The sequence below is a fragment of the Pseudomonas sp. B21-031 genome, from assembly GCF_024748985.1.
GTDB lineage: Bacteria > Pseudomonadota > Gammaproteobacteria > Pseudomonadales > Pseudomonadaceae > Aquipseudomonas > Aquipseudomonas kermanshahensis.
On record NZ_CP087181.1, the window covers coordinates 3,549,095 to 3,604,574 of the forward strand.

Annotated in this window: 57 protein-coding genes and 1 riboswitch (1 of these 58 only partly in view); of the genes, 29 read left to right on the plus strand and 28 right to left on the minus strand. The window is 61.5% G+C overall.

Annotated features, from left to right (window positions below):
* Positions 1-135, plus strand: the 3' portion of a protein-coding gene (locus LOY53_RS15570; protein ID WP_258702926.1) for an SDR family oxidoreductase. It extends 936 nt beyond the left edge of the window; only the last 135 of its 1,071 coding nucleotides appear in the window; its start codon lies off the left edge, out of view; the stop codon is at positions 133-135.
* A gap of 87 nt (positions 136-222) precedes the next feature.
* A complete protein-coding gene (locus tag LOY53_RS15575; RefSeq protein WP_252824734.1) occupies positions 223-1,128 on the plus strand; it encodes a DMT family transporter in 906 nt (301 codons plus the stop codon).
* 286 nt (positions 1,129-1,414) lie between these two features.
* Here LOY53_RS15575 and LOY53_RS15580 read toward each other — a convergent pair whose 3' ends face one another.
* The 6 genes from LOY53_RS15580 to LOY53_RS15605 form a co-directional block, all read right to left on the minus strand.
* Positions 1,415-3,058, minus strand: a complete 1,644-nt coding sequence (locus tag LOY53_RS15580) for an acetolactate synthase large subunit (protein WP_252824735.1) — start codon at positions 3,056-3,058, stop codon at positions 1,415-1,417.
* Positions 3,059-3,156: 98 nt separating this feature from the next.
* Positions 3,157-3,549: a Rid family detoxifying hydrolase gene (locus tag LOY53_RS15585; RefSeq protein ID WP_027596296.1), complete on the minus strand. Its 393-nt coding sequence runs from the start codon at positions 3,547-3,549 to the stop codon at positions 3,157-3,159.
* 16 nt (positions 3,550-3,565) lie between these two features.
* Entirely contained in the window at positions 3,566-4,120 is a 555-nt protein-coding gene (locus LOY53_RS15590; protein ID WP_252824737.1) for a pyridoxamine 5'-phosphate oxidase family protein, read from the minus strand.
* 53 nt (positions 4,121-4,173) lie between these two features.
* Positions 4,174-4,878: an SDR family oxidoreductase gene (locus tag LOY53_RS15595; RefSeq protein WP_027596294.1), complete on the minus strand. Its 705-nt coding sequence runs from the start codon at positions 4,876-4,878 to the stop codon at positions 4,174-4,176.
* A gap of 104 nt (positions 4,879-4,982) precedes the next feature.
* The gene (locus LOY53_RS15600; RefSeq protein WP_252827434.1) at positions 4,983-5,870 is read right to left on the minus strand and encodes a LysR substrate-binding domain-containing protein; all 888 of its coding nucleotides are present in this window, start codon (positions 5,868-5,870) and stop codon (positions 4,983-4,985) included.
* 113 nt (positions 5,871-5,983) lie between these two features.
* Entirely contained in the window at positions 5,984-6,955 is a 972-nt protein-coding gene (locus LOY53_RS15605) for a LysR family transcriptional regulator (protein ID WP_258702927.1), read from the minus strand.
* 145 nt (positions 6,956-7,100) lie between these two features.
* Here LOY53_RS15605 and LOY53_RS15610 point away from each other — a divergent pair, with 145 nt between their 5' ends.
* The 10 genes from LOY53_RS15610 (at position 7,101) to LOY53_RS15655 (ending at position 16,486) form a co-directional block, all read left to right on the plus strand.
* Positions 7,101-8,498 (plus strand): amidohydrolase family protein, encoded by a 1,398-nt coding sequence (locus LOY53_RS15610; protein ID WP_258702928.1) that lies wholly within the window; start codon positions 7,101-7,103, stop codon positions 8,496-8,498.
* An 11-nt stretch (positions 8,499-8,509) separates the two neighbouring features.
* Positions 8,510-8,983, plus strand: a complete 474-nt coding sequence (locus LOY53_RS15615) for a DMT family transporter (protein WP_258702929.1) — start codon at positions 8,510-8,512, stop codon at positions 8,981-8,983.
* 234 nt (positions 8,984-9,217) lie between these two features.
* Positions 9,218-10,207: an aldo/keto reductase gene (locus LOY53_RS15620; protein ID WP_258702930.1), complete on the plus strand. Its 990-nt coding sequence runs from the start codon at positions 9,218-9,220 to the stop codon at positions 10,205-10,207.
* Positions 10,204-10,794, plus strand: coding sequence for a flavodoxin (locus LOY53_RS15625; protein WP_258702931.1), 591 nt, complete (start codon positions 10,204-10,206; stop codon positions 10,792-10,794). The genes LOY53_RS15620 and LOY53_RS15625 overlap by 4 nt, the downstream gene beginning before the upstream one ends.
* Positions 10,795-10,818: 24 nt before the next feature.
* Positions 10,819-11,811, plus strand: a complete 993-nt coding sequence (locus LOY53_RS15630; RefSeq protein ID WP_258702932.1) for an aldo/keto reductase — start codon at positions 10,819-10,821, stop codon at positions 11,809-11,811.
* A gap of 58 nt (positions 11,812-11,869) precedes the next feature.
* Positions 11,870-12,337, plus strand: a complete 468-nt coding sequence (locus LOY53_RS15635; protein ID WP_258702933.1) for a cupin domain-containing protein — start codon at positions 11,870-11,872, stop codon at positions 12,335-12,337.
* Positions 12,338-12,566: 229 nt separating this feature from the next.
* Positions 12,567-13,340: a carboxymuconolactone decarboxylase family protein gene (locus LOY53_RS15640; protein ID WP_258702934.1), complete on the plus strand. Its 774-nt coding sequence runs from the start codon at positions 12,567-12,569 to the stop codon at positions 13,338-13,340.
* A 121-nt stretch (positions 13,341-13,461) separates the two neighbouring features.
* On the plus strand, positions 13,462-14,406 hold the full coding sequence (locus LOY53_RS15645; RefSeq protein WP_258704176.1) for an alpha/beta fold hydrolase: 945 nt from the start codon (positions 13,462-13,464) through the stop codon (positions 14,404-14,406).
* 50 nt (positions 14,407-14,456) lie between these two features.
* On the plus strand, positions 14,457-15,509 hold the full coding sequence (locus LOY53_RS15650; protein WP_099429726.1) for an alpha/beta hydrolase: 1,053 nt from the start codon (positions 14,457-14,459) through the stop codon (positions 15,507-15,509).
* Between the two features lie 83 nt (positions 15,510-15,592).
* The gene (locus LOY53_RS15655; protein WP_258704177.1) at positions 15,593-16,486 is read left to right on the plus strand and encodes a LysR family transcriptional regulator; all 894 of its coding nucleotides are present in this window, start codon (positions 15,593-15,595) and stop codon (positions 16,484-16,486) included.
* A gap of 272 nt (positions 16,487-16,758) precedes the next feature.
* Here LOY53_RS15655 and LOY53_RS15660 read toward each other — a convergent pair whose 3' ends face one another.
* From LOY53_RS15660 to LOY53_RS15670, 3 genes are all read right to left on the minus strand, one after another.
* A complete protein-coding gene (locus LOY53_RS15660) occupies positions 16,759-17,208 on the minus strand; it encodes a carboxymuconolactone decarboxylase family protein (RefSeq protein WP_023532827.1) in 450 nt (149 codons plus the stop codon).
* 110 nt (positions 17,209-17,318) lie between these two features.
* Positions 17,319-17,996, minus strand: a complete 678-nt coding sequence (locus LOY53_RS15665; RefSeq protein ID WP_060484137.1) for an FMN-dependent NADH-azoreductase — start codon at positions 17,994-17,996, stop codon at positions 17,319-17,321.
* 30 nt (positions 17,997-18,026) lie between these two features.
* Complete coding sequence (locus tag LOY53_RS15670) at positions 18,027-18,509, minus strand: GNAT family N-acetyltransferase (RefSeq protein WP_023532427.1); 483 nt, start codon at positions 18,507-18,509, stop codon at positions 18,027-18,029.
* Between the two features lie 90 nt (positions 18,510-18,599).
* On the opposite strand from LOY53_RS15670, the gene LOY53_RS15675 reads away from it, so the two are divergent.
* A complete protein-coding gene (locus LOY53_RS15675) occupies positions 18,600-20,036 on the plus strand; it encodes a PLP-dependent aminotransferase family protein (protein WP_033728313.1) in 1,437 nt (478 codons plus the stop codon).
* Here LOY53_RS15675 and LOY53_RS15680 read toward each other — a convergent pair.
* The gene (locus LOY53_RS15680; protein ID WP_023532684.1) at positions 20,029-20,508 is read right to left on the minus strand and encodes a carboxymuconolactone decarboxylase family protein; all 480 of its coding nucleotides are present in this window, start codon (positions 20,506-20,508) and stop codon (positions 20,029-20,031) included. The genes LOY53_RS15675 and LOY53_RS15680 overlap by 8 nt on opposite strands.
* 271 nt (positions 20,509-20,779) lie before the next feature.
* On the minus strand, positions 20,780-21,913 hold the full coding sequence (locus LOY53_RS15685) for an aminotransferase class V-fold PLP-dependent enzyme (protein ID WP_252824743.1): 1,134 nt from the start codon (positions 21,911-21,913) through the stop codon (positions 20,780-20,782).
* A gap of 203 nt (positions 21,914-22,116) precedes the next feature.
* Between LOY53_RS15685 and LOY53_RS15690 the strand changes: the two genes are divergently transcribed.
* Positions 22,117-22,614 carry a hypothetical protein gene (locus LOY53_RS15690; protein ID WP_099429729.1) on the plus strand — a complete coding sequence of 166 codons (498 nt, stop codon included), beginning with the start codon at positions 22,117-22,119 and terminating at the stop codon, positions 22,612-22,614.
* Between the two features lie 40 nt (positions 22,615-22,654).
* On the opposite strand, the gene LOY53_RS15695 is transcribed toward LOY53_RS15690, so the two are convergent.
* Entirely contained in the window at positions 22,655-22,939 is a 285-nt protein-coding gene (locus LOY53_RS15695; RefSeq protein WP_258702935.1) for a hypothetical protein, read from the minus strand.
* 13 nt (positions 22,940-22,952) lie between these two features.
* Complete coding sequence (locus LOY53_RS15700) at positions 22,953-23,546, minus strand: hypothetical protein (protein WP_252824746.1); 594 nt, start codon at positions 23,544-23,546, stop codon at positions 22,953-22,955.
* A gap of 168 nt (positions 23,547-23,714) precedes the next feature.
* On the opposite strand from LOY53_RS15700, the gene LOY53_RS15705 reads away from it, so the two are divergent.
* A complete protein-coding gene (locus LOY53_RS15705; protein ID WP_258702936.1) occupies positions 23,715-24,434 on the plus strand; it encodes a tellurite resistance TerB family protein in 720 nt (239 codons plus the stop codon).
* Between the two features lie 86 nt (positions 24,435-24,520).
* Here the strand turns inward: LOY53_RS15705 and LOY53_RS15710 are convergent, their stop codons facing one another.
* On the minus strand, positions 24,521-24,754 hold the full coding sequence (locus tag LOY53_RS15710; protein ID WP_027596268.1) for a hypothetical protein: 234 nt from the start codon (positions 24,752-24,754) through the stop codon (positions 24,521-24,523).
* A gap of 214 nt (positions 24,755-24,968) precedes the next feature.
* Here LOY53_RS15710 and LOY53_RS15715 point away from each other — a divergent pair, with 214 nt between their 5' ends.
* Complete coding sequence (locus LOY53_RS15715; RefSeq protein ID WP_085273171.1) at positions 24,969-25,874, plus strand: alpha/beta fold hydrolase; 906 nt, start codon at positions 24,969-24,971, stop codon at positions 25,872-25,874.
* Positions 25,875-25,894: 20 nt separating this feature from the next.
* Here the strand turns inward: LOY53_RS15715 and LOY53_RS15720 are convergent, their stop codons facing one another.
* From LOY53_RS15720 to LOY53_RS15735, 4 genes are read right to left on the minus strand one after another with little or no spacing between them, the layout of a single operon-like run.
* Positions 25,895-26,914, minus strand: a complete 1,020-nt coding sequence (locus LOY53_RS15720) for an iron ABC transporter permease (RefSeq protein WP_258702937.1) — start codon at positions 26,912-26,914, stop codon at positions 25,895-25,897.
* The gene (locus LOY53_RS15725; protein WP_408981377.1) at positions 26,911-27,894 is read right to left on the minus strand and encodes an ABC transporter substrate-binding protein; all 984 of its coding nucleotides are present in this window, start codon (positions 27,892-27,894) and stop codon (positions 26,911-26,913) included. The genes LOY53_RS15720 and LOY53_RS15725 overlap by 4 nt, the downstream gene beginning before the upstream one ends.
* Positions 27,876-28,661, minus strand: coding sequence for an ABC transporter ATP-binding protein (locus tag LOY53_RS15730; RefSeq protein WP_258702939.1), 786 nt, complete (start codon positions 28,659-28,661; stop codon positions 27,876-27,878). The genes LOY53_RS15725 and LOY53_RS15730 overlap by 19 nt, the downstream gene beginning before the upstream one ends.
* A 46-nt stretch (positions 28,662-28,707) precedes the next feature.
* On the minus strand, positions 28,708-30,846 hold the full coding sequence (locus LOY53_RS15735) for a TonB-dependent siderophore receptor (RefSeq protein ID WP_258702940.1): 2,139 nt from the start codon (positions 30,844-30,846) through the stop codon (positions 28,708-28,710).
* 108 nt (positions 30,847-30,954) lie between these two features.
* Positions 30,955-31,162: riboswitch (cobalamin riboswitch) on the minus strand.
* Between the two features lie 219 nt (positions 31,163-31,381).
* Here LOY53_RS15735 and nikA point away from each other — a divergent pair.
* From nikA to LOY53_RS15765, 6 genes are all read left to right on the plus strand, one after another.
* Positions 31,382-32,956, plus strand: a complete 1,575-nt coding sequence (nikA, locus tag LOY53_RS15740) for a nickel ABC transporter substrate-binding protein (RefSeq protein WP_408981306.1) — start codon at positions 31,382-31,384, stop codon at positions 32,954-32,956.
* A gap of 1 nt (position 32,957) precedes the next feature.
* Complete coding sequence (gene nikB / locus LOY53_RS15745; RefSeq protein WP_027596261.1) at positions 32,958-33,899, plus strand: nickel ABC transporter permease subunit NikB; 942 nt, start codon at positions 32,958-32,960, stop codon at positions 33,897-33,899.
* Positions 33,896-34,741 (plus strand): nickel ABC transporter permease subunit NikC, encoded by an 846-nt coding sequence (gene nikC, locus LOY53_RS15750; protein WP_258702942.1) that lies wholly within the window; start codon positions 33,896-33,898, stop codon positions 34,739-34,741. The genes nikB and nikC overlap by 4 nt, the downstream gene beginning before the upstream one ends.
* Positions 34,742-35,512, plus strand: coding sequence for a nickel import ATP-binding protein NikD (gene nikD, locus LOY53_RS15755; protein ID WP_258702943.1), 771 nt, complete (start codon positions 34,742-34,744; stop codon positions 35,510-35,512).
* Positions 35,509-36,366, plus strand: a complete 858-nt coding sequence (gene nikE / locus LOY53_RS15760) for a nickel import ATP-binding protein NikE (RefSeq protein ID WP_258702944.1) — start codon at positions 35,509-35,511, stop codon at positions 36,364-36,366. Before nikD ends, nikE begins: the two co-directional genes overlap by 4 nt.
* 72 nt (positions 36,367-36,438) lie before the next feature.
* Complete coding sequence (locus LOY53_RS15765) at positions 36,439-37,785, plus strand: sodium:proton antiporter (protein ID WP_252824757.1); 1,347 nt, start codon at positions 36,439-36,441, stop codon at positions 37,783-37,785.
* A 28-nt stretch (positions 37,786-37,813) separates the two neighbouring features.
* Here the strand turns inward: LOY53_RS15765 and LOY53_RS15770 are convergent, their stop codons facing one another.
* The 6 genes from LOY53_RS15770 to LOY53_RS15795 all read right to left on the minus strand — a co-directional run bounded on the left by LOY53_RS15770 (position 37,814) and on the right by LOY53_RS15795 (position 42,167).
* Entirely contained in the window at positions 37,814-38,200 is a 387-nt protein-coding gene (locus LOY53_RS15770) for an NUDIX domain-containing protein (protein ID WP_099429745.1), read from the minus strand.
* Between the two features lie 202 nt (positions 38,201-38,402).
* On the minus strand, positions 38,403-38,762 hold the full coding sequence (locus LOY53_RS15775) for a RidA family protein (protein ID WP_099454537.1): 360 nt from the start codon (positions 38,760-38,762) through the stop codon (positions 38,403-38,405).
* A 131-nt stretch (positions 38,763-38,893) separates the two neighbouring features.
* On the minus strand, positions 38,894-40,237 hold the full coding sequence (locus LOY53_RS15780) for a HAMP domain-containing sensor histidine kinase (RefSeq protein ID WP_258702945.1): 1,344 nt from the start codon (positions 40,235-40,237) through the stop codon (positions 38,894-38,896).
* Entirely contained in the window at positions 40,213-40,878 is a 666-nt protein-coding gene (locus tag LOY53_RS15785) for a response regulator (protein ID WP_252824759.1), read from the minus strand. Before LOY53_RS15785 ends, LOY53_RS15780 begins: the two co-directional genes overlap by 25 nt.
* Positions 40,879-40,962: 84 nt before the next feature.
* On the minus strand, positions 40,963-41,385 hold the full coding sequence (locus LOY53_RS15790) for a hypothetical protein (RefSeq protein ID WP_252824760.1): 423 nt from the start codon (positions 41,383-41,385) through the stop codon (positions 40,963-40,965).
* Positions 41,386-41,402: 17 nt separating this feature from the next.
* Positions 41,403-42,167: a hypothetical protein gene (locus LOY53_RS15795; RefSeq protein WP_258702946.1), complete on the minus strand. Its 765-nt coding sequence runs from the start codon at positions 42,165-42,167 to the stop codon at positions 41,403-41,405.
* Positions 42,168-42,341: 174 nt separating this feature from the next.
* Between LOY53_RS15795 and LOY53_RS15800 the strand changes: the two genes are divergently transcribed.
* The gene (locus tag LOY53_RS15800) at positions 42,342-43,019 is read left to right on the plus strand and encodes an ATP-binding cassette domain-containing protein (protein ID WP_258704178.1); all 678 of its coding nucleotides are present in this window, start codon (positions 42,342-42,344) and stop codon (positions 43,017-43,019) included.
* On the plus strand, positions 43,016-43,810 hold the full coding sequence (locus LOY53_RS15805) for an ABC transporter permease (RefSeq protein WP_252824762.1): 795 nt from the start codon (positions 43,016-43,018) through the stop codon (positions 43,808-43,810). Before LOY53_RS15800 ends, LOY53_RS15805 begins: the two co-directional genes overlap by 4 nt.
* Positions 43,811-43,845: 35 nt before the next feature.
* Here LOY53_RS15805 and LOY53_RS15810 read toward each other — a convergent pair whose 3' ends face one another.
* Positions 43,846-44,616: an IclR family transcriptional regulator C-terminal domain-containing protein gene (locus LOY53_RS15810; protein WP_258702947.1), complete on the minus strand. Its 771-nt coding sequence runs from the start codon at positions 44,614-44,616 to the stop codon at positions 43,846-43,848.
* Positions 44,617-44,897: 281 nt separating this feature from the next.
* Here LOY53_RS15810 and LOY53_RS15815 point away from each other — a divergent pair, with 281 nt between their 5' ends.
* From LOY53_RS15815 to LOY53_RS15835, 5 genes are all read left to right on the plus strand, one after another.
* A complete protein-coding gene (locus tag LOY53_RS15815; RefSeq protein ID WP_252824765.1) occupies positions 44,898-45,707 on the plus strand; it encodes a shikimate dehydrogenase in 810 nt (269 codons plus the stop codon).
* A 3-nt stretch (positions 45,708-45,710) separates the two neighbouring features.
* Positions 45,711-47,444, plus strand: a complete 1,734-nt coding sequence (locus LOY53_RS15820) for an FAD-dependent oxidoreductase (protein WP_258702948.1) — start codon at positions 45,711-45,713, stop codon at positions 47,442-47,444.
* Entirely contained in the window at positions 47,429-47,749 is a 321-nt protein-coding gene (locus tag LOY53_RS15825) for an NIPSNAP family protein (RefSeq protein ID WP_252824769.1), read from the plus strand. The genes LOY53_RS15820 and LOY53_RS15825 overlap by 16 nt, the downstream gene beginning before the upstream one ends.
* A gap of 34 nt (positions 47,750-47,783) precedes the next feature.
* A complete protein-coding gene (locus LOY53_RS15830) occupies positions 47,784-49,514 on the plus strand; it encodes an FAD-dependent oxidoreductase (protein WP_252824771.1) in 1,731 nt (576 codons plus the stop codon).
* 113 nt (positions 49,515-49,627) lie between these two features.
* The gene (locus LOY53_RS15835) at positions 49,628-50,953 is read left to right on the plus strand and encodes an MFS transporter (protein ID WP_252824773.1); all 1,326 of its coding nucleotides are present in this window, start codon (positions 49,628-49,630) and stop codon (positions 50,951-50,953) included.
* Positions 50,954-52,550: 1,597 nt separating this feature from the next.
* On the opposite strand, the gene LOY53_RS15840 is transcribed toward LOY53_RS15835, so the two are convergent.
* The 3 genes from LOY53_RS15840 to LOY53_RS15850 form a co-directional block, all read right to left on the minus strand.
* Positions 52,551-53,366 (minus strand): sugar phosphate isomerase/epimerase, encoded by an 816-nt coding sequence (locus LOY53_RS15840; protein ID WP_252824775.1) that lies wholly within the window; start codon positions 53,364-53,366, stop codon positions 52,551-52,553.
* Positions 53,367-53,409: 43 nt separating this feature from the next.
* Positions 53,410-54,462, minus strand: coding sequence for a Gfo/Idh/MocA family protein (locus LOY53_RS15845; RefSeq protein WP_258702949.1), 1,053 nt, complete (start codon positions 54,460-54,462; stop codon positions 53,410-53,412).
* Between the two features lie 150 nt (positions 54,463-54,612).
* On the minus strand, positions 54,613-55,389 hold the full coding sequence (locus LOY53_RS15850) for an IclR family transcriptional regulator (RefSeq protein WP_252824778.1): 777 nt from the start codon (positions 55,387-55,389) through the stop codon (positions 54,613-54,615).
* Between the last annotated feature and the right edge of the window lie 91 nt (positions 55,390-55,480).

Sequence of the window (55,480 nt, forward strand, 5' to 3'; positions counted from 1 at the left end):
ATCCAGACCACGCGTTTTGATACAACGGCGGTCGAGCAATTTGCAAAACGGCATAAAATAGCCAAACCGGATATCCGTCAGTCATTGCAGCACACGGCAGCGTTCGTCAATTCCTATTGCATCGCCAAAGGCTAGGCACCTGACTTCCCCTCCTCAACATTTATGCCGTCGATACTGGCGGAATTCTATCGAACGTCAACTCAGCGACAGGGATCGCCAGCCATGCAATCAACGTTCGGCAAAGGCGTCATATTTGCACTTTCCGCTGCAGCACTGAACGCAACAATCGGTGTACTCAGCAAAGTACTCATGAGTAATGGCTTCACCGCCAGCAGTGTCGCTGTGATCAAGACCGTACTGGGGTGCATGCTTCTTTCGATTTTACTGTTTTTCCTCAAGCGCCCTGCGGTGTCGACCCAATGGGCTCAGGCGGCTATCTGTGCATTCCTTGGCATCTTTGTGCTGTTCCATTTCGAAACGTCCGCCTATAGACACTACGCTGCGGCAGGTGTGGTAGTAGTGCTGATGGCCAGTGCCTCAATTTCGTCGATCATCCTAGGGCGCATTTTCCTCAAGGATGCCATCACTGCGAACGCTACCCTAGGCGCCGCATTGGCTATCGCTGGGATTTCGGTGATCTTCGGTGGCGACCTGCAGCAGGGCTTTAGCCTGCAAGGTGCTGCGCTGGCCTCTATTGCCGGCTCTGGCTATGGGGCGTTTTCGGTTGCCATGAAACGTATGGGGGTATCGGGAGGGCTGCACTTCACCCGTCAGTTGTTGTTCTTTGGCAGCCTGTATCTGCTGATGCCGGCTGCCGCCGATGGTTTCGTGATCGGCGAGTTGTCGCCGCTGGCGATCGCGGCGCTACTGGCGCTGGCCGCGCTGCCGACAATCCTCGGCTTCTTCTGCACCACCAAGGCGATCGAGTACCTGAAGCCATCCCAAGTGCAGGCACTGGAGCTGACGGAGCCACTGTTCGCCGCGCTGCTGGCATTTGTAGCGCTTAACGAAGTGCCGCCCCAAAGCCTATACGCGGGAGCGGCACTGATCATCGTCGGCCTGTGCTTCTCCAATGAACTGATTCGCTTGGGCGGCAAAGCATCCGCCCCTTCAGCCTCAGGTCGATAGCGCCCTTTCATGGTGGGTAGCGATGGGCCAGAAACAGTCGCTTTCTAGGCCCTGAACGAACAGTTTTTGTGAGAGCGGGCTTGCCCCGCGATGGAGTGCGAAGCGCTCCTGTACCCGATATCGACAAGCATCAAAATCGCCGCGAATTCAGGCTTTGCTGCCGCGTGCGGCAGATCGCGGGGCAAGCCCGATCCCACAAAGATGGATGACGATACTTTTCTTACAAAACCTAATGCTGCTTGACGCTTTGCCACCCCACTGGCTCATCAGCTAGGACAATACGGTTTTACACCGCTGCGCTGCGCTCGCGCAGATCAGTGTTCAAGATACGGTCGTTATCGCTGTAGTCGACCGGACAATCAATCACATGCACCCCTGGGTTGGAGACACAGTGGTCAAGTAGCGGAATCAACGAGTCGGCACTTTCTACGCGATACCCATTAGCGCCATAGGATTCAGCATACTTGACGAAGTCAGGGTTACCGTAGTCCAGGCCAAAATCAATGAAGCCCATGTTGGCCTGTTTCCAGCGGATCATGCCATAGCCGTCGTCACGCAGGATCACCACGGTGATGTGCATCCCTAAACGGACTGCGGTTTCGAGCTCCTGGCTATTCATCATGAATCCGCCGTCGCCGCACACCGAGATCACCGGGCGATCCGGGTACACAAGGTGCGCCGCCATCGCCGATGGCAGGCCGGCGCCCATGGTTGCCAGGGCGTTGTCGAGCAGCACGGTGTTGGGCTTGTGCGCCTTGTAGTTGCGGGCGAACCAGATTTTGTAGATGCCGTTGTCCAGGGCAACTATGCCTTCGGACGGCAGCACGCGACGGATGTCGGCTACCAGGCGCTGCGGATAGACGGGGAAGCGGGCGTCGTCAGCGCCTTCTGAGATCTGCGCTTCGTTGGCTTCACGGATGGCCATCAGGCGGGTGAAGTCCCAGTGCGAGGTGTCAGCCAGGGCTTCATTGATCTGCCACACAGCGTTCGCGATGTCGCCGATCACTTCGACCTGGGGGAAGTACACGGCGTCGACTTCAGCGGCACGGAAGCTGATGTGAATGACTTCGGTGCCACCGCGAACCATGAAGAATGGCGGCTTTTCGATCACGTCATGGCCAATGTTGATGATCAGGTCGGCGGCTTCGATTGCACGGTGTACAAAATCACCGGACGACAGCGCAGCATTACCAAGGAAGCAGGGATGACGCTCGTCGACCACACCTTTGCCCATTTGGGTGGTGATGAACGGGATTCGAGTCTCGTCGATTAGTTGCTTGAGGACTTTGGCGGTCATCTTGCGGTTCGCACCGGCGCCGATCACCAGGATAGGGTTGCGGGCACTTTGCAGCTTCTCAACCGCCGCTTCGATTGCCTTGTGCTCGGCTAACGGTCGACGGTGAAGGCTCTGAGGGATCGGTAACGCATCGGTCTGCTCCGCAGCGATGTCTTCCGGCAGCTCCAGATGTACAGCCCCGGGCTTCTCTTCTTCAGCCAGGCGGAAGGCTTCGCGCATGCGGGCTGGAATGTTGTCGGCCGAGGCGAACTGGTGCGTGTACTTGGTGATCGGGGCCATCATGCCGCACACATCGATGATCTGGAAGCGGCCCTGTTTGGACTTCTTGATCGGCTTTTGACCGGTGATCATCATCATCGGCATCCCCCCCAGGTAGGCGTAGGCACTGGCGGTAACCAGGTTGGTCGCGCCAGGCCCCAGGGTCGACAGGCTGACGCCAGTCTTGCCGGTCAGGCGCCCATAGGTAGCTGCCATGAAACCTGCAGACTGCTCGTGACGGGTCAGTACCAACTTGACCCTCGATTTACGCAGGGATTCGAGCAGATCGAGATTTTCCTCGCCGGGGATGCCGAACACGTACTCGACACCTTCACTTTCCAAACATTGCACTACGAGATCAGCTGCCTTGGCCATCTATTTGCCCTGCCACTAACGAGAGTGAGCCACGCGAGCAGATGACGAGACCTCTGCCCGGTGCTGAATGAGTTTTTGGTAAAGATAAAACGTGTGGATTATTTTGTTTTTCGAGGAAGCACCATGGTGGCGTCAATTGCAACCAACGCATTCAAGGCGAGCGCCGACACACCGACGGTAGCGCGTGCCGGGTATGGACTTTCAAAGTAACGCCCCATTATTTCGTTCACGACACCGAAGTGCGAGAGTTCCGTGAGGTAAATAGTGAGTTTTCCTACGTCAGCAAAACTACCGCCTGCGGCTTGTGCTACTGCCTGGAGGTTCTCGAGTACCTGAATGGTTTGGGCTTCAATCCCTTGAGCCAACTCCATCTTTTCAGGGTAAAGCGCGATTTGCCCTGTCAGGAATACCGATTCCCCCATGTGGACGGCTTGCGAATACGGGCCGATAGCTTTCGGCGCCTGGTCACTGTGAACAGCGATTCTGCTCATTAAAATTGATCCTGTCTTAGGGCGCGATCCAACCTGCCTGCCAATGCTCGCCTTGCAAAATGAAGCGTGCCCGTTGGTGGATGTCCTGGGTAAGATCGAGCCACTCTATTTGTCGTAGGTGGACAGCCAGTACAGCGAAATTTTTGAAACCCTCCCTGTGCGTTTCATAGGCTACAGAAGGTGAAGAAATCGACTCGCCGGGTATGCGCCCATGGCGAAAGAGCGCTTGAGTTCTTCCCCGTGCCTGCTCCCAGTGCTTGGCCAGGAGCGACGCATCAGACACAGGTTTACCTAGGCCTTCAAGCCGAAGCTGACGCTTGCCAGACGGGTCGACGGCGGTAATACCGACTCTAGGTTCGGCCAGTATCTCTGCGAGCTTCGCCGACCGCTTGTCCACATAAAAGATGATCGACTTCGTAGACTCATCCGCATGGCGCAAGACAACGGTGCTTACCTTAGGTTGCCCTTCAGCGTTGACCGTGGCCAGTTGCATCAAGCGAAAGGGATTTGGACTACCGCCAACCGGTATAGCTAAATTTGACCATACCTCAGCCAATATCAGATCAAGCATGGCAATCGCCCAAAATGAAAAAGGGCCGCGTACTGCGTGCGGCCCGGAGGCACTCAGACGCTGCGTGTAACGCCGCCATCGACCTTGATGTTCTGGCCGGTAATGTAGGCTGCCCCTTCGCTCGCCAGGAAGGCGACAGTGGCGGCAATCTCCTCACTGGTGCCATAGCGTTTAAGCGGCACACCTTCTCGACGCTGTTCGGTAGCAGGGAGACTGTCGATCCAACCCGGCAGCACGTTATTAATGCGAATGTTGTCAGCGGCGTACTTGTCCGCATAGATTTTGCTGAACGACGCCAAACCGGCACGGAACACTGCCGAGGTAGGGAAGAGTTCGCTTGGCTCGAACGCCCATGCAGTAGAAATGTTGATGATTGCACCGCCTTTCTGGCGCTGCATGTACGGGGTCACCAGCCGCGCCGGGCGAATGACGTTGAGCAGGTAGGTCTCCATACCCTGGTGCCAGTCTTCGTCGCTGATTTCAAGAATGGGTGCCCGCGGACCATGGCCGGCGCTGTTAACCAACACATCGATACGGCCCCATTTCTGAATGACTGCGTCGACCAGACGCTGCAGGTCTTCATTTGACTGGTTACTGCCGGTTACACCAATACCGCCTAGCTCTTGCGCCAGGGCCTCGCCTTTGCCAGACGAAGAGAGAATACCAACCTTGAAGCCGTCGGCAGCCAATCTACGTGCTGCCGCCGCTCCCATGCCGCTACCACCGGCAGTGACTATTGCTACTTTTTCTACTGACATACATCCCCCTAAGTGAGGCGTTGACGGGTTGTTGGTGAAATGAGACTAGCACCGCTCAGCACGTCTCAGAGAGACAACAATCCTTCTTCCTGCCAGTAGATAATCTATAGCCTCGCCTGTTCAAGTAGCCACGTTCGAACGGTTTCGAGGGCCGCCGGCTGGTGAGCGTTTCGCGGCCAGACCAGATAATAGGCTTTGTCCAAGCTCATTTGATGCGCCATCGCCAGCGCTAACCTTCCTGCCTCTAGGTCTGCTTTGACGAAGTGGTAGCTGGCCAATGCCAGCCCTTGTCCTGCTGCTGCAGCCTCGATCGCAAGTACTGTCTGGTTGAACCGCACATTTTTAGAGGGTTGGCGGATGGGGCTCTGGAAGGCCTGATCTATGAACTCAGGCCAGAAACTGTGAGCGTCATGCAGCAAGCTGTATTCCTGCAGTTTTTCCACGCTCTCTGGCCGACCCAGTTGTTCAAGCAATACCGGGCTAGCCACCGCAACTATACGTTCAGTCAGAAAAAGCTCGGCATTGAGCATATTCTCGAAAGGTGCACGTCCGTAGCGGACAGCGATGTCAGCTCCACCAGGCCGAAATTGCGAAATGCGGTCAGTGGCAAGTACTTGCAGATCGATCTGAGGGTGCGCAACTGAGAACGAGGACAGCCGAGGGATTAGCCACTTCGCCGCAAAAGTAGGCGTGACGCTGACCGTCAGCTCCAGACCCTCTGGTTTGAGGGCCTGCGTGGCCGTAGTGATCAAGGCGAATGCCTCACGAACTGCCAAGCTGTAGCCCTTCCCGGGTTCCGTTAAGCGCAGCCCTCTCGGCAACCGCTCAAACAACTTCAACTCCAGGCTCGTCTCAAGCCCTCGTATCTGCTGTGCCACAGCGGCCTGAGTGACACCTAGCTCGTCGGCGGCCAACCGAAAATTCAGATGACGGGCAACCACCTCGAATACCCTGAGCGCGTTAAGGGGAGGCAACAAGGTATGTCCGTTCATAGTATTTTTTCTAATGGCAAGCGAGGGATTTAATGCCGCTTTGCAAGGATGATAGGCAAGAGCCTTTTCTACGATTCGCGTGTAATCGCAGTTTTAGAGGCTACGTCGAAGCATCAGGAAAGGGAACCTGTGGCAGTGCAATTTACAGCCGCATTCTCCGCTGCCGGCACATTGGCGGGCATGCTGGCTGAATCGCTGTCGCAAACGAGCCCGGCGATCCAGTCAGCGAATGCGCTCACGGCTGGCGAAAGAAAGCGCTGATGCGGGTATAGCAGGTGCACAGGAACCGAGGCGGGCTGCCAGTCAGCAAGCACTTCGACCAACCGCCCTTCTCGCAGATGCTGCGAAACCACGTTCTCGGCGAGTTGCACCAGACCGAAGCCGTCAAGGCACATTTTGATGTAGAGCCCAGTCTCGTTTACAGCCGCAGTGCCGCTCACCTGGACTGAGATCGTTTCAGTGCCACGGGCGAAGCGCATCTCGCCTGCTTGCCTTGTGCGGCCCGAGAAGTAATGGATGGCCCGGTGTTGAGACAAATCTTGCGGAGATTGCGGAGTACCGTTCTCTTTGAGATAGGCGGCAGATGCACAGGTCACCCAGCGAAACCGGCCGAGTGGGCGCGCAACGAGCGTTGAGTCATCGAGTTCGCCTGTACGAATGACGCAATCGACACCCTCTTGAATCAAATCAACTTGCCGATCGTTGACGCCTATCATCAGGTAAATATCCGGGTAGCGCCGGTAAAAGTCTTGCAAGTGTGGCATGACGATGAAGTGTGCAATGCCGCCCGGCATATCGACACGCAAACGCCCCTGTGGCCGTTTTACGGAGTCCGTCAGGCTGATCTCGGCATGTTCGATCAGCTCCAATATTTCCCGGCATTGCGCGAGATATTGTGCGCCCTCAGGCGTCAGGCTAACCCGCCGCGTGGTTCTGTTCAGCAGGCGCACCTGCAGGTACTTCTCAAGATTCTTAACGCTGCTGGTAACCGTCGAGGCTGGCAAAGAGAGCGTCTGCGCCGCCTGGATGAAGCTTCCTGCCTCTGCCACACGCACGAAAACCTGCATCGCTTGAATACGGTCCATAACGGTTGGCAGCCTCAAAGCAGTGATCGGGGAAGACGTTATTATTCGTCAATATTGAATAATAAAAACAGTTTAACCCTCTTTTTCGCGCCATAACGCCTTGCGTACATTGCTTACAACGAAATTTGAGAAGGGTGTACTGAAAATGGCTGAATACAACCGCGGCATCGTGCAGCCCCCGGCCGCACCGGCCGCCCGCACACTTATCCGCGGCGCCACTGTGCTGAGCATGGACGGCGATATCGGTAATCTGGCGCGCGGCGATATCCTTATCGAAGGCAGCACCATCACGGCCATAGGTGAAAACCTCACGGCCGGCGACGCTGTTGTGATTGATGCATCCGGCATGATTGCCATGCCGGGCATGGTTGATACCCATCGTCACGCCTGGGAAGGACAACTGCGGCGAATCAATCCGAATGCCGAAACCCTGGAAGACTACTGCAACGCCACGCACTTCTCGTTCGCCAAGTATTATCGCCCGGCGGACATGTATATCGGCAACCTGCTGAGCGCATTGGGCTGCATCGATGCGGGCATCACGACCATGGTCGATAACTCGCACAACAGCCGCACTGGCGCGCACTCCGACGCCGCTGTCGAGGCGTTGCTCGATGCCGGTATCCGGTCTGTACACGCCTCCGGTGCGCCAGTTTCTGGTGAGTGGGACAAAGCCCACTGGCCCGGCAACCTGGAGCGACTGCAGAAAAAATACATCAAGCACGGCGACAATCCGCTGCTCTCGCTGGCGGTGATGGCGCAGTTGGAACCTGAGCTGTGGGCTGAAGCCCGGCGTCTGGGGCTGCCGATCATCACCGAATTTTTTGGCGGGGACATGGCCGCTGAGTTGGAAGGCTTGCATCGCGAGGGGCTGCTGCGTCCCGATAACATCTTCAACCACTGCACCGCGCTGCCGGACGCCGGCTGGAAAATCCTTCGTGAGGCTGGCGTGCGGGTCAACGTATGCCCGCGTTCAGATGCGCATTACGGCATTGAGGACGGAATGTTCGCCCTGAAGTCGGCCCAGCGTCACGGCATCAGCCCGGGGCTGAGTGTCGATAACGAAACTTCCTACAGCGGAGACATGTTCATGGAGATGCGGGTGGCGTTCTACCTGCAACGCGTCATGGGCATGCACCAGCAGCGCTGCTGCGACGCAGACCATCATCCGGTGACTCTGCCCGCTCAAGGCCTGCTCAAAGCCGCGACTGTCGATGGCGCCACCTGTGCCGGATTGCAGGACAACGTCGGCAGCCTGGTCCCCGGCAAGCAGGCCGATCTGATCCTTATCAACGCGCAGGACATCAACCTTTACCCGTCAGGCAACGTGTTCGGCACCGTGGTACACGCGGCCGAACGCAGCAATGTCGACACCGTCATGATTGGCGGGCGCATCGTCAAGCGCGGCGGCAAGGTGCTGGGCGTGGACAGCGAGAGGCTGCGTGCGGCGATCGACGAGTCCCGTGAGCATCTGTTTGCTGCTGCAGGCTACCAGCCAGATATTTTTGCCGAGACATTCATGCCGCTTGAGCCAGCCAAGTAAGGAGGCGTGAGATGAACGCAGCCTACTACCTGCTGGCCATCGCTGCAGGGCTTGGCATAACCCTGCAGACCACGCTGAATGGTCAACTGGCTAAAGGTGTGGGTGGAGATTCCGTAGCCGCAGCGCTGTTCTCTTTTACTGCAGGTGCGGCATGCCTGGGCATCTTTTCATTGATGCGCGGCGCGATAGCGGCCTCACTGGTGGCTATCCCTGCCCAGCCTTGGTGGAGCCTGCTGGGCGGTCTGCTGGGTGCCGGCGCGTTGCTTAGCTATGTGGTGCTTGCGCCCAAAATCGGTCTGTCAGCCCTGTTCGGCCTCGCTATCGCAGGGCAGATTATTTCGTCACTGGTTATCGATCATTTCGGCTTGATGGGGGTATTGGAGAGGCCTGTGTCACCCGTGAAGCTGGCCGGGGCGATGGTAATGCTCTCGGGCCTGGCTATCGCTTTGTTCGGTGACAAATGGTCCGCGCTATTATCCAACTGACTGCCTTATTTATTGGCCAGAAGCGGTCGCTCGATTACGTTCTATCAAACGCGAATGTTAGGCCGGTTTCTGAGTACTTCCTCAGGGCGTCTAGGCGCCCTATGAGGATACAGTCCACACCCTGCCTTCTGTGATTGATGAACAAACCTCATTAACCCTTGCCAATTTAACCGTCTAGTCCCCGCTCGGTAGCTCGCTTACTGTTCTCCCAACACCAAATGTCGGGAGATCCAGATGCACAAGCGCACACTCGGAAACAGTTCACTTGAAGTGTCAGCCCTGGGCTTGGGTTGCATGGGCTTGAGCCATGGCTACGGCCCGGCGACTGACACACAGCAGGCCATTGTGCTGATCCGATCGGCGGTTGACCGGGGCGTCACGTTCTTTGATACCGCCGAGGTTTACGGCCCCTACCTGAACGAACAGGTGGTGGGCGAAGCCCTGGCACCGGTGCGCGATCAAGTGGTCATCGCCACCAAGTTCGGCTTCACCTTCGGCGACGACAATAAACAGCAGATTCTCAACAGCCGCCCCGAGCACATCCGTATCGCGGTCGAGGGTTCGTTGCGTCGACTGCAGACCGACTACATCGATCTGCTTTACCAGCACCGCGTCGATCCGGACGTGCCGACCGAGGACGTCGCCGGCGTGGTGAAGGACTTGATTGGCGAAGGCAAGGTCAAGCACTTCGGCCTGTCGGAGGCCGGTGCGCAGACCATTCGCCGTGCACACGCGGTGCAACCGGTCACAGCGCTGCAAAGCGAATACTCACTGTGGTGGCGTGAGCCTGAGCAGGAAGTCCTGCCGACGCTTTGGGAACTGGGCATCGGCTTAGTGCCGTTCAGCCCACTGGGTAAAGGTTTTCTCACCGGCACGGTGTCGGCGCAGACCACTTACGGCAGCGACGATTTTCGCAGCATCGTCCCGCGTTTCAGCCAGCCGGCGCTGCAAGCCAATCAGCGCCTGGTGGTATTGATCCGTGAGTTCGCCGCGCAGAAACAAGCCACACCCGCACAGATCGCGCTGGCCTGGCTGCTCGCGCAGGCGCCGTGGATTGTGCCCATTCCGGGGACAACCAAGTTGCATCGCCTGGAAGAAAACCTCGGTGGCGCAGACATCACGCTCGACGCCGCCGAACTCAAAGCGATCGATGCCGCACTGGCGCACATCCGCATTGAAGGCGAGCGTTATCCCGAAGCCCTAAAGGCGCGAGTCGGCCGATGAACAATGATCACGATCCGCTGCGGCGCACTGTCATCGCCGCCCTGGCCAGCGCCCCGCTGCTGTCGCTCGCCGACACGCAAGGCCACAGTGAAACACCCCGCTCAGGCTCGCGGATTCTGGTCGCGTATTTCTCGCGCTCGGGTAATACCCGCGTGGTCGCCGGGCTGATCCAACGTGGACTGAATGCCGATCTCTTCGAGATTCGCCCGGCCCACGCCTACCCCGAGGACTATCTGCAAACCGTTGAGCAGGCACGTCAGGAGCGTGACAGCGGCTTCGAACCCGAGCTACAAAACAAGGTTCAGTTCTTGAGCGACTACGACACGATCTATCTCGGCTTTCCGATCTGGGGTGAAACCGCCCCGCCGATCGTGCGCGCCTTTCTCAGCGCCCACGACCTGACCAGCAAAACCCTTATCCCCTTTAACACCCACGGCGGTTATGGCTTGGGCGACAGCCGCAGCGTGCTGGTCAAGCACGCGCCGAAGGCAGAGATTCTGGAAGGTTTTGTGATGCAGAGTGAGCAGGAGCGCAAGATCATGGAACGCGTGAACGGCTGGCTGAGCGATCACCCTCTTACGCGGTAATCGAATTCTGTACGGAGTGAAATCATGGAAATCCGCACGTTGGGCAACGGCCTGCAAGTGTCCGCACTCGGCCTTGGCTGCATGAGCATGACCTCGGCCTACGGGCCGGCTGCCGACAAAGCCAGCATGATCAGGCTGATTCGTTCGGCCTACGAGCAAGGCATCACCTTGTTCGACACCGCCGAAGCATATGGCCCGTTTGCCAATGAAGAACTGCTGGGCGAGGCCTTGCAGCCGATCCGCGAGCAAGTCGTTATTGCCACCAAGTTCGGCTTCGATATCGACCTGATCACCGGCGCACGCGACGGGGGAACCAATAGCCGCCCGCAACATATCCGCGCCGTGGCCGAGGCGTCGTTGAGGCGCCTGCGTACCGATTGCATCGACCTGTTTTATCAGCACCGCGTTGATCCGCTGGTGCCCATCGAAGACGTCGCCGGCACCGTCAAGGATCTTATCGCCGAAGGCAAGGTCAAGCATTTCGGCCTGTCTGAGGCGGGTGTGCAAACCATTCGCCGGGCGCACGCGGTGCAAGCGGTCACGGCGGTGCAGAGTGAATATTCGCTGTTCTGGCGAGGCCCGGAATTGGAGCTGCTGGCAGTGCTGGAAGAACTGGGGATCGGTTTCGTACCGTTCAGCCCGCTCGGCGCCGGTTTCCTCACCGGGCAGATCGACGAGCACACGCAGTTCGATGCCAGCGATTTCCGCAACTTCGTCCCGCGTTTTTCCCCTGAAGCGCGCAAGGCCAACCTGGCATTGGTCAATGTGGTGAAAGCCGTCGCGCAACGCAAAAACGCCACGCCGGCGCAAGTGGCGCTGGCCTGGTTGCTCGCACAGAAACCGTGGATTGTGCCAATCCCGGGCACGACAAAGCAGCATCGACTGGAAGAGAACCTGGGCGCTGGCAAACTGCAATTGACCTGCGACGATCTGCGCGTGATCAACGAGCAGATGGCGCAGATTCAAGTGCAGGGGGAACGCCTTCCGGAGTCGGCATTGAAGATGACCGGACTCTGAGTCTGCCCAATCCGGCGCCACGTGCAGCGCCCTTTCACGCCTTACCGGAGTCGATCCGATGAACCGATTGATCGCACCACTCGTTGCTTTTTCATTCATGGCGGCAGAATCCCAAGCTGCTAGCGAAATCCGCGTTACGCCGAACGGCTCGCAGCCCTCGATCAAGGGCGCCGCGCAAAACTTCACCGGAAAGGTGCACGTTGATGGCCTCTTCAAGGGCGAGCCACCGGCGCGCGTCGGAGGCGGCACGGTAACCTTTGAACCTAACGCGCGCACGGCGTGGCACACCCATCCGCTGGGGCAAACGCTGATCGTCACCGCAGGCGTCGGCTACGTCCAACAAGAAGGTGGCCCGCGACAGGAGATCCGACCGGGCGACACTGTCTGGATCCCACCGCATACCCGTCACTGGCATGGCGCCACGGCCAGCAACGGCATGACCCACATCGCCATCGCTGAAGCCGAGGACGGCAACACCGTTACCTGGGCGGAGCAGGTCTCGGAGGCGCAATACGCCGGAGAATGAAGTTACGGAATGTGTCGATGCTGGTCACCTGGCATCTTCGCCGCAAACCGTCATCCGACCTCCAGGCCGCGCACCAGCGCGTTCGCGCCCCTATTGCAGCGGTCATGGCACTGTCGACTCATGAGCTCTGCTCAGAAGTCCATGCGCAATTTCGGGGTTAATCGAGACAACCATCCTCCGTACGATCCAGCGGCACCGCAGTGACCCACAAGCGATGGAGCCTCTCACGATGACCACTGACGCACGCAACAGCACTGCCATCCCCGCCCTCATGGCACTCTGTCTGGGTGTTGGGGCGATGTTCAGCGTTACCACTCAAGCAACCGAGGCATCGCAGAGCATGGCCAGCACGCCCGCCAGCACAGCTACCTTGTCGCGCCAACAACAAGCGATTCCCCTGATCGCCGCGTTCATGGCCACCAGCGACATACCCAACCTCAACACCGCGCTCAATCAAGGGCTCGATGCCGGCTTGACCATCAGCGAAACCCGGGAAATCCTGATGCAGCTGTACGCCTATGTGGGCTTCCCGCGCAGCCTGAACGCCTTGAACGAGCTGATGACGGTGGTGCATGCGCGCAAACAGCGCGGTATCGAAGACGCGCCGGGGCGTGAGCCGAGCCGGGCGATTCCGATCGGGGATGAGCTGCTGGCTGCCGGCACCGCGAATCAAACCAGAATCTCCGGCGCCCCGGTCAAAGGCCCGGTGTTCGAGTTCGCTCCGGTGATCAACCATTTCCTGCAAACCCACCTGTTCGGCGACATCTTCGAGCGCGACAACCTCGACTGGCAAAGCCGCGAACTGGCGACCGTCGGGGCGCTGGCGGCAACACCAGGTGTCGAGCCGCAGTTGCGCTCGCACATGGCGGCGAGCTTGCGCGTCGGTCTGAGCACGGCACAGTTGCACGAAGTCACCGAACTGCTGAAAAAACACGGCGATGCGCTGACGGCTGAACGTGCCGTTACTGCGTTGACCCAGGCCCTCGCGGCTTCGGGGAAATGACATGAAATCTGCAAAGTACCTGCTGGGCGTCACGCTGTTGAGCCTGTTGGCGGCCTGCGCGAACCACCCCGATGGCTCGTTGCTGATTCAACAACAAGGCAGCTTCGCCGCCGGCGGAACGGTGACCACTGCACCGGGCACCTTCAACCCGCACCAACCGATGACACCCAACGGCCAGACCTACCACGGTGACCACGCCTACGCCTTCTATCAAATCCCGGTGGATGCGCGAAAACTGCCCATCGTCATGTGGCACGGCGCGGGTCAGTTTTCCAAGACCTGGGAAACCACCGCCGATGGTCGCGAAGGCTTTCAGAACATCTTTCTGCGCCGCCACTACGGCGTCTACCTGATCGATCAGCCACGGCGTGGCGATGCCGGGCGCAGCATGGTCGAGACCACAATCAAGCCTGTGCCTGACGAGCAACTGTGGTTCAACCAGTTCCGCATCGGCCTGTGGCCCAACTACTTCAACGGCGTGCAATTTGCTCAGGATGCCCAGACCCGCGAGCAGTTTTTCCGGGCGATGACGCCGAACACCGGGCCGTTCGACATGGGCGTGGTCTCTGATGGCGTGTCAGCTCTGTTCGACAAAATCGGCCCGGGGATTTTATTCACCCATTCGCAAGGTGGCGGGCCGGGCTGGTTGACGGCGATCAAGAACGACAAGGTCAAAGCCATTGTGGCGTTCGAACCGGGCAGCAGCTTCGTATTTGCGGATGGTGAAGTGCCTGCGCCGATTCCCAGCGCGTTCGACACGGTGCAAGGCGCGGCGGTGCCGATCGAGCAATTCATGGCCCTCACGCGCATTCCGATTCTGATCCTCTATGGCGACAACATCCCTGAGCAGGCGGTCGAGCTGCCCGCTCAGGACAGTTGGCACGCACGCCTGAAGATGGCCCGGCTCTGGCGTGACGCGGTCAATCGCCACGGCGGTGATGTGCGACTGACCCACCTGCCGGAGATCGGAATTAACGGCAATACCCACTTCCCCATGTCGGATCTGAACAACGTGCAGATCGCTGACATGGTCGCGCAATTCCTCAAAGAAAAACAGCTGGACTGAGCCAGACACTTCTGCAACTGCCGCCCATTTTGATTGCCCAGGAGTTACACGTGAAAAACACTCTCAAAGCCACGTTCATGTCGGCCTTGGTCGGCCTCTCGGCTGGCGAAGCCTTGGCCGCCGATTACAAAAAGAACCCGTTCACCCTCGCCTACGACGGCGCGATCAGTAAGAACGAACCGGGCAAGGTCAACATCCATCCGGTCAGCTACAAACTCAACGGTCTGGATATCGCCGCCAACGTATACACACCGGCTAACTATGACGCGAAGAAGACCTACCCGACCGTGGTCGTTGCACACCCCAATGGCGGCGTGAAAGAACAAGTCGCCGGTCTGTATGCCCAACGCTTGGCCGAACAGGGTTACATCACCATCACTGCCGATGCGGCGTACCAGGGCTCCAGCGGTGGTCAGCCGCGCAGCATCGATAAACCGGCGTATCGCATCGAAGACATTCACGGCATGGCCGACTTCATCAGCCAGTTTGCCGGCGTCGATGACAAGCGCCTGGGCCTGCTCGGCATCTGTGGCGGCGGTGGTTATTCGTTGGCAGCAGCGCAAACCGACAAACGCTTCAAATCGCTGGCAACAGTGAGCATGTTCAACTCGGGCCGGGTACGTCGCAACGGCTACAACGACTCGCAAATGGACAGCATTGCGCAACGCCTGCAACAGGCGTCAGCAGCTCGCGCGCAAGAAGCCGCCGGCGGCGCGGTGCTGTATTCGGGCGATGCCAACCTCACCGACGAGCAGATTGCCAAACTGCCCTTCGAGCTGTATCGCCAAGGTTATGAGTACTACTGGAAGACCCATGCGCACCCGAACTCGACCTTCAAATACACCACCAGCAGCCTGATCGACTTGATGCGTTTCGACGCCACTGATCATATAGAGCTGATCAACCAACCGCTGCTGATGATCGCCGGCAGCAAAGCCGACAGCCTGTACATGACGCAGGACGCCTTCCCCAAAGCCACCGGCACCACCGACAAGGAAGTGTTTATCCTCGACGGCGCGACGCACATCGAAACCTATTGGGTACCGCGTTATGTCGATGCCGCGATTGGCAAACTGACCGCATTTTACGGCCGCACCTTGTAATCAACGCGCTTGGGGGTCGCGCATCCGTGTGCAACCTGCTTTCATGGATCAATCCCGCGCCCCTTCATGAGAGGCCCTCATCAATGTCACGCGCTAATCTTAACGACCTGCAAGCCTTCGTGGTCATCACCCGCGAAGGCAGTTTCACCCGCGCGGCCGCCCAGCTTGGCGTCTCGCAGTCGGCACTGAGCCATACCATGCGCGCGCTGGAAAGCCGTTTGGGCGTGCGCTTGCTGACGCGTACCACGCGCAGCGTTTCGCCGACCGAGGCGGGTCAGCGGCTGTATCAATCGATGGCGCCGCGGTTCGATGAGATCGAACTCGAACTGGCCGCGGTCAGCGAATTTCGTGACACCCCGGCAGGCAATGTGCGGATTCAGGCATCCGAACACGCCGCCAACAACATTCTGTGGCCCAAGCTTTCAAAGGTGCTTCCCGACTACCCGGACATCAATGTCGAAATCACCGTCGACTACGCACTCTCCGACATCGTCGCGCAACGCTATGACGCCGGTGTACGCCTGGGAGACCAGGTGGCCAAGGACATGATCGCCGTACCCATCGGGCCGCCCCTGCGCATCGCGGTCGTGGGCTCACCTGATTATTTCAAACAGCGGCCGGTGCCGAAGGAGCCCGGTGATCTGGCCGCGCAAAAATGCATCAATCTGCGCCTCCCCACCCATGGCAGCCTGATGCAATGGGACTTTGAAAAGGATGGCCATGAACTGAAGGCCCGTGTCGAAGGGCAATGGACGTTCAACAGCAGCGTGCCGATCCTGCGTGCGGCCGTGGCGGGATGTGGCTTGGGCTTCCTGCCGGAAGACATGGTGGCGAAGGAGCTAGCCGATGGCAGCCTTGTGCGGGTATTGGAAGATTGGTGCCAACCCTTTGCCGGTTACCATCTCTACTACCCAAATCGCCGTGAACATTCATCAGCATTTGGCGTTGTAGTTGAAGCATTGCTCTACAAGCGCTGAGTCACCGAACTAAACATCTGAATTTTACCCGCCCCGCAACCCCGCGAATGAGCAGACGCTTTTTGATCGATTGCAGTCGTACGTGACCGGCCGCATTGGGTCGAATGCAGTTGTTCGCTAGTGACCGCTATCGACCCATTGCGGACGTCCGTCAGAGACTGCTTTCGGCTCATACCCGTCGTTCAGAAGGGGCCGCAAAGGCCTGAAACAGACTGTAGGCAATACTAGGGCGGTCTCTGAAGTACTGCGTTTGCATGTTGAGTCATAGGTCATCACGTTTTAGCGGCAGGTTTGAGTCGGAAGCTGACGCCCATACGGTTAAAAGCGTTCATTGCGGCAATGGCCGCTGTCAGGTCGACAAGGTCCTTTTCGGCAAACATTGCCGATGCTGCTGCGTAAGCTTCGTCGGATACATGTGTCTCGCTTACCCGCGTGACTTCTTCTGCCCAGGCCAATGCTGAGCGCTCCTGATCCGAGAACAAATAGTGCGCTTCATGCCATACTGGTACTAACAGCACTTTGTCCACTGAAATACCTGCTTTGATCAGATCGCGTGAGTGCAGATCGATGCAATGGGCGCAGCCGTTGATTTGAGACACCCTGAGAAACACGAGGTGAATCAACGGGGCTGGCAAATTTGTCGCGGTGGTCACGAAATGATGCAGCCCGCCAAGGGCCTTGGCTGCACCAGGCGAAGCTTCAAACCAATTGAGTCGACTCATGATTTCTTTTCCTGTCTTTGAGCAATGAAGAGGGTGACATGCGGATTGCCGCTTGACGGCACACCGCCCAGCTAATGTGCAAACCTATACGCTTGAATTCGATGATGTTCTTAAAGCGGGCTGCAGACTTGATCCACACCATGGCTATCCCTACCAAAGAACGTCTGCACCTCACCGTACCCTGTTTCCCTCCCAGTATTCAGTGACTCCACACCCTTGGCGGTACCTTCAACGGTGAAGTAGTACACGTGATTGAGACCGATGGTGGCGAGGACGGCGGACAGGTAGGATCGCAGAAAGTCGGGTTGACGGGCATGCTGGCCGCTGATGTAGCCCCCGCAAGCTATTGCGACGTAAACCGGACGATCCGTCAGCGATCCGACTTTGCCTTTGGCGGTGCCCAGAAACGTTTTGCCCACGCGTACCACCTGGTCGATCCACATCTTGAGTGGGGCGGGCACGCTGTAGTTGTGCATCGGCGTGGCAATCAGCAGTACGTCGCATGCCTGCAGTTGGTCGATCAACTCGTCGGAACGGCTCAACGTACCCTCCTGACCGCTTGCTATGACTACGCGCTGATTGGCTAACGCCTGGGCGTAAGGCGCATCGACTGGGGCCAAGGAGTTGAGGTCTAAATCGGTCAACTGGATACCCCTTCTGCCGGCCTGACTGGCCAAGGCAAACAGGATCTGCTGGGACAGTTTCAGACTTTCCGAATCCTCTGCATTGGGGCTGGCGACCAGGCGAAGAATGCGCAAAGGAGCAAGTGGCTGTTGTGACGATGTCATGAGGTTCGCCTCCTTGGATGTGCGTGCGGGTTATGGCGTATCGAACTGTTTCTGAAAGCGCAGTGCACCCGTCAACAGGCCTTCACGGAAGTAGAAGCGTTGCGCGCGGGCGTTGGCCAAACCCGTGTCGAGCACCAGGCGTGCACAACCGCTGGCGCGGGCCAGTCGCTCCAAGGCTTGCAATAAGCGCGAGCCCCACTGACCTCCCCGCTGAGCCTCGGCGGTTACAAGGTCATCGACATACAGGAATGCGCCGTAGACCAGGTTTTCCTGTAAGCGGTAACCAGCCAGTGCCACAAGAACGCCTAAGTCATAAGCACCAATCAGGCGATAGCCTTCAACGCGCATACGCTCGATGCGGCTGACGAAGTCAGCTTCGCTCGTCAGATGAGGGCGCAATTGCTGCATTACCGGGAATGCGCTGCAGAGGTCATGGGTGCTGTCCAGGGGGCGCAGGGACGTGTCGGCCAGGTCGAGCACGCTGGGTATGAAGTTGTGCAAAGGGGATGTCATGGGAGTTGCCCTCATGAGTAGGTGATGGCGCTATATTGGACTACCATTGACCCACTTGATTGAGCCAAGAAATGGGATATGAACTAGGCCATGATGACCTCCCCTAAGCCGCCTTTTGCTCCCTTGGAAGAGCAGTCTGCCTTGCCTCTGTATCGTCAACTGTACGACCGCGTACTGGCCGCCGTTGCCGCAGGCACGTTGTCCCCCGGTGACCGCTTGCCGTCGGCGCGCGCCATGGCCAAGGAGCTGGGGGTGGCCCGTGGCACCGTCGAATTGGCCTATTCGCTGCTGGCCAGCGAGGGTTACCTCCTGGCGCTCGGGCAGAAAGGCACCGTAATCAATCCTGAACTGCAGAAGCCCGTGTCGGAGGCCACCGCATTACCAGTCAGCAGCCAAGTGATCGAAGACGCACCTGATTCGCTCTGGCGTCCACCGCAGCTGTTGCCGTTCCAGATGGGGGTACCGGCGCTGGATGCATTTCCGCGCAAGATATGGGCGCGTCTCGGTGCTCGGTATCTCCGTGGGATGCGTCTTGGAGATCTGGACTATCCGGCACCCCACGGCCTGGCAGCGTTGCGCAGCGCCATTGCTTCGTATCTGCAGGTGTCCCGAGGTATCGATTGCGGTGCCCATCAGGTGTTTATCACCAGCGGTTGGCGCAATAGCCTGTCCTTAGTCGCACATACCCTGTTGCAGCCAGGCGAGTGCGCCTGGGTGGAAGACCCGGGCTATCCCACTACGCGCCAGGTGCTTCGCCAGTTCGGCCTGGACCTGGAAGCGGTGCCGGTTGATGCCGAAGGCATGAACGTAGAACACGCCATCGCGGGTTCTCGGACTGCTCAGGTCGTCATGGTGACACCAGGGCATCAGAGCCCGCTGTCGATGGCACTGTCGCTGCCACGCCGGCAACTGCTACTCGATTGGGCTGCCCGCACCGGTGGCTGGATTGTCGAGGACGATTACGACGGCGAGTACCGCTACGTCAGCCGTCCACTTCCAGCGCTGGCCAGCTTGGATCGCCATGGGCGCGTGCTGTATGCCGGCACCTTCAGCAAGGTGCTGTTTCCCGGTATTCGCCTGGCTTATCTGGTGGTGCCGCAGGCGCAGGTGGCAGCGTTCGAGCGCGTCGGCCGGGCCTTGTTTGCTGCCGGGTCACCGTCAATTACCCAGGCTTTGGTGGCGGAGTTCGTTGCCGAGGGACACTTCGCTCGGCATATCCAACGCATGCGCCGCCTCTACAACGAGCGACGGGCATTGACCATCGAAGCACTGGACCGGAGTTTGCCGAAGGGTCTGCAGGTGGAACGCTCGCCAGGCGGCATGCACTTAGTACTGCGTTTGCCGGAGGACGTAAGCGACACCGCCCTGGCCGAGCAGGTGCTGGCCAGGGGTATGTCGGTACAAGCGTTGTCGCGCTGGGCTGCGTCATCGCAGCGTCAGTCAGGTCTGCTCCTGAGTTTTACCAACTGCGCCACGACGGCTCCAGGCGAGCAGCTTGGCGCGTTGATCAGCAAGTTACTCAGTTGAGGTTGGCCTTGTTCAGGCCGAACAGCTCATCGGACGAGCCGGGGATCGCCTGGAAGGCCACATTGAGGCGATTCCAGCCATTGATGGCGACGATTAGGAACGACAAATCCGACAGCTCCTGCTCGGAAAACTGCTCAAGCGCACTCGCATACAGGCTGTTGGAGATACCATGAGGCGGCAGTTGGGTTAGGGCTTCAGTCCACTCCAGCGCCGCCCGCTCTACTGGCGAAAACAGCCCTGACTCACGCCATACGGCCACGTGGTGAAGACGCAGCTCGCGCTCGCCATGGATCTTGGCCTCTTTCACATGCATATCCACGCAGAACGCACAGCCGTTGAGCTGCGAAGCGCGCAACATGATCAGGTGGGCAAGATCGGCCAGTGGCGGTTTCTTGCTCAGTTGTAGGGTGAGTTCCACCAGTTTGTTGGACGCTTGGGGAGACAGCTTGAAGTAATCAAGGCGGTTGTTCATGGGTAGTTGCTCGCAGTGGGTGGAGTTTGTTGGAGCCCACTGTAGCAACGCTTGGAATAGCCCCACAGGGCCAAGATGGTAGCTTCGAACTAGGCCATGTCTGTATCGAAGTACGCCATGAACACCCATCGAGCGGTATGGTCGAAGGGGCGCTATAGGCCGTTCATTGCCCTCCGCGAATGGCCGCAATGGGTCGATTGCAGCCGTTCGCTAGTAACCGCTATCGACCCCGACCTGACAGCCGTAGCCGTGCTGCAGCCAAAAGGAGGGCTCAGTTCACCATCACTTCGTCCAGCGCCCGTTCAAGGGTGCTGACCGTGCGCTCGATATTGTGCAGTTTTTCGAGCCCGAACAGACCGATACGAAAGGTCTGGAAGTCGGCCGGCTCATCACATTGCAACGGCACTCCGGCGGCTATCTGTAGGCCGTGTTCTGCAAATTTCTTACCGTTCTTGATGTCGGGATCATCGGTGTAGCTCACCACTACACCCGGGGCCTGAAAGCCGGCTGCGGCCACGCTTTTGATGCCTCTGCCGGTCAACATGGCGCGGACGCGATCGCCCAGCGCCTGCTGTTCATCGCGCACCTTGTCGAAACCGTAGGCTTGCATCTCGTTCATCACATCGTTGAATCGCGCGAGAGAATCGCTGGGCATGGTCGCGTGGTAAGCATGTCCGCCCTGTTCGTATGCCTGCATGATCTGAAGCCACTTTTTCAGGTCGCAGGCAAAGCTGCTGCTTTGCGTCTGCTCGATGCGCTCGAGGGCCAAAGCACTGAGCATCACCAGCGCGCAGCAAGGGGAGGCGCTCCAACCTTTCTGCGGTGCGCTGATCAGCAGGTCGACTGCGCACTTGTCCATATCAACCCAAAGCGTGCCTGAGGCGATGCAGTCCAGTACGAACAGCCCCCCCACTGCATGCACAGCGTCGCCAATGGCCCGCAAGTAATCGTCGGGCAGGATAATCCCGGATGAGGTTTCAACGTGTGGTGCAAAGACAATCTGCGGCTTGTGCGCCTCAATGGCCGCCAACACTTCGTCCAGAGGCGGGGGCGCGTAGGCTGGCTGGCGACCCGTGTCGATCGGTTGGGCTTTCAGCACCGTGGTAGCCGCCGGAATGTTGCCCATCTCAAGGATCTGGCTCCAGCGATAACTGAACCAACCGTTGCGGATCACCAGGCACTGCTGGCCGGTGGCAAACTGTCGCGCTACCGATTCCATGCCGAATGTACCGCTACCCGGCACTACTGCAACAGCCTGAGCGTTATAGACCTGTTTCAGGGTGCTGGAAATGTTCTTCATCACGCCTTGAAATGCCTGCGACATATGATTGAGCGAGCGGTCGGTGTAGACCACCGAATACTCAACCAGCCCCTCAGGATCAATACTTGGATAGAGCTTTGACATGCGGTGACTCCTTTAGCAGAGATGTCATTGGTATGGACCCAGTCCTAAGCCTTGGCAACTGAGAAGTTAGAACATGGCTCGGACAGAGGTCGTTCACGTCCGGTTAGTCGACAGCAGGCGGTGGTGACTGTCTGCTATCACCCCACCCAACAAGCCATTAAGCTACCGCACTGTCTGACCGCTCTCTCAGGACGAGGCCAACCATGTTCGATCACCCGACCCACCCCGAAATCGCTGAATGGTTCACCCAATTCAATGTCCCTGAGGTGTCCTACAGCGTCTGCTCCATTGACCTGAGCAATGAGCCGCCCGAGCACTGGTTTTACAAACGCAAGAAGTTGCGGCCTGAAAGCCTGAAACTCGATCTGCACATCCCGGCCAACGGCAGCTGGTGGGTCGACCTGTCGCGTCATGACAAGCTCTTCAACGTCCAGTGGCGCCCCAACGATGACCTGCGCATCGAGTCGCAGCAACTGCGCTACCGCAAGCAGATCAAGTGGCCCCGCCTGCACAACCTGATGGGCTTCCCCTTGCTGGTCGAGCAGTTGCAGCAGTGCCTCGAGGTGACCTTCCTGCGCCATGCCAATATAGGGGCGCGCTTGCTGGAACCCGAAGCGTTGGCGCGCAATCCAGAACTACGGCAATGGCTGGCACCCTGTGCCGACACTTTTGGCTGGAACAGGCGAATGCAGCCAGAATAACAGGGCTGCGCGATTCACTTATGAGCACAAGCATCGCCCGCTACCCATCAATCCGATCAATCTCTTCCTGGCTCAGCGCACGCCAATCAGCCGGCAAAATCCCGTAATCGGCGCGCGCGGACTCCAGGCCCTGCGCCAATGACAGCATTAGGTGATCGCCTTCAACCTGTTGAGCGCAGTAATCGATGAAGCGAATCTCCAGATAAACCGGCGGGTCCTCCCCTCCTTCGACCTCAAGACCAAACAGCACGATGGCTGTTACGTTGGGACGATATTCACAGGGTTGCCGCACCTTGGCGAACAGGTACACGGGCTTTTCCGTCATTCGTTCAACTCCGTTACATGCCCGGGTACAGACCCGCAGGGGGTTGGTAGTCGGGGTCTTCGAAGCGACTGTTACTGTAAGTCGTTTTGGCCGTTGGCCCGCCGTGGGGGTACGTCACTTGCGGGTTGGGGACGAGGTGCCACCCGGCGCCGTCTTTGTCGCGCTCAATCAGCGTCGGATACAGCGTGCAGGTACCGCCTGAACCGGAGGTCAACCTGAACTGATAGTAGCGCCCTGCCTGGGGCGTGAAGTGAGTTACGACCATGCAGGATTGCGTACGCGGCCCCTCCCAGAACATGCCCACCTGCGTTTTGATACCGGGCCTGACACGGGTTTCGAAGTAGTCGAACGTCAAGTCCTGCCCGGCTTTGGGCATGCCCTGGTCCTGTGTATTGATGAACGGCAGCGGCCCGGTGCGGATCACGCCGCCCGAGCGCACGCCGTTTTCGTATTGGTAAATAGTGGCATGCTGCGTGAAGTTGACGACGCGAACCCACGCGGGATCCGGCTCGTTTTCAGGCGCGACGAAGTAATCGGTATGAGGTAAATATTGGCAGCCCGCAAACAACGGCAGAAGCAGCAGGCAGCGTGCAGTACGTATCGACATGGCGCATGTCCTTTGCAAAGTGCCTGTACAGACCACACGAGCGGGGATGCATTCCCTAGCTGCTTCAAGAATGTCACGCTTAGCCGTCGGCCAAACGGTCATGGCGAATCGCCTTGAGGGGGCTATCGTTGCTTGTCTGGGCAACGACTACCGACCGAGGGCGGGGCGATGAACACCAGTGATCTTCTCGAACAGTTACTCCGGGCCGGGCAAGGCTCGCAAGCGCAACAAGGCAGCGGTGGCCTGTCATCGCAAGATGGCCTGGGCGGTTTGGGCGGCTTGCTGGGTGGGTTGCTTAACGGCGGCAGTGCCGCGGGTGGCGGTGGTGGGCTTGGCGGTCTACTGGGCGGCCTGTTGCGGGGTGGCGGCAGCGCTGGCGGCGTTAGCCAGGGGCGCGCCACGGGTGGTACCAATTACGCGGCCCTGGCGTCGCTGGGCATGATGGCGTTCCAGGCCTACCAAAGCTGGCAGCGCAGCCAGGCGGCAGCCCCGCAACAGGCCATGCGTACTGTCGATCAATTGTCCGGCCCCGAGGCCGAGGGCCACAGCCATGCAATCTTGCGCGCGCTAATTGCTGCAGCCAAGGCTGACGGGCGCATCGACGAGCAAGAAGAACAGTTGATCTACGCAGAAATCAAACGTCACACCAGCGACCCGCAACTGCAGCAATGGCTGGATGACGAAGTCAGCAAACCCCTCGATGCTGCCGAAGTGGCAGAGTCGGCCCAGGACCCGGCCATGGCTGCGGAGATGTACCTGGCCAGCGTGATGCTGGTTGATGACCAGCAAGCCGCTGAGCGGGCCTACCTTGATGAACTGGCCAGCGCTCTGCAAATCGACCCGACCTTGCAGGTGCACCTGGAACAACAGGCCAAGGGAGCCGCGTGACCTGGCTGAGATGCCTGCGCGCTTCATCAACCTGAAGCCCGCGCAGGCATGGTTCCGAGCGTAAACAGCCTGTGAGGTTGTGCTGCTTAGCTGTCACCTTCCTGCACACTGACCCTCACGCCCGTGCTTGCGATTTCGTACTCAGATTCCGATATCTGCCGCACGGCCCCACCGAATTGCATTTCAAAATGCACCGGACCTTCATGCCGAATCATTCCATTGGGCGAGCGCTCAACGGTCTCATCCTGATAAATGTTGATCACGTAGACCACATTATCCGTACCCACCCCGACTTTTTTCCCAACGTATTTATCCGCCATATCCTTACGCCTTGAGTGAAACCTCACAGCCGCTGCACCTGGGATGCAGACCGTTAAAGCCTGTGCGCAATGGCGCAAGCGGTCTGTGCGCTACCGTACAGACGCTTTGAATCAGATAGCCGCCGCAGGCTAATTAGACAGGCTGGATGGTATCCTCCAGCGGTTTTACCCCGTTGGCAGTAGCGGACGGCGAACAGGACAAAAGGAAAATGTCATGCGTACACGCACCCTCCTCGCGGCATTCGGCGCCGCGTTCACACTGCTGTCAGCCCCGGCATCGGCCACCCAGCCGGCGCCCGTGACGCCGGCACAGGTGAACAAAGACCGCATTTCGGTAACGGTCGAAGGCAGCGGCCCTGATGTGATCTTGATCCCAGGTTTGGCGTCTTCCCGCGAGGTCTGGCGTGATCTGGCCACCCGCTTGCAGCGCAGCCACCGCCTTCACCTGGTACAGGTCGCAGGTTTCGCCGGCGCACCTGCGGTGTCCGACTCGCGTGGAGAAGTCGTGGCGCCAACGGCCGAGGCCATCGCTGACTACATCCGCACCCAGCACCTCAAGGCCCCGGTCATCATTGGTCACTCGTTGGGTGGCGAAGTGGCGCTGATGCTCGGCGCGCGTCACCCCGATCAAGTCGCCCGGCTGATGGTCGTCGATGCCCTGCCCTTCTACACACTGCTCATGAACCCTTTCGCAACCCGCGAGACAGCCGAACCGCAGGCGGCTGCATTTCGCGATTCGCTGCTGGCGTCAACGCCTGAGCAGGCTGAAGCCCTGCAGCGTGTATCCATTGCCCGCCTGGTAAAAAGCGAAGCAGCCCGGCCTGTGTTGCTTGCGGCGGCGACAAGCTCGGATCGGCAGACCACAGCCCAAGCCACGTACGAACTGATGACCACCGACCTGCGCCCAGAGCTTGATCGCATCCAGGTGCCGGTCGAGGTCGTGTATGCCTATGACCCGGTGTACGGCATCCCCGCGGCCAATGTCGAGGCGACCTTCCGCAACGCCTATGCCAATACCCCGCACATCAACTTCACGCGCATTGACGACAGCTTCCACTTCGTCATGCTCGACCAGCCAGAAGCGTTCGCCAACGTGGTCACTGATTTCCTGCAGCCCTAGCGGCCGCCTGCCACCGCCGTTCAGCGCTTGAGCAGGGCAATGAAAAACAGCCCGCCAAGCGCTGCGGTGGCAATGCCGATCGGCAGGTCTTGCGGGGCGATCAGGGTGCGTGCAGCCACGTCTACCCAGACCAGGAAAATGCCCCCCAGCAGTGCGCTCACCGGCATCAGCCGGCGGTTTTCCGCACCTACCAGCGCCCGCGCCATGTGCGGCACCATCAAGCCGACAAAGCCGATGGCACCGGAGAGCGACACCAGCACACCGGTCAGTAGCGAAGTGCAGGTGAACACCTGCAGGCGCAGGCGTCGGCCGCTGAAGCCCAAGCTCACTGCGGTCTGCTCACCGCTCATCAGCGCATTCAGCCCGCGCCCAATGACCTGCAAGGCCACCAGCCCCAGCACCACGCAAAGCGCTGGCAACCAGAGGACATGCCAGCGCGCCGCCCCCAGGCCTCCCAGCATCCAGAACACCACCGAGGCGGCGGCGTGCTGGTCACCCGTGTACAGCAGCAGATTGACCACGGCCATCAACACGAACGACACGGCGACGCCCGCCAGCAGCAGGCGATCGCTTTCCATGCGGCCATGGCGCCGCGCCACGGCGATCACCAGCAGCATGCTCGCTGCTGCGCCTATGAACGCCGCCAACGGCAGGCTGAAGGCACCGATGAATTCGCCGAGGTAGAGCATCACCAGCACCGCCCCCAACGCCGCGCCGGAGCTGACGCCCAGCAGGTGCGGGTCTGCCAGGGGGTTGCGGGTCACGGCCTGCAACGCCGTGCCGACCAGCGCCAAGCCGGCCCCCACCAAGGCCCCCAGCAACACCCGGGGGGCGCGGATCAGCCAGACGATCTGCGCCTGGCTCTGGGACCACTCCCCTGGCCCGGCGATGCCCAGTTGCTGGCCGACGATCCCGGCCACGTGGGCCAGCGGTACCGATGCGGGGCCGAATGCCAGGGCGATCAGGCACGACACCAGCAACAGTGCGCTCAGCATCACGATCAACCACCGGTAGGCCACAGGGCTGTGCCCGACCCTCATTGAACGGCACCTTGGAACAGCTGCGGATGCAAGGCAGCCGCCAGCTTCTCGATGGCCAGGGCGTTCTCGACAGCGGGCGTTACCTCCAGGTAAGTCAGCACAATGAAGCGCTGCTCACGAATCGCCTCCACGTCTTTCAATGCCGGCTGTCGCAGCAAGAAATCGCGCTTCTGCTGCCAGCTGCTCGGGCCATAGTCGACGATCAGAATGACCTGCGGGTCGCGCTCCACCACACTCTCCCAGTTCACCTGGGTCCAGCTGGCAGACACGTCGTCCATCACATTGCGACCGCCTGCCGCCTCGATCAGGGCCTGGGGTACGCCCAGCCTTCCCGAGGTGGTCGGGCGGTCTTCGCCACTGTCGTACAGAAATACACGGGGCGCAGCCTGCGCGTGTTCAAGCCGGCGCTGCACGTCACCGATGCGCGTGCGCATGCTTGCGATCAAGACGTCGGCCTGGGGCTGGACGGAAAAAATCCGACCTAGATTGCCCAGGTCGCGATAAACGTCATCCAGGCTAGCCCGTTGCTGGGCCATGACCCACGAACACGACTCGCTCAGCTCATACACCGGGATACCGAACGGCGCGAGGGTGCTGGGCGTGACCGGCCCACCGACCTGCATGCCGTAGTTCCAGCCGGCAAAGAACAGGTCGGTTTCAGCCGCCAGCAAGGTTTCGATGGCGGGGTAACGGCTGGCCAGCGGTGCTACGCCTTGCAGCGCTGCATCCACCCACGGGTCGCGGTGCTTGCTGGCAGTGAAGCCGGTGTAGCCGATGATGTGCTCGCGCAGCCCCAGGTGCAGCAGCATGGCGGTCATGTTCACGTCGTGCACCACGACCCGCTGCGGTGGCTGGGTGAACGTTATGTCGCGGTCACAGCTGCGCACGCTCAAGGGGTAATCGCGGGCCATCGCCGGCAGCGCGGTCAGCAGCGCCAACAGGCCGATCAGGTTGCGGACAGTCATGTTCGGGTGATCCAGGTAATGCGTGGGTAGGGATGCAGGGGATGCGGGTCAACCAGCGCCTCGACGCCGAAAACCTGCAGCAGCAGCGCGGGGGTCAGCACCTGCTGTGGCGTACCGCAGGCGACGATGCGCCCGCCGTCGATGACGTACAGCCGATCGCAAAACGCAGCCGCCAGGTTGAGGTCGTGGAGGCTGGCCAGAATGCTCAGGCCCAGGCCACGCAGGTGCTGAAGCAGCTCCAGCTGGTAGCGTGGGTCGAGGTGGTTGGTTGGCTCATCGAGTAGCAGCAGCTGTGGCGTCTGCACCAGCGCCCGGGCCAGCAGCACACGCTGTTTCTCGCCGCCAGACAGGCTGGCAAAGGCCCGTTCGCCCTCGCCGGCAAGGCCAACTTGCGCCAGTGCCTGGGCCACTTGCCGGGCGTCCTCGGCCGTGTCGCCGTCGAACACGCCCTTGTGCGGTGCGCGCCCCATCGCAACGATGTCGCCAACGCTCAAGCCAAACGCGTCGGGAAACTCCTGCAGCACCACCGCGATGCGTTGTGCGCTCCAGCGTGCGCTGCGTTGCCAAAGGTCATCGCTGCCGAGGCGCACACGGCCCTCGGCAGGTTCGTTGGCGCGGTAGGCGCACCGCAGCAGGCTGGTCTTGCCGCTGCCATTGGGGCCGATCAAGCCGACGAACTCGCCCTGTTCCACCCGCAGGTCCACACCCTGCAGCAGCGGGCGCGGCGGCCGTCCCCGTTCAAGCAAGGCCCAGTCCAGGGCCTCGATGTGCAGTTGCGTCATGGGCATCACCTCCAGGAAGCACCGGCCAGGGGCCGGTGCGACAGGCTCAGAAGCTGTAGTCAGCCGTGACGAAGAACGAACGCGGTTCGCCCAGGTACCACTGCCGGCCATTGTTACCCGTGGTGGTGGCGTACTGGCGGTCGAACAGGTTGTTCACCTGCAGGCCCAGGGTCAGGTCCGGTTGCACGTGCCAGTCGATGTTGGCGTCAACCACGGTGTAGCTGGGCACCTCGACGGTGTTGGCGTTATCGGCGTAGCGGCTGTCGACATAGCGCGCCCCGGCGCCGGCACTGAAGCGTTGGCCGAAGTCTTTGCTCAACCACAGGTTGGCGGAGCGGCGCGGCACGTTGATCGGCTGGTTGCCGGAGTAGTCGTTGGCGCCACTGGCAAACTCGTCATACTCCGCGCGCACCCAGGCGGCGTTGGCCGACAGCTGCACGTCGTATGGCAGGCGCAGTTCGAGAGTGGCCTCGATACCGTCCGACGACTGTTGGCCAACCTGCTGTTGCAGCGTGGGGTTGAGCGGGTCGGTGCTCAGCAGCTTTTTCTTGACGATGTGATACGCCGCCAGGGTCCACTCGCCTCGCCCGTCAGGCAGCCTGTGCTTGATGCCGGCTTCGGTCTGTTTGGCAGTGCTCAGGTCCCATTGCTGCTGCGTGGCGTTGAGGGTGAGCAGGTTGCTCACACCTTCGGTACTGGTGGCGTACTGGCCGTAAACCGACAGGTCCTCAGTCAGCGCGAACACCAGACCGGCGCGCCAGTTGTCGCCAGACAAGCTGCGATCGGTGCGGGTATCGGCATCCAGGTCGTCGCGGTTCAGGTGCACCTGGTCGCGGCGTGCACCGGTGATCAACGACAGGCGCTCGGTGAGTTGCGTGCGGTTTTCGGCGAACAGCGAGAACTGCTTGGCCTGGTTGGCTTCGCGCGAGCGGTAAGGGTCGTTGCTGATGTACTCGCCCCCACCGGAACCGGACAACGGCACGGTATCGGTCAGGGTGTTGCCGAAGTCGTGCTTGCGCACGAAACGGATCGTGTTGTAGTCGGCGCCCACCACGGTCTGGCTGTCCAGGCCGAACAGCGAATGTTGCAGGGTGAACGACTGGCGATCGCCAAGCTGTTCCTGGGTCTGCTTGATGCTGATGAAGCTGCTGCGCCGCACCTGGTCGCCTGGTAGCCAGGTGTAGGTCTCGGCGTTGCGCCAGCGGCGCTGGGCCTTGAGGAAGTACAGCTGGTTGCTGGCGGTGAAGTTGTCGTTGATCACCCAGTCGGTGACCAGCCGCGTCGACTGGTCGTTGTAATGCACCTTGGCGTTGTCGACGTTGTAGTTATGATCGCGCAGCGACTCGCGGTAATGACCGTCCACCAACGGCGTCCCCATGTACTGCTGCGGGTCCTGGTCACCGTAGTCGTGGCTGAGGGTGAAGCTCAGTTCATCGCTGGGCTGCCAGCGCAGCGCGCCACTGATGGCGACGCTCTGCGAATCGCCCCGGTCGACCCAGCCGTTGCTGGCCAGCTTGTTGAGGTTCAGGCGGTAGCTCAAGGTGTCGGTCAGCGAGCCGCCGCTGTCCAAGGCCATCTGCCGACGGTCATCCGAACCGTAGCCCAGGCGCAGGTGATTGCGGATTTCGCCTTCAAAAGGCTTCTTCGGCACGACGTTGACCACCGCACCGGTGGCGCCCTCCCCGTACAACACCGAGGCCGGGCCGCGCAGCACATCGATGCGCTCGACCGACCAGGTATCGACCGGGAAGGTCACGGTGCCGGCGCCCACGTACAGCCGGGTACCGTCGTACAACTGCATGGTCGAGCTGTGCCCGGTGAAGCCGCGGGCCGACAAGGCCGTGCCGCCGTTACCGGGGGTGCCGATGAAGGTGATGCCGGGTGAACGGGTGACCGCGTCCTGCACCGTGGCGTTGTTGCGCGTAAGGATTTGCTCGGCACTGATACTGGTCACGCTGGCCGGCGTTTCCAGCGGCGTCAGGCCAAGCCGCGAGCCACTGGTGCCTGGGGTATGCAAGTCGGGCTGAGGGTTGTGCTCGGCCGTGCCGGTAATGTCCGTGGCCGGTAGCGCCAGGGCGTTGTCCGCCTCGGCGGCGTGGGCAGCAACAGAGAGAAACACACAGGGCACCAGGCTGGCGTGCAGCAGCGTACCTGGCAGAGAACTGAACAGCGAATAACGGGACATGTCGTTCCACTTGAAGCAGGAATGAAAGAATCCCGGAGGGAACAACGCAAAGAGGAATCGCGGGCGAGCACGCCCACGGAAACCGGCCTGCGCCCGCCCACCGCGGGTTTGCCAAACGATGCTTCAGGCCGGTCTCCGGGCTCGCGAGGGTCATGAAGCATTCACCTTCCCATGCCAGGGCACAGTGGTGTCTTGAATGCTTCGCTCGCATACCGTTGCGGGGGCAGCGCCGGACTGATCATCGAACGATGACGAACCGGCTTCCCGTTTCACCCCATGCACGGCGGCAGGGGGCACCTGAAACAGGCGCGCAGATGACCATCAAAAGGCCGCTGCGTCAACCGGCTTATGGCAAACAGGTCGCCTGAACTCGCCACTTCAGGCCCTGGGCGAACGCGTCACGGTTCAATCATCGCCGGGGCTTTCTACTGCCTTTTCTGGCGCGGCATTTTGTAACGTTCAGTAAGAAGTTTTTGCATGGACATCATTCCCACCACTCTTTAGCCTTACGCCTCCGTCGAAGTGGGGACCCCGTGTGAAGCAGCAGTCAGCTAAACGAACGCCCGCCCTCTGGGGCATTCTCATGGTCGCCGCAAGCCTCTGCGCACACGCAGACAGCACCCCCCAACAAAGCCCGACGCTGGTGTATTCCTGGCCCGTTAACGCAGGCCCACTCGACCCACGCGGCTACTCGCCCAATCAGATGTACGCCCAGGCCATGGTGTATGAACCGCTGGTGCGTTACACCTCGGCGGGCACGGTAGAGCCGTGGTTGGCACAGGCTTGGCAAGTCTCCGACGATGGCAAGACCTACACCTTCAACTTGCGAGATGGCGTGCGCTTCAGTGACGGCACGCCATTCGACGCTGCAGCTGCCAAGGCCAACCTGGATGCCGTCCTGGCCAATAGCCAACGCCATCGCTGGATGGAGCTGGTCACCACCCTCGACCACATCGAAGCCCTTGACCGGCTGACCTTGCGCCTGGTGCTCAAGCACCCGTACTACCCAACGCTGATGGAACTGGCCCAAGTGCGCCCGCTGCGCTTCGGCTCCCCACAGGCCAAACCTGGCGAACCCGCCGGCACCGGCCCATGGATGCGCGTCGAATCGCGCTTGGGCGAGTATGACCGCTTTGCCCGCAACCCCTTTTACTGGGGCGCAAAGCCGGCCTATGGTGAGGTGCTGGTAAACGTCATCCCTGATCCCAACAGCCGCGCGCTGGCCCTGCAGGCCGGCGAGCTCGAGCTGATTCAAGGGGCCGCCGGCGAGATTACCGCCGGCACCTTCGTGCGCCTGCGCGACCAAGGCTTCGCCACCGCCCTCTCGGCACCGCTGGCTACCCGCACCCTGGCGATGAACACCGGGCACGGCGCCACCCGTGACCTGGCCGTGCGTCAAGCGATCAACCAGGCGGTGAACAAGCAGGCCATCATCGACAAGATTCTGTATGGCCTCGAGCCCCGTGCCGATACCCTGTTCGCCAGCAACATGCCCTATGCCGACATCGGCCTGAAACCCTACGCCTACGACCCTGCCCAAGCCGCTCGCGAACTTGACGCTGCCGGCTGGACCCTGACGGCAGGCACGACGGTACGTAGCAAGGCCGGTGAACCGCTGTCGATCGAACTGGTGTTCCTCGGCACCAGCGCGCTGCAGAAGAGCCTGGCCGAAGTGCTGCAAGGCGAGCTGGCTAACGTCGGCATGCGCATCGAGCTGCGTGCGGTCGAAGAAGGTGGGCTGGTCCGGCGCCAGCGCGATGGCGACTTCGGCATGATCTTCGCCGACACCTGGGGAGCGCCCTACGACCCGCACTCCTTTGTCAGCTCCATGCGCTATGCCGGCCATGCCGACTACATGGCGCAGCGCGGTTTGGCGATCAAGGACGAACTGGACCAACGCATTGGCCAGGTACTGGCAAGTACCGACGCGCAGCAACGCGCCGAACAGTACCGGTTCATCCTCACCACCCTGCATGAGCAAGCCGTGTACCTGCCGATTTCCTACCTTACCGCCATCAGCGTTCGCCGCGACTCCGTTGCCCATGTGCAATTCGGCAGCACGCTGTTCGACGTGCCGTTCGAAGCCATGACACCGAAGCAGGGAAACTGACATGCTGCGCTATATCCTGTTGCGGCTGGCACTGCTGGTACCGGTAATGCTCGGTGTTTCACTGCTGGTCTTCGTGCTGCTGCACCTGGGCAGCACCGACCCGGCCCTGGACTACCTTCGCCTGTCGCACATCCCGCCGACTGACGCGGCCATTGCCGAAGTCCGCCATACGTTGGGGCTCGACCGGCCGTTGCTTGAGCAGTACCTGACCTGGCTCGGGAAGGCCGTGCAGCTGGACTTCGGTATTTCATACCTCACGGGGCGGCCGGTGCTCGACGACCTCCTTTACTACCTGCCCGCTACCTTGCAACTGGGCGGCCTGGCCCTGGCCTGCACGCTGCTGCTGTCGATTCCGCTTGGCTTGGTTGCTGCGCGCTGGCAAGGGCGCTGGCCCGATCACGCCGTCCGCGCGGTGACGTTCCTGGGTGTCTCGATGCCCAACTTCTGGTTGGCGTTTCTGCTGATTGCGCTGTTTTCCCTTTGGCTGGGCTGGCTACCGCCACTGGGCCGCGGCAGTGCCGGGCATCTGGTGATGCCGGTACTGGCGATTGCCCTGATGTCGATGTCGATCAACGCCCGCCTGTTGCGGGCAAGCCTGCTGGAGGCCAGCGGCCAGCGTTATGTCACCTACGCCCGTGCTCGCGGGCTGCCCGAGCGCCGGGTATGGCGTGACCACGTACTGCGCAACGCCTGGCTACCCTTCGTCACGGCCACTGGTATGCACATCGGGGAATTGATCGGCGGGGCACTGGTAATCGAGACCATCTTCGCCTGGCCCGGCGTAGGCCGCTTCGCGGTGTCGGCGGTGCTCAACCGCGACTTTCCGGTCATGCAATGCTTCACCCTGCTGCTGACAGGCCTGCTGATGGTTTGCAACCTGGTGGTGGATGTCTGTTATGCCTGGCTCGACCCTCGCAGCCGTCTTGAAGGGGTCGACGCATGAGTGTACTGGCCATCTTCCGTCGCGCTACGCTGGCCGGCCAGGCCAACCTGATTGCTGGGCTGGTACTGGTCACCGTGCTCTGCATGTTGGCCGTGTTTGGCCAATGGCTTGCCCCGCACGACCCGGACCTGGTCGACCTCGGCCGACGCCTGCTGCCACCGGACAGCAGCCACTGGCTGGGCACCGACCACCTTGGCCGCGACGTGCTGTCCCGGTTGATCGTCGGCACACGGCTGTCGCTGGGCAGCGTAATGCTGACACTGGCGCTGGTGCTGTTTCTGGGCTTGCTGGTGGGCGGGGTGTCCGGTTTTGTCGGTGGCAAGGTCGACCTGCTGCTGATGCGCCTGTGCGACATGTTCATGACCTTCCCCACGCTGGTGCTGGCGTTCTTCTTCGTCACCCTGCTGGGTACTGGCCTGAGCAACGTGATCATTGCCATCGCCCTGTCGCACTGGGCATGGTATGCGCGCATGGTACGCGGCATGGTCATCGCCCAACGCGGCCGCGAATACGTGATGGCATCACGCCTGGCCGGTGCCTCACGTTGGGCGCGGCTGCGCCAGCATGTGCTGCCGAACATTGCCGGCCCCTTGCTGGTGCTGGCCACGATGGACATCGGGCACATGATGCTGCATGTCTCGGGGCTGTCCTTCCTCGGCCTTGGCGTCACCCCGCCCAGTGCCGAATGGGGGGTGATGATCAACGATGCCAAGGAGTTCATCTGGACCCAGCCGCAACTGCTGCTGTTGCCCGGGCTGATGATCTTCTTCTCGGTGATGGCGTTCAACCTGCTGGGCGATGCGTTGCGTGATCGTCTGGACCCAACCCAGGAGGCTCATTGAATGCCAGTATCGACGTTACAGCTCAAAGGCCTGTGTATCGAAGGGCGTGCTGGCGTGTTGGTGGACGACGTCGACCTGCAGCTGCGCCGCGGTGAAGTCTGTGCCCTGGTCGGTCACAGCGGATCGGGCAAATCGCTCAGTTGCCTGGGCTTGCTTGACGTGCTGCCGCCAGGCCTGCGCCGTACACGCGGCCAGTTGCTGCACGATGGCAAGCCATTGGCGGCCGATCAGGTGCGTGGGCAGCTTGCCAGCCTGATCCTGCAGAACCCACGCAGTGCATTCAACCCTGTGCGCAACATGGCTAGCCATGCCCAGGAGACCCTGAAACTGCGAGGGGTCGTCGGCAGCGCTGCACGTACGCGCATGGATGAATGCCTGGAGGCCGTCGGGTTGGATGACCGCAATCGGGTCCTGCAGTCGTTCGCGTTCCAGCTCAGCGGCGGCATGTTGCAGCGCATGATGATCGCCCTTGCGCTCATGGCCGAAAGCCCCTTTCTGCTGGCGGACGAGCCCACCAGCGACCTCGACGCCGTGAGCCAGGCACGCTTTCTCGACCTGCTCATGAAGCTGGTGCAGCAGCACAGGCTTGGCGTGCTGTTGGTGACCCATGACATGGGGGTGGTTGCCCGCTGCGCCGACCATGTCGCGGTGATGGAAGCGGGGCGCGTCGTCGAGCGGCAAACAGTGCATGGCCTGTTCGATCAACCGGCCAGCGCCACCGCCCGCACCCTGCTTGAAGCCCATCAGCTACTGAACGGGAGCCAGCCATGAGCCTGCTGCACGTTAACCAACTCGGGCATGGCTACCGTTCCGGAGGGCTACTGAGCAGACGCGGCTGGCTGCAGGTGCTCGACGGCATTGAGCTTGAGTTGCAGCCCGGTGAGTCGCTTGGCCTGCTCGGCAGCAGCGGCAGCGGCAAGAGCACGCTTGCTCGGTTACTGCTCGGCCTGGAGAAACCCGCGTGTGGCCAGGTGACATTTGCCGGCCAAGAGGTCAGCCGACTGCGCGGCGGTGACGCCCGTGCTTTCTTGCGCGCCGTTCAGTTGGTCCTCCAGGACGCGCCCAGCGCGTTCAACCCGCAACGCAGCATCGGCTGGAGCATTGCCGAGCCGTTGCGTCACCTGAGCGAGCTGGGCGAAGCTGCACGCAACGCCCGTACCGTGGAGCTCCTAGAGCACATGGGCCTGCGCAGCGAGCATGCCGAGCGCCTGCCGCACCAACTCAGTGGCGGCCAGCTGCAGCGCGCCAATATCGCCCGCGCGTTGGCCATCTCACCCAAACTGGTGATACTGGACGAGGCCTTGTCAAACCTGGACCGGGTGTTGCAACTGCAGCTGCTGCAGCGCCTGGATGCACTTCGACGCGAGCACGGCACCGCGTTCTTGCTGATCACCCATGACCTGAGCCTGGTGCGCTACTTCTGCCAGCGGGTGGTCGTGTTGGACGCCGGGCGCATCATCGAGGAGCGTCAGATAGACGGTAGGCTTTCGTTCGATCACGCCGTTGGCAAGCAGCTACAGGCCGCAGTACTGCCGGTGCGGCCAACAATGCGCGAGCCTGAGGCAGGGTCGCCGGCCGCCTTGTCACCTGCGGCAGTTCGGGCGACGACTAGACTGAGTGTCTGACCCAGCCGGTGGCTAGCAAAGCTGCCTGCCTGCGCCAGCCCCAGAGTCCGACGCCGTGGAGGCACTGCGCACATGAGCTTCATCGTCTGGGTGGCCATGCTCGGCGCAGTCTTGTTGCTGCTGGCGTTGACCTCCTCTTACCTGCGCTGGATCCCGGTCACAACCTCGGTCGTGTGCCTGGCCCTGGGCGTCGCGCTTGGCCCCGGTGGCCTCGGCTTGCTGCAACTCGAGCTGCCCGATGCGCACGGCTGGATGGAGCACCTGACCGAGGTCGCCGTGCTGTTTTCCCTGTTTGTCAGCGGCCTCAAGCTGCGCCTGCCGCTGAGCAGCCGCAGCTGGCGGGTGGCGGTTTTCCTGGCTGGGCCGGTCATGCTGGCTTGCATCGCCGGGGTCAGCCTGGTGCTGCATTACGGCCTGAACCTGGGCTGGGGGGTGTCGGTGTTGATTGGCGCCATCCTGGCCCCGACCGATCCGGTGCTGGCCACCTTGGTCCAGGTCAATGACGCGCAGGACTACGACCGCGTGCGTTTCAGCCTGTCGGGTGAAGCAGGGCTCAACGATGGGGTCGCCTTTCCGTTCGTAATCCTGGGCTTGCTGCTTGTGCAGGGCGCAGCAGGCAGCCAATGGCTGACTGACTGGCTGTGGCAAGACGTGCTGTGGGCGGTGCCCGCCGGCTTGCTCAGCGGTTATTGGCTGGGGCGCGGCCTAGGGCACCTGACCCTGTACCTGCGCACCCGGCACGAGGACAGCACCCTCTCGCCCAACGACTACCTGGCGCTGGCGCTGATCGCGATGGCTTACGTGGTGGCCGACCTGATCCATGGCTATGGGTTTCTCGCGGTGTTTGCTGCCGGGCTGGGCCTACGACAGGCCGAAGTGCATGCCAGCCCCACCCCACAAGCGCCTGCAGAACACCTTGTGCAGCCTGTGGTCGGCCACCAGCATGTCGCACCGGAGCACGCGGTCAAAGGCGATATCGCCGCGCTGGAAGACACGCAGGTCGCAGCCGGCATCATGCTGGGCGACATGCTTTCGTTTGGTGGGCTTGTGGAGCGGGCGATGGAGGTGTTTCTGGTGACCTTGCTCGGTGTCGTGTTGATCGAGCACTGGGACTGGCGCGCACTGACCGTAGGCGCGGCGCTGTTCGTGTTCATTCGGCCCCTGAGCACGCTAGTCATCCCAGGGCGCGGCCTGCTGGACCTTCGCCAGCGCGGCATGCTGGGCTGGTTCGGCATACGCGGTATCGGCAGCCTTTATTACCTGTTCTACTCGGTAAACCACGGCCTGAGCGCCATCGATGCCGCGGCCATCACCAACCTCACGCTGTCGGTAGTGGCGCTGAGCATTGTCGTGCATGGGTTAAGCGTGCAACCTCTGCTGTCGCGTTATGAAGCAGGCCGAAAACGCCGTGACGGCTAACTAAGCGCCCTGCCCTGCGTGACTCGGCTCAAGCACACAGTGCCGGCAGCTCGCTACGTAGCAGTGCCGCAGCGGCGGGCTTGAGAAGGGAGGTATTCAGTGCGTCGCGCTCAATCCACTTGCAAGCGACGATCTCGTTCTTCGGCACCGGCTTGTCCTGATCGTCCAGCTGAAGGGTGAAAATGTAATGGAGGGTGTTACCGACTTGCAGCGTGCATAGCGCCACCAAGCGCTCACGGCAAATCCCTGTTTCCTCTTTCAGCTCTCGGCTGGCGGCATGCAACGGTGCCTCATTCGTGCCCACACCGCCCCCCGGAAAGCCCCATTTCCTGGCCTTTCTACGCACCAGGAGTATTTTGCCACTGCGAAAGCACAGCACCGTCGCTCTGCTCCTGAGGCTGCTTCTGTCAGACATGTCTACCTCCTACTTCCCAACTCACCGCCCTGCGCTCGTAAGCGGGTAGCGTTATTCACCTGGATGCGAATATCGCGCCACTTTGAAAGCAGGCAACAAGCCTTGAGAAAGCGTGGCCTGGGCGGTAGTTCCGTTCGGCAGTAGAAGATTGTGCAGCGCTGTGGGCCAGTGCTGCACTTAGAGCTGAGTTGTGAGCAAGCCGTTACGCGTCGGGGAGCGCTGCAATAATCGAAATTTCGACCAGCACGGCAGGGTCATACAACTTGGCTTGCACTGTCGCACGCGCTGGCGCACACCCGTGCGGCAACCACTGATCCCACACCTGATTCATGCCCGCGAAGTCGGCATCAATGTCCTTAAGGTAGAGGGTGGCGGACAAAATCCGTGTCTTGTCGGTGCCGGCTTGGTCGAGCAGTCGCTCGATGTTCTGCAAGGTTTCACGGGTTTGCTGCTGCACATCGCCGGCAAAATCGTTGGCAACCTCACCGGACAGGTACACGGTGCCTTGGTGCTTGACCACAAGGCTCATGCGAGCGTTAGTGTGCAGGCGTTCGATCGTCATCCTGATATTCCTTGTCGTGTCGAGATAGAAAACCACTGCGTCGAGCAGGCCCCCTGTTCTACCCATTAATGGATGTATTGTCCACGCGGGGCATTTAGCCTGGCTGCATGTCGACACGTTTCAGCGGCGTTTCACCGGGGCCAGCGCAAGCGCACACACCAGCCCTGCTGGCTGGCCGCATCGATAAAGCCAACGTCTATCTGCCCCCCAGTGCGTTGCACAATGGTCCGCACGATGGACAACCCCAGCCCGGAACCTTCCTCGTGGTTTCCGTGCCCTCGGTAGAACGGGTCGAACACCCGCTCCCATTCTTCGGGCGCGATGCCTGGCCCGTCGTCACGGACGCACAGCTCTACCGCCTCCGCCGTTTGCTGCATCGACACTTCGACATGCCCCGCCTCGGGCGCGTGGCGAATAGCATTTTCGACCAGGTTCTTGACCACTGCGCGAAGCTCGATTTCACGGATGGTCAGGCGCACATCATCCCCTTCGACGCCAATGTCGAGCTGCTTTCGCTCCGCCAGCGGCATCAGGTCTTCCAGCACCAAGCGGCAAACTTCATGTACCGACACACTGCCAGAAGGCTCTGCGCCAAGTTGTGCTCCCGCCAGGGCAAGCAGTTGCTCGACCAGCTTGCGGCTCCTGCCGATACCCCGGCGTAGCTGGCTGACTTGGGCCTGGGCTTGCGGGGATATCGGTTCGGACGCCAGCCCCTCGCTCTGCAGGGACAACGCTGTGAGGGGTGTGCGCAGCTCATGGGCTGCATCTGCAACAAATCGCTGCTGGCCCTCCAGCGTGCGCGCGACGCGCGCCAGCAGCCGATTGATCGCATGCACGAAGGGGCGGATCTCACTGGCCAGGGCTTGATCATCGATGGGACGCATGTCTTGATCCTCTCGGCTATCGAGCTTCGCCGCCAACGCGGTGACGGGCTTGAACAGCTTGCGGATCAGGTCGGCAACCACGAGCAGCAGCGTCGGAAAGAGAATGGCGAATGGCAGCAATGCCCGCCATGCACTGTCGCGCGCATCACGGTTGCGGCTGCCGATTTCCTGGGCCACCACAAAGCGCGCCCCTGAGGCGTCTTTGCCGACCCACACGCGAAAGGGCTCGTTACCCACCTGCACGGTCGACAAGCCATCGGCGACCGTGACGGGAATGGGCAGCGGCAGCCGGCTGTCATCGCCATGGCTTGCCTTGGCGCCATCCGCCAGGTACTGAATCACAATCCGGGTTTCTTCGTCGTCTTCGGCCGCGATGGCCTGGTTGTCGACGTAGTGAAACGTCAGGCCCTGTCGCGTATGCAACGCCGCGACTTGGCGCAGGCTGTTGTCCTGGAACTCCAGTGCTTCATCGTAGGCCGACACATAGCTGAACAGGCCGGTCAGGGTCGCCACCAGCAGAATCGCAATCGTCAGCGCCAACGACAGCCGCAGTTGCAGCGAGTACTTCAGACGTCTTTTGAGACCATCCATCCCAGCCCCCTGACATTGCGGATGACATCCTTGCCCAGCTTGCGGCGCAAACCGTGGATCAGAAACTCCACGGCGTTACTCTCGACTTCGTTGCCCCAGCCGTAGAGCCTGTCTTCGAGCTCCGCACGCGACAGGATCGCGCCGGGCCGTACCAACAATGCCTGCAACAGCGTGAATTCACGGTTGGACAACTGCACGGCGTCCTGGCCTGGCACCCACGCGCATTTTGCGGCCGGGTCCAGGGTCACCTTGCCGTTACCCAGCTCGGGCGCCGCACGCCCGCCTTTTCGGCGCATGACCGCACGCATTCTGGCCAGCAGCTCGGCCATCTCGAAGGGCTTTTGCAAAAAATCATCCGCGCCGCCATCCAGGCCACGCAAGCGGTCATCCAGGCCTGGCCGCGCCGTGATGATCAGCAACGGCACCGGGTTGTCCGCTGCACGCAGGTGTTGCAGCACCTGCAGGCCGTCCTGCCCAGGTAAGCCAAGGTCGAGCAGGACCTGGTCGTAGGCTTGCGTACGCAGTGCCGCCTCCGCCGTCAGGCCGTTGTCGACCCAGTCCACGGCATACCCCGCTGCTTCCAGTGCAGCCTGCAATGCCTGCGCAATCATGGTGTCGTCTTCGACCAACAGAATTCGCATGGCGTCTCCCTCGGTGCCAACCTTTGAGGGAACGATAGCCTCCCCGGTATCTACAGGAAAACTGTCGTCCCGCTCCAGCCCTGCTTAGCCCTGTCGCGGGCCCTGCAAGGTATCGAAGGCCTTGAGCAGGTCACTCATCGCCGCCTTGCAATCGCCCTGCTGTGGCTGGCCTGCCCGCAGCGCATCGAGCGAATGGTCGATGGCTTTGTCCAGCAGGTGCCAGTCACTGGCAGCACGCGGCTTGATGCCGGCCTCGGCTTCGTCCCAAGCCTTTTCCAGGTCTTTGATGCGCGCCTTGGCACCAGGCAGGTCCTGGGCGTCCACCTTCGCCGCGACGTCCTCGGCAATAACCCGAAATGCGCTCAGGTCACCGAGCTTGCTGGGGGCATGAACCCCAGCGGTAGGCTGTTGCGGGTCATCTGCCTTGGAGCAGCCTTGGGTGATGCCGAGTACCGAGGCCAGACAGGCGACCGCCAAGACAGAGCGCAATGTGCAATGTGAAATCATGGATAAGGACCTCGTGTTCAAGGGGCGAGCCGCCGGGACTGGACGGCATCGATCTGGGCGACGCCTACCAGGATGAAGATGACGCAGAGGAATATCGCGCTGGTCCAGGTGGCGCCCATGCCAAGGCCTCCATAGGCGTGTGCCTGGGTAAGCAGGTCGCCGAGGGATGCGCCCAGGGGGCGGGTCAGGATGTAGGCGACCCAGAACACCAGCACCGTATTGACGCCCAGCCGCCAGGCAATCAGGCAGGCGGCGATCAAGGCGCCGAAAATCAGCGTACCGATGCCAAAGCCCAGGCCCAGTGCCTCGGTCGCGAGATCGCCACCCGCGGTGCCCAGGGCAAAGGTGCAAAGCACCGTGCTCCAATAGAACCACTCGCGCCGGGCGGTGACGATGTGACGAATCGAAAGGTTGCGCTCCAACGCGTACCAGGCTGCAAAATTGGCCATCAACAGCACTGAAAACACGGCGGTGCTGGTGTAGAGGCTGACATCCAGCACATCGGTCAGGATATCGGTGATCTGGGTCCCCAGAATGCTCACCAGTACAACGCACAACCAGTAAATCCAGGGCTCGCATTCGCGCTTGCGCAGCTGGAGCGCCAGCGCGGCGCTCAGCAGCAAGGCCATCACCACGCTGGTGATGCCCAGCCCCCAACCGACATCGACGGCCAGGAAGTCGGCAAACGTCTCGCCCACGGTGGTGGACATGATCTTGATGATCCAGAAGGACAACGTCACTTCCGGGACTTTATTCAGCCAGCCTGTGCTCACTGTATTCATAGCAAGTACCTCCTCGGAGCCTGTCGCGGTCAGGAGGCACATTACGGATGAAAACTTAGCTGGGCCTGAGCTGCGCAGGCTGGTTGTCGGGCGCGGCCTCTGCGACACTGGCCCGGCCAACGATGATTGACCCAGGAAGGCCTCGTGTCCTCACCCCCCTCAGCCGCGCAGCACCTGCCAGTGCTGATCGAAGCCAAGCACCTGAGCCGCGTGGCGGCCTCAGACAACGCGCCATTGCTCGCACCGACCGACTTTTCGCTGTGCGCAGGCGAGCGTGTGGCGGTCAGTGGCAACTCAGGCTCGGGCAAAAGTGTGCTGCTTCGCTTGCTGGCGCTGCTGGATGTGCCCAGCACCGGCGAAGTCCGATGGATGAACAACGCCATCGCCGCCCACTCGATCCCCCATTACCGGTCATGCGTCTGTTACCTGGCACAACGGCCCGCACTGGTGGAAGGGTCAGTCATGGACAACCTGCAGATGCCCTTCAAGCTCAAGGCGCTGCGCCACCGCAGTCTCGACAGCCGCGTGCTCGATGAGCTGCTGGGCCAGGCGGAAAAACCCCAGGGCTTTCTGCACAAGCTGGCCACCGACCTGTCGGGCGGCGAAGCACAACTGGTTGCGTTGATCCGCGTGCTGCTGCTGGAACCCCAGGTGATCCTGTTCGACGAACCCACTTCAGCGCTAGACCCGCGCTCGGCAGCCGCCGTGGAACGGCTGGTGATGAACTGGTTCAACGCATCCAGGCATTCGCGTGCCTATATTTGGGTATCGCATGATCGTGAACAGGCCCTGCGCATGTGCACCCGCCAGATGAGCATGCGGCAAGGTGTGCTTTGCGAGAACATCACATGACCTATCAGAACCTCTCTTATGCGGACCTGGCGATTGCGTCATTGCTCATCCTGATCAATGGCGTGCTGTCCGTTCTGCTAAAGCTGCAACTTGAGCGGCAACTGCTGTGGGCCGCGCTGCGCACGGTGGTTCAGCTGTTGGCGATCGGCTACATACTGGGCTGGGTTTTCCAGTTTGCCGAATGGTATGTGGTACTGCCCTTGATGCTGGCCATGACGCTTGTCGCAGGCAGCTCGGCGGCGGGGCGCGGCAAGCATCGTCACCGCGGTTTGCTCGTCGACAGCATCATCTCTGTCTGGCTGAGCGCTTGGCTGGTCACGGCCATCGGCCTGTTCGTGGTGCTGAAAGTACACCCCTGGTACACCCCCCAGTACGCCATCCCTATCCTCGGCATGGTGCTCGGCAACACGCTCACAGCCGTGTCATTGGGCATCGACCGCATGACACGCGAGCTCACTACCAACCGCGCCACCGTGGAAACGGTCCTGAGCCTGGGCGGCACCCGCTGGGAGGCGGCTCAGGCCGCTGCTGCGCAGGCGGTGAAAGCCGGCATGATGCCAACCCTGAACCAGATGACGGTGGTTGGCATCGTCAGCCTGCCAGGGATGATGACCGGCCAGATCCTCGCCGGGCAAAGTCCGGCAGAGGCCGTCCGTTACCAGATCGTCATCATGTTCCTGATTGCCGCAGCCTCAGCGCTGGGGACCGTGTGCGCAGTGTTGCTAACGTTCCGGCGACTGTTCTCGGCCTCACACCAGTTCATGTCGCACAGGCTCTCGAAGCAGAAGTAACACCGTGCAAGCGCGCTGAACGTTGTACGCAACAATCAGCCAACCACCGGCTTCAACAACGCCTGCGCCTCGTAGAGCGGTGGCAGGTAGCGCAGCCGAATCTCGTCGACGCTCAACCGCGAGGCGTGGGTGGTGATCGTCAGGGTCGCCTTCAGCTGGCCGCTACGGTCCAGCAGCGGTACACCCAGCACGCGCATGCCGATTTCGTATTCCTGGTCGACGATGCTGTAGCCCTGCTGGCGCACGCGCTGCAGCTCTGCTTCCAGCAGCGCCCGATCAGTTTGGGTATAGGGCGTGAGCGGGCGGAGCGGGTTGCGTGAGAAGTAGTCCTCGCGCGCAGCGTCATCCAGTGCCGCCAGCCAGATTCGGCCGCCGGCGGTGCAGTACATGGGCACCCGCGAGCCGGGCCTGATCGACAACGAGGCGATGTGGCTGTAGCGGCTGCGCACCAGGTGGATGATTTCATCGCCGTCACGGGTGCCGACCGAGACATGCTCCTGGGTCTGCCGCGCCACCTGCTCGACGATGGGCCGCAGCATGCGCGGCAACTGCGCCGAGTCCACGTAGGCCTGGCCGATGCGTAGCGCCTTGGGCGTGAGCCAGTACTGGCGGCTGTCGGTGTCGGCGAAGCCTTCGTGTACCAACGTCAGCAGGAAGCGGCGCGCGGCGCTGGGGGTCAGGCCCGATAGCCTGGCTGCCTGCGGCACGGTCAGGCGTGGCTGATCGACGCTGAACAGTTGCATCAATGCCAGGCCTTTCTGCAAGCCCGCGATCAGGTCGCGGGGGTGGATATCGGGTTTGTCCATGGGGGTTCTCCAGTGATGCGCGAGCCCGGGTAGGAGCAGCCTTGTGCTGCGAAGAGGCCAGTAAAAGCAGCGAAGATCGCGGGTGTTGCCACTGGCCTCTTCGCAGCACAAGGCTGCTCCTACAGTGAGGGAGCGTATTTCTGACGAACATTTTTCGGTATTACCCGCCAATAATCGCCACCTGACTGCGATTATCGCACTACCCGCCCGACAAGCGCATTTCCCCGCGCCCACTACCCCGTCACCCTTGCTGCACAACAACAGCAAGCACGGAGGTCAGCATGATTCGGGGTTCCACAGAACTGGTCGCCATCGTCGGTTCACCCATCGCCCAGGTGAAATCGCCTGAAAACTTCAACACCTGGTTCGCCAGCAACGGCTGCGACCTGGCAATGCTCCCCATCGACCTGCAAGAGACTGCGCTGCAAGCCTTTGTCGGCAGCCTGCGCGGCTGGCAGAACCTGCGCGGTTGCGTGGTCACCGTGCCCTACAAACAGGCACTGGCCGCACGCCTGGACGGCCTCAGCGCACGCGCCGCCGCACTGGGTTCGGTCAACGTGGTGCGCCGCCACAGTGACGGCCGCCTGCTCGGCGACAATGTCGACGGCGCAGGCTTTCTTGGCGCCGCACGCAAACAGGGCTTTCAGCCAGCAGGCAAACGCGCGCTGGTGATCGGTTGTGGTGGGGTGGGCAGTGCAATCGCCTACGCACTGGGCGAAGCGGGCGTGCGCCAAATCACCCTCAGCGACCCCAGCGCTACCCGCGTTGGCGCGCTTTGCGAAGTACTCGGCACGGCCTTCCCCAGTCTCGAAATCACCACCCACTACCGCTCGCTTGAAGCGTTCGACCTGGTGGTCAACGCGTCGCCGGTTGGCATGGGTAGCAACGATGAGTTGCCGCTGCCAGCGCCGATGCTGGCAACCCTGCAACCCTCCACGTTGGTTGCCGACGTGGTCACCTCGCCAGAAATCACCCCGCTGTTGCAGCAGGCTCGCGACCGGGGCTGTGCGATCCAGACTGGCCCGCAGATGGCCTTCGCCCAACTCGGACACCTCGGCGCCTTCATGGGCGTCACCCCGCTGGAGATCTGAGCCATGGCCGCTACCGAACACGCGCAACCGGTGTACGACTTGGTGGTCCTCGGCAGTGGTGCCGGGGGCTTTGCCGCCGCCGCCACGGCCGCCAGCCTTGGCCTGAAGGTACTGGTCGTGGAAAAAGCCGACACTTTCGGCGGCACGTCGGCGATTTCCGGCGGTGCGGCGTGGGTGTATGGCACCGATCAAGCCCGTGCAGCCGGCGCCAAAGACTCCCCCGAAGCCATGCGCACCTACCTGAAAACCGTGATTGGTGCCGGCTACAACGCACCGCTGGTAGACGCCTTCATTGCACGCGGGCATGAAGCGCTGCGCTGGCTGGAGCGCCACACCGAACTGCGCTATGCCCTGCGCCCGCACTCGCCGGACTATTACCCGGATGAGCCCGGCGCCACCCAGTTCGGCCGGGCGTTGGAAATGGTCGAGTACGACGGCCGCCGCCTCGGCCCGCGCTTCAAAGACCTGAAAATGCCGCCGCCGGGCATGCTGTTGTTCGGCGGGATGATGGTCAACCGTGTGGATATCCAGCATTTTCTTGGCCTGCGCAAATCACCACGCGCCCTGTGGCATTGCCTGAAGCTGATGGCGCGCTATGCGCTGGACCGCCTTCACCACCACCGTGGCACCCGCCTGACCACCGGCAATGCGCTGATTGCACGCCTGGCCACCACGGCCTTTGCCCATGGCACGCAACTGTGGCTGCGCAGCGAGGCTAAGGCGCTGATCGTCGAGCACGGCGCGGTGACCGGCGTGGTGGTGCAGCACGAAGGCCGGCGCGTACGGGTGCGTGCCCGGGGTGGTGTGGTCTGCGCCATGGGCGGCTTCGCAGCCGGCGAACTGGCTGCCGCCTACCGCCCAGGCGTTAATGCGCCGCACCTGACCATGTCGCCGCCAACCAATGACGGCGCCGCGCTGCACCTGGGTGAAGCGGTGGATGCTGCCTACGGCGAGGGGCTGGCCGCTAACTTCTTCTGGGCACCCGTTTCCGAATTGCGCCATGCCAATGGTGAGCGCGAACGCTTCCCGCACCTGGTCACCGACCGTGCCAAACCAGGGGTGATCGCGATCAACCCGGCCGGGCAGCGCTTCGTCAACGAGTCGAACTCCTACCATCACTTCGTGCAGACCATGTTCGCCAGCAACCTCACCACCTGCTGGCTGATCTGCGACGCCGAGGCCATGAACCGCTACGGCCTGGGCCTGGCACGCCCGAAACCTGTGAACAACGCGGCACTGATCGACGCCGGCTACCTGTACCGCGCCGCCACACCGCACGCCCTGGCTGAGGCCATCGGCGTCGACCCTCAAGCATTGCAGGCGACGCTGGAGCGCTTCAACGCCGATGCCCGCAACGGCATCGACCGTGCATTCGACAAAGGCGGCAACAGCTACAACCGCTACATGGGCGACCCGCATCACACGCCCAACCCCTGCCTCGCGCCCCTGGTCAAGGCGCCGTTCTACGCCATCCAGCTCCACACCGGCGACCTGGGCTCGGCACGCGGCCTGGTGACCGACGCCCATGCCAACGTGCTCAACCGCGCCGGCACGCCGGTTGCCGGCCTATATGCAACGGGCAACGACATGAACTCATTGATGAACGGCACCTACCCCGGCCCAGGCATCACCCTTGGCCCTGCCCTCACCTTCGGCTGGATCGCCGCCAGCCATATTGCCAACCGCCTGCAGGCGCAGGCCCACCCTGTGGAGACACATGCATGTACTACGAACTGAGAACCTACACCCTCGACCCACTGAAAATGGCCGACTGGCTGGCCCTTTACCAAAGCCACGCGCTGGCGGTGCAGAGCGAGCACCTGGGCAAGCTGGTCGGTTTCTTTACCAGTGAATTCGGCGAGGTCAACCAGGTGGTGCACCTGTGGGCCTACACCAGCCTCGACGACCGCATGCAGCGCCGCGCGGCGATGGTGGCGGACCCGCGCTGGGCGGAGTTCTCGCAGCGCAATCGCGAACTGGACGCAGTGTTGCGGTTGCAGTCGCGGTTGATGCGGCCGACCGGCTTTTCACCGCTGCAGTAACTGACGCCCTCTCCAACCTGACCGGAGCCCCTCCATGCAACCCCTGGAATGTGACGTACTTGTCCTCGGCTCCGGCGCCTCTGGCCTGGCTGCCGCAGTAACCGCCGCCCATCACGGCCTGAAGGTGATCATCGCAGAAAAGGCCAGCCAGTTCGGTGGCACCAGCGCCTGGTCGGGGGGCTGGTTATGGATACCCCGCAACCCGCTAGCGATCGCCGAAGGCCTCGTCGAAGCCGACGATGCGCCAGAACGCTACCTGCGTGCACAGACCCACGTCGCCGAACTGGACCCACGCCAGCAGGCGTTTTTGCGCCATGGACCGGAGATGGTGGCGTTCTTCCAGCACCATACCGCCGTGCAGTTCCAGTCCGGCACTAAAATGCCCGACATGCACGAGGGGGATGGCAGTGCGCGTGGCGGGCGGTCCCTGTGTGCGCAGCCGTTCGACGGGCGCCTGCTTGGGCACTGGATCCACCGGCTACGGCCGCCCCTGGATATCGTCAGCCTGGCCGGCATGGGCATCGCCGGTGGCGCAGACATGGCCGCCTTCTTCAACGCCAGCCGCTCACCCAAGGCGGCCTGGCACGTCGGCAAACGCCTGCTGCGCCATGGGCGCGACTTGCTGCTGCACCGTCGCGGCCTGCAGTTGGTCAACGGCAACGCGCTGGTGGCGCGCCTGTTGCGCAGTGCCCTCGACCTGGGCGTGACGCTGTTGCATGACCGGCAGGCCACAGGCTTGCTGAGGGATGGGCGTATCACGGGCGTGCAGTTCAGCGATGGCCAGGTGATCCATACGCGACGTGGTGTCGTGCTGGCCTGCGGCGGGTTCCCCCATGACCGCCAGCGCATCGCCCAGCTGATGCCCCATGCGCCCGAAGGCGATCGCCACTACTGCGCAGCGCCGCCACAGAACAGTGGCGACGGCCTGCGCCTGGGCGAACAAGTCGGCGCACAGGTCGCCACCACGGCGGCCCACGCCGGGGCCTGGGCGCCGGTCTCACTGGTGCCGCGAAGCGACGGCAGCCTCGGCCACTTCCCGCACCTGATAGACCGCGCAAAGCCGGGCTTCATTGCCGTACGCCGAGACGGTCGACGGTTCGTCAACGAGGCCGACAGCTACCATGCTTTCATGAATGCGCTGTTCACCTCCACGCCACCCGATGAGGCGCCCGAGGCCTGGTTGATCTGTGACCACGCCGCGCAACGTCGCTACGGCATTGGCTGGGCCAAGCCGTTCCCCTTCCCTGCTGGCTTCTATGAGCGCCGTGGCTACCTGTTCAGCGGCACTACCCTGGCGCAACTGGCCGCACGCTGCGGGATCGACGCAACGCAACTGCAGCGCACCGTGGCACTTTTCAACCACCATGCGGCGCAGGGCACGGATCCGGACTTCCAGCGTGGCGCATCGCTGTATAACCGTGCGCAGGGCGACCCCTTGCACGTGCCCAATCCGTCGCTGCGGCCGCTGCTGCAGGGCCCCTTTCATGCGGTAAAACTGCTGCCGGGCAGCCTCGGCACCTTCGCCGGCCTGCACACGGATGCTTCGGCACAGGTGCTGGACAGCCTGCAGCGCCCGATACCCGGCCTGTTCGCGGTCGGCAACGACATGCACAGCATCATGGGCGGACACTACCCCAGCGGCGGTATCACCCTGGGCCCAGGGATGACCTTCGGTTACCTGGCTGGCATGGCACTGTGCAATCCGCCAGAAGACGCCGCGTCACTTTTGTTCGATCATCGAACAGTAGCCCCATCTTTGAATTGACGCTCCCCCCTTCACTGCTCACCATAAATGACCTTGCACGCCCAGCCTTGCCCTGGGCAAAACCGCGTTCCAGACGCATTGCCGTTCAAAACAATTTCAAGAAACGACTTCACATGACCCCTTCCAAGTTCGACACTGCCAGCCCCCGCCTCGCCCATGGATCCATCGGCGACAAGGTGCGCGGCGCCTTCGCCGTCGGCAAGACCCGCTGGGGCATGCTTGCCCTGGTGTTCTTCGCCACCACCCTGAACTACATCGACCGTGCCGCCCTCGGCATCATGCAGCCCGTCCTCGCCAAGGACATGGGCTGGACGGCGATGGACTACGCCAACATCAACTTCTGGTTCCAGGTCGGCTATGCCATCGGCTTTGTGCTGCAGGGCCGGCTGATCGACAAAGTCGGGGTAAAACACGCCTTCTTCGGCGCCGTATTGCTGTGGAGCCTGGCCACAGGCGCCCATGGCCTGGCGACCTCGGCAGCGGGGTTCATGGTCTGCCGCTTCATTCTGGGCCTGACCGAGGCGGCCAACTACCCGGCGTGTGTAAAGACCACGCGCTTGTGGTTCCCCGCCGGCGAGCGCGCCATCGCCACCGGCCTGTTCAACGCCGGCACCAACGTCGGCGCCATGGTCACCCCGGCGCTGCTGCCACTGATTCTCGCTGCTTGGGGCTGGCAGGCCGCGTTCATCGCCATGGGTAGCCTCGGCCTGGTCTGGGTGGTGTTGTGGGGTTTGAAGTATTTCAACCCTGAGGCGCACCCGCACGTTCGCCAGAGCGAGCTGGACTATATCCAGCAAGACGTGGAGCCCGAAGCCAAACCCGTGCCGTTCAGCCGCATCCTGCGCCAGCGCGGCACCTGGGCCTTTGCCGTGGCCTACTCGATCACGGCGCCGGTGTTCTGGTTTTACCTGTACTGGCTGCCGCCGTTTCTTAACCAGCAGTACGACCTGGGCATCAGCGTCACCCAGATGGGCATCCCGTTGATCCTGATCTGGCTGACCGCAGACTTCGGCAGCATCGGCGGCGGCATTCTGTCGTCCTGGCTGATCGGCCGCGGCGTACGCGCCACCCGAGCCCGGTTGATCTCGATGTTGATCTTTGCCTGCACCATCGTCAGCGTGGTCTTCGCTGCCCACGCCAGTGGCCTGTGGGTCGCGGTGCTTGCCATCGCCGTGGCGGTCGGCGCACACCAGGCCTGGACCGCAAACATCTGGAGCCTGGTCATGGACTACACGCCCAAGCATCTGGTGAGCACGGTGTTCGGCTTCGGCAGCATGTGCGCGGCCATCGGCGGCATGTTCATGACACAGATCGTCGGCAGCGTGCTGACGGTCACCCACAACAATTATGCGGTGCTGTTCACCATGATTCCGGTGATGTACTTCATTGCACTGGTGTGGATGTACTTCATGGCGCCGCGTGGGATTGAGGCCGCTTAAGGGCTAACCAGGTTTCCTCTATGGGGCTCTTCGGAGCCTCTTTTTTTGCCTGCAGACAGGCCATTGGACCTGTGCCTAAATTGGACCGGCCTTGAGGTTCACTGTCATGCGCTGCTTTGCAGCCCCTGGCTTGCCCGCGAACACCGGCGAAGCCGGTGCCATACACCGCGGCGCCTGCATCGCCGGTAAACCCGCACCCACAGGATTGGGGACTCGCTTTCGATCTTTGTTCTCTTCCCGGCACGCAACCCAAATGGCTGAGTTACCTCTCACAGAACAACACATACCTGAATGATTTAGCAGGGACCTGTGGGAGCTGGCTTGCCAGCGAACACCGGCGAAGCCGGTGCCATACACCGCGGCGCCTGCATCGCCAGCAAGCCGGCTCCCACAGGATTGAGGACTCGTTTTCGATCTTTGTTCTCTTCGCGGCACGCAGCCCAAAGGGCTGGGTTACCTCTCACAAAACAACACATACCTGATTGATTTAGCAGGGACCTGTGGGAGCTGGCTTGCCAGCGAACACCGGCGAAGCCGGTGCCATACACCGCGGCGCCTGCATCGCCGGCAAGCCGGCTCCCACAGGATTGAGGACTCGTTTTCGATCTTTGTTCTCTTCGCGGCACGCAGCCCAAAGGGCTGGGTTACCTCTCACAAAACAACACATACCTGATTGATTTAGCAGGGACCTGTGGGAGCTGGTTTGCCAGCGAACACCGGCGAAGCCGGTGCCATACACCGCGGCGCCTGCATCGCCGGCAAGCCGGCTCCCACAGGATTGGGCACTCGCTTTCGATCTTTGTTCTCTTCGCGGCACGCAGCCCAAAGGGCTGGGTTACCTCTCACAAAACAACACATACCTGATTGATTTAGCAGGGACCTGTGGGAGCTGGCTTGCCAGCGAACACCGGCGAAGCCGGTGCCATACACCGCGGCGCCTGCATCGCCGGCAAGCCGGCTCCCACAGGATTGGGCACTCGCTTTCGATCTTTGTTCTCTTCGCGGCACGCAGCCCAAAGGGCTAGGTTACCTCTCACAAAACAACACATACCTGATTGATTTAGCAGGGACCTGTGGGAGCTGGCTTGCCAGCGAACACCGGCGAAGCCGGTGCCATACACCGCGGCGCCTGCATCGCCGGCAAGCCGGCTCCCACAGGATTGAGGACTCGTTTTCGATCTTTGTTCTCTTCGCGGCACGCAGCCCAAAGGGCTGGGTTACCTCTCACAAAACAACACATACCTGATTGATTTAGCAGGGACCTGTGGGAGCTGGCTTGCCAGCGAACACCGGCGAAGCCGGTGCCATACACCGCGGCGCCTGCATCGCCGGCAAGCCGGCTCCCACAGGATTGAGGACTCGTTTTCGATCTTTGTTCTCTTCGCGGCACGCAGCCCAAAGGGCTGGGTTACCTCTCACAAAACAACACATACCTGATTGATTTAGCAGGGACCTGTGGGAGCTGGCTTGCCAGCGAACACCGGCGAAGCCGGTGCCATACACCGCGGCGCCTGCATCGCCGGCAAGCCGGCTCCCACAGGATTGGGCACTCGCTTTGGATCTTTGTTCTCTGCGCCTGCACAGCGGCCCTTGAAGTTCAAACCCGCGCCAATACCGCCTTGGCTTTCTCCAGCGCCATCCGCGCACGCTGCTCGCCACTCACGCCCTGCTCCAGTAACTGCCGGGTCGGAATCTCCAGGCTCAGCGGTACGGTGGCCGGCAAGCCACGCAACAGGCCGATCAAATCAGCATCGCCATCACCTGGGAAGCGCCGTTCGTTGCGGGCCTGGCGCAGAATCTCGTCCATGTCGTCCGGCACCGGGCCGGCCACGTCGCACAGCTGGGCATAGCGCATGCGCTGCGGTGCCAGGTGGGCCAGGTCGTCAAGTGAGGAAGCGGAGCGGTTGAAATGGAAGGCGTCCACCAGAACGCAGCCGTTTGCCCGGTCAGCGTTGGCAACCACACGCATGGCCTGGCGCAGGTCGCGAACGTCGGTCCAGGGCATGAACTCCAGGTGCGGATGGATACCATAGCCCGCCGCCAGGTCGCACAATTCGGCAAAGCGCTCTGTGAGGCGTGCCTCGTCCGGGTCGTTACCGGCCACCAGCAGTTCGGTCCCGCCCAGCTCGGCACCCACCGCCAGAATGGCTTCGAAATCGGCAACACAGGTTTCAGGCTTGAGGCGCAGGATTTCCAGGTCGAGTACCTTGATGCCGGTGTCGCGCAGGCGCGCCTGGGTCTGTCGGCGCAGGTCAGCGTCGACCGCCAGCGGGAAGTGCTGCTCCTCTGCGGTAGCCGGCACCAAACGCAGGCCCACGTGGCTATAGCCGGCACGGGCAGCGGCCTCCACCATGGCCGGCGGCGAAAGCTCGAGCACCGTCAGCGCGGCAAGGGAAAAAATACGGTCAGTCATGTTCGTTACCTGAAGGCAATTAAAGGTGTGAAGGGGGCTCGCGTCAGGCGATCGTCTCGGGGGCGCAGGCCCGGCCGCTTTCGGCTGCCTGGCGTATCGCCTCGACCAGGGCCAGCGTGCGGCCGCCGTCTGCAGCGTCGGTCAAGGGGGCCTCTTCACCGCGGGCGACGCGAATGAAATGCTGCAATTGCAAGGTCAACGCTTCACCTGCCGGCGTTTCGGCGCCACTTTGCAGCAAGGGTGTGTGCCAGCCGGAGCCTGCTTCGCCGTACTGCCAGCGCTTAAGCTGCGGAATGCTCAGTGCGCCGTGGCTGCCGGCCAGCAGGTAGCAGGGCTGGCCATCCTGACGCGGGTAGATCGGGCTCTCGCCGGACGTCAACTCCCAGCTCCAGGGTGCAGCCACCGCGTCGGAACCCGTCAGGCTGCCCAGCGCCCCGTTGGCGAACTGCAGCAGCACGGCGGCGCTGTCTTCATTGGCATACCCACGCACATCGTTGCGGGTGAACGCCTGCACCTGCACGACCTCGCCGCACAAGTAGCGCAGCAGGTCGAGGTCGTGGATCAGGTTGGTCAGCAAAAAACCGGCGCCCGGCTCGCGCCGCCAGGGGGTGTCGAAATAGCTGTCGGGCTTCTGCAACTGCCACAGCGCAGTGACATTAATCAGCCTGCCCAGCGCACCTTCGGCGATCAGGCCGCGCGCGTTGGCGATCAGCGGGTTGTGCCGACGATGGTGACCGACCAGCACAGGCACACCCCAGCGCTTGGACGCTTCGACCAACGCACGGACTTCATCCAGGTGCACACCCACTGGCTTTTCCACCAGCACCGGCACACCGGCTTCGATGCAATCGAGCGCGGTGGCCACATGCAGGTTGTTCGGGTTGGCGACGATCACGGCCTCAGGTTTGACGCTGGCCAGCATCTGGCGGTGATCGGCGTAATAGGCCACCCCGCATTCGGCGGCGAAAGCCTCAGCCTGCGGGCCGGGGTCTGCCACCGCGCACAACTGCGCTTGCGGCAGCTGGAGAAGGTGCTGGTAGTGCTGGCGGCCCATGATACCGGCGCCAATCAAGGCGATACGAAGCGGTGCATTCAACGGACTGTCCTCTTGTCATTGTTGTCGGCCATGAATTACGGAACAGTGTTCCAGAATTCATATCCGACAATTTAGAACTCGGGTCCGCTTTACAGAAGCACCGCCTGCACAGACTGTGCGGTTATCGACCACTAATGAACAGGCGGCGCTTCAGGCAAACAGTTCGCTAGCCTGGCTGGCCGCCGACAGTTCGCCCACTGCCGCCAATAAAAGGCTAGCCAGTTCAGGCAGGCGCACTTGCGCCAGCCGGGCACTAGGGCCGGCAATGCTCAGCACACCGATCACCTCGTCAGTGCGTGGGCGCCGCACCACGGCGGCCAGCGCCGACGTGCCCACCGCCGAGGTCTGCTCGACCCAGGCATAGCCACGCTCCCGCGCACGCTGTAGGTAGCCCAGCAGTTCATCCGTGGAACGCGGTGCATTCGGGCCGAACTGTGCCGGGTCGGCGATGCCTTGGCGCAAGACCATCTGTAGCGCCTCGTCGTCGCTCAGACTGGCCAGCCAGGCATGCCCAGAGGCGGTGTAGAACAGCGGGGCATCGCGGCCCATGTCGGGGTCGTAGCGCAAGCCGGAGCGTGCGCCCTGGGACTTGGCGATCCAGGTCTGGCGGCTGCCTTCGATCACGCCCAGACGCACCAGCTCGCCGCTGTCCTGAGCCAGGCGATCGAGAATCGGCTGAATGATGTCGGCGCCACTGCTGGACAGGTAGCGAAAGCCCATTGCCACCAGCTTGGCAGACAGCTGATAGCGGCTGTTGTCGCGGTTCTGCCGCACGTAGCCCAGACGGATCAGCTCGGCCAGCATGCGGTGGGTGGCGCTCTTGGGGATCTCCAGGCGCTCGGCCAAGGTCTGCAGGGCAAGGCCCTCAGGCTCGCCGGTCAGGCTTTCTACAAGACTGAAGGCGCGTTCGATCTGACTACCAGCCATGGCTAAGGTCCCTGAAAAATGGATGAATTCTGGAAGATGATTCCACAGCCACGACCATCGGCGCAGTAGGCGTGCGTTGAAGTGTCCGGTT

What these genes read in the sequence shown, in the direction of transcription:
- nikD (WP_258702943.1), top strand. Translation starts at nt 34,742, where the DNA reads ATGCCAGTATCGACGTTACAGCTCAAAGGCCTGTGTATCGAAGGGCGT.
- LOY53_RS15790 (WP_252824760.1), bottom strand. Translation starts at nt 41,385, where the DNA reads ATGATTTCACATTGCACATTGCGCTCTGTCTTGGCGGTCGCCTGTCTG.
- LOY53_RS15705 (WP_258702936.1), top strand. Translation starts at nt 23,715, where the DNA reads ATGAACACCAGTGATCTTCTCGAACAGTTACTCCGGGCCGGGCAAGGC.
- LOY53_RS15835 (WP_252824773.1), top strand. Translation starts at nt 49,628, where the DNA reads ATGACCCCTTCCAAGTTCGACACTGCCAGCCCCCGCCTCGCCCATGGA.
- LOY53_RS15670 (WP_023532427.1), bottom strand. Translation starts at nt 18,509, where the DNA reads ATGACATCCCCTTTGCACAACTTCATACCCAGCGTGCTCGACCTGGCC.
- LOY53_RS15710 (WP_027596268.1), bottom strand. Translation starts at nt 24,754, where the DNA reads ATGGCGGATAAATACGTTGGGAAAAAAGTCGGGGTGGGTACGGATAAT.
- LOY53_RS15780 (WP_258702945.1), bottom strand. Translation starts at nt 40,237, where the DNA reads ATGGATGGTCTCAAAAGACGTCTGAAGTACTCGCTGCAACTGCGGCTG.
- LOY53_RS15605 (WP_258702927.1), bottom strand. Translation starts at nt 6,955, where the DNA reads ATGGACCGTATTCAAGCGATGCAGGTTTTCGTGCGTGTGGCAGAGGCA.
- LOY53_RS15715 (WP_085273171.1), top strand. Translation starts at nt 24,969, where the DNA reads ATGCGTACACGCACCCTCCTCGCGGCATTCGGCGCCGCGTTCACACTG.
- LOY53_RS15615 (WP_258702929.1), top strand. Translation starts at nt 8,510, where the DNA reads ATGAACGCAGCCTACTACCTGCTGGCCATCGCTGCAGGGCTTGGCATA.
- LOY53_RS15625 (WP_258702931.1), top strand. Translation starts at nt 10,204, where the DNA reads ATGAACAATGATCACGATCCGCTGCGGCGCACTGTCATCGCCGCCCTG.
- LOY53_RS15850 (WP_252824778.1), bottom strand. Translation starts at nt 55,389, where the DNA reads ATGGCTGGTAGTCAGATCGAACGCGCCTTCAGTCTTGTAGAAAGCCTG.
- LOY53_RS15575 (WP_252824734.1), top strand. Translation starts at nt 223, where the DNA reads ATGCAATCAACGTTCGGCAAAGGCGTCATATTTGCACTTTCCGCTGCA.
- LOY53_RS15610 (WP_258702928.1), top strand. Translation starts at nt 7,101, where the DNA reads ATGGCTGAATACAACCGCGGCATCGTGCAGCCCCCGGCCGCACCGGCC.
- LOY53_RS15735 (WP_258702940.1), bottom strand. Translation starts at nt 30,846, where the DNA reads ATGTCCCGTTATTCGCTGTTCAGTTCTCTGCCAGGTACGCTGCTGCAC.
- LOY53_RS15810 (WP_258702947.1), bottom strand. Translation starts at nt 44,616, where the DNA reads ATGGACAAACCCGATATCCACCCCCGCGACCTGATCGCGGGCTTGCAG.
- nikE (WP_258702944.1), top strand. Translation starts at nt 35,509, where the DNA reads ATGAGCCTGCTGCACGTTAACCAACTCGGGCATGGCTACCGTTCCGGA.
- LOY53_RS15680 (WP_023532684.1), bottom strand. Translation starts at nt 20,508, where the DNA reads ATGAACAACCGCCTTGATTACTTCAAGCTGTCTCCCCAAGCGTCCAAC.
- nikC (WP_258702942.1), top strand. Translation starts at nt 33,896, where the DNA reads ATGAGTGTACTGGCCATCTTCCGTCGCGCTACGCTGGCCGGCCAGGCC.
- LOY53_RS15590 (WP_252824737.1), bottom strand. Translation starts at nt 4,120, where the DNA reads ATGCTTGATCTGATATTGGCTGAGGTATGGTCAAATTTAGCTATACCG.
- LOY53_RS15595 (WP_027596294.1), bottom strand. Translation starts at nt 4,878, where the DNA reads ATGTCAGTAGAAAAAGTAGCAATAGTCACTGCCGGTGGTAGCGGCATG.
- LOY53_RS15655 (WP_258704177.1), top strand. Translation starts at nt 15,593, where the DNA reads ATGTCACGCGCTAATCTTAACGACCTGCAAGCCTTCGTGGTCATCACC.
- LOY53_RS15665 (WP_060484137.1), bottom strand. Translation starts at nt 17,996, where the DNA reads ATGACATCGTCACAACAGCCACTTGCTCCTTTGCGCATTCTTCGCCTG.
- LOY53_RS15765 (WP_252824757.1), top strand. Translation starts at nt 36,439, where the DNA reads ATGAGCTTCATCGTCTGGGTGGCCATGCTCGGCGCAGTCTTGTTGCTG.
- LOY53_RS15700 (WP_252824746.1), bottom strand. Translation starts at nt 23,546, where the DNA reads ATGTCGATACGTACTGCACGCTGCCTGCTGCTTCTGCCGTTGTTTGCG.
- LOY53_RS15630 (WP_258702932.1), top strand. Translation starts at nt 10,819, where the DNA reads ATGGAAATCCGCACGTTGGGCAACGGCCTGCAAGTGTCCGCACTCGGC.
- LOY53_RS15770 (WP_099429745.1), bottom strand. Translation starts at nt 38,200, where the DNA reads ATGTCTGACAGAAGCAGCCTCAGGAGCAGAGCGACGGTGCTGTGCTTT.
- LOY53_RS15685 (WP_252824743.1), bottom strand. Translation starts at nt 21,913, where the DNA reads ATGTCAAAGCTCTATCCAAGTATTGATCCTGAGGGGCTGGTTGAGTAT.
- LOY53_RS15620 (WP_258702930.1), top strand. Translation starts at nt 9,218, where the DNA reads ATGCACAAGCGCACACTCGGAAACAGTTCACTTGAAGTGTCAGCCCTG.
- LOY53_RS15640 (WP_258702934.1), top strand. Translation starts at nt 12,567, where the DNA reads ATGACCACTGACGCACGCAACAGCACTGCCATCCCCGCCCTCATGGCA.
- LOY53_RS15830 (WP_252824771.1), top strand. Translation starts at nt 47,784, where the DNA reads ATGCAACCCCTGGAATGTGACGTACTTGTCCTCGGCTCCGGCGCCTCT.
- LOY53_RS15695 (WP_258702935.1), bottom strand. Translation starts at nt 22,939, where the DNA reads ATGACGGAAAAGCCCGTGTACCTGTTCGCCAAGGTGCGGCAACCCTGT.
- LOY53_RS15660 (WP_023532827.1), bottom strand. Translation starts at nt 17,208, where the DNA reads ATGAGTCGACTCAATTGGTTTGAAGCTTCGCCTGGTGCAGCCAAGGCC.
- LOY53_RS15840 (WP_252824775.1), bottom strand. Translation starts at nt 53,366, where the DNA reads ATGACTGACCGTATTTTTTCCCTTGCCGCGCTGACGGTGCTCGAGCTT.
- LOY53_RS15775 (WP_099454537.1), bottom strand. Translation starts at nt 38,762, where the DNA reads ATGACGATCGAACGCCTGCACACTAACGCTCGCATGAGCCTTGTGGTC.
- LOY53_RS15795 (WP_258702946.1), bottom strand. Translation starts at nt 42,167, where the DNA reads ATGAATACAGTGAGCACAGGCTGGCTGAATAAAGTCCCGGAAGTGACG.
- LOY53_RS15805 (WP_252824762.1), top strand. Translation starts at nt 43,016, where the DNA reads ATGACCTATCAGAACCTCTCTTATGCGGACCTGGCGATTGCGTCATTG.
- LOY53_RS15690 (WP_099429729.1), top strand. Translation starts at nt 22,117, where the DNA reads ATGTTCGATCACCCGACCCACCCCGAAATCGCTGAATGGTTCACCCAA.
- LOY53_RS15675 (WP_033728313.1), top strand. Translation starts at nt 18,600, where the DNA reads ATGATGACCTCCCCTAAGCCGCCTTTTGCTCCCTTGGAAGAGCAGTCT.
- LOY53_RS15815 (WP_252824765.1), top strand. Translation starts at nt 44,898, where the DNA reads ATGATTCGGGGTTCCACAGAACTGGTCGCCATCGTCGGTTCACCCATC.
- LOY53_RS15585 (WP_027596296.1), bottom strand. Translation starts at nt 3,549, where the DNA reads ATGAGCAGAATCGCTGTTCACAGTGACCAGGCGCCGAAAGCTATCGGC.
- LOY53_RS15820 (WP_258702948.1), top strand. Translation starts at nt 45,711, where the DNA reads ATGGCCGCTACCGAACACGCGCAACCGGTGTACGACTTGGTGGTCCTC.
- nikB (WP_027596261.1), top strand. Translation starts at nt 32,958, where the DNA reads ATGCTGCGCTATATCCTGTTGCGGCTGGCACTGCTGGTACCGGTAATG.
- LOY53_RS15720 (WP_258702937.1), bottom strand. Translation starts at nt 26,914, where the DNA reads ATGAGGGTCGGGCACAGCCCTGTGGCCTACCGGTGGTTGATCGTGATG.
- LOY53_RS15730 (WP_258702939.1), bottom strand. Translation starts at nt 28,661, where the DNA reads ATGACGCAACTGCACATCGAGGCCCTGGACTGGGCCTTGCTTGAACGG.
- LOY53_RS15600 (WP_252827434.1), bottom strand. Translation starts at nt 5,870, where the DNA reads ATGAACGGACATACCTTGTTGCCTCCCCTTAACGCGCTCAGGGTATTC.
- LOY53_RS15580 (WP_252824735.1), bottom strand. Translation starts at nt 3,058, where the DNA reads ATGGCCAAGGCAGCTGATCTCGTAGTGCAATGTTTGGAAAGTGAAGGT.
- LOY53_RS15825 (WP_252824769.1), top strand. Translation starts at nt 47,429, where the DNA reads ATGTACTACGAACTGAGAACCTACACCCTCGACCCACTGAAAATGGCC.
- LOY53_RS15785 (WP_252824759.1), bottom strand. Translation starts at nt 40,878, where the DNA reads ATGCGAATTCTGTTGGTCGAAGACGACACCATGATTGCGCAGGCATTG.
- LOY53_RS15635 (WP_258702933.1), top strand. Translation starts at nt 11,870, where the DNA reads ATGAACCGATTGATCGCACCACTCGTTGCTTTTTCATTCATGGCGGCA.